Annotated in this window: 39 protein-coding genes and 1 pseudogene (1 of these 40 only partly in view); 16 read left to right on the top strand and 24 right to left on the bottom strand. The window is 63.6% G+C overall.

Annotated features, from left to right (window positions below):
• Together BLU15_RS09375 and BLU15_RS09380 are read left to right on the top strand one after the other, a co-directional pair.
• Nucleotides 1-174 carry the end of a pyrimidine 5'-nucleotidase gene (locus tag BLU15_RS09375; protein WP_090295082.1) on the top strand. Its footprint begins 540 nt before the window's first position, so 174 of the gene's 714 nt are visible here — the last part of the coding sequence; its start codon lies beyond the left edge, outside the window; it ends in the stop codon at nt 172-174.
• A 168-nt stretch (nt 175-342) separates the two neighbouring features.
• On the top strand, nt 343-864 hold the full coding sequence (locus BLU15_RS09380; RefSeq protein ID WP_162728662.1) for an EF-hand domain-containing protein: 522 nt from the start codon (nt 343-345) through the stop codon (nt 862-864).
• Between the two features lie 118 nt (nt 865-982).
• Here BLU15_RS09380 and BLU15_RS09385 read toward each other — a convergent pair whose 3' ends face one another.
• Nucleotides 983-1882, bottom strand: a complete 900-nt coding sequence (locus BLU15_RS09385; RefSeq protein ID WP_077962548.1) for an LOG family protein — start codon at nt 1880-1882, stop codon at nt 983-985.
• 365 nt (nt 1883-2247) lie between these two features.
• Between BLU15_RS09385 and dapD the strand changes: the two genes are divergently transcribed.
• From dapD to BLU15_RS09400, 3 genes are all read left to right on the top strand, one after another.
• Nucleotides 2248-3105, top strand: a complete 858-nt coding sequence (gene dapD, locus BLU15_RS09390; RefSeq protein ID WP_090295087.1) for a 2,3,4,5-tetrahydropyridine-2,6-dicarboxylate N-succinyltransferase — start codon at nt 2248-2250, stop codon at nt 3103-3105.
• A gap of 5 nt (nt 3106-3110) precedes the next feature.
• Nucleotides 3111-3494: a DUF805 domain-containing protein gene (locus BLU15_RS09395; protein ID WP_034797357.1), complete on the top strand. Its 384-nt coding sequence runs from the start codon at nt 3111-3113 to the stop codon at nt 3492-3494.
• Nucleotides 3495-3633: 139 nt separating this feature from the next.
• Nucleotides 3634-5586 carry a DEAD/DEAH box helicase gene (locus tag BLU15_RS09400; protein WP_090295088.1) on the top strand — a complete coding sequence of 651 codons (1953 nt, stop codon included), beginning with the start codon at nt 3634-3636 and terminating at the stop codon, nt 5584-5586.
• Nucleotides 5587-5750: 164 nt separating this feature from the next.
• Here the strand turns inward: BLU15_RS09400 and BLU15_RS09405 are convergent, their stop codons facing one another.
• Nucleotides 5751-6662, bottom strand: coding sequence for a LysR family transcriptional regulator (locus BLU15_RS09405; RefSeq protein ID WP_034797362.1), 912 nt, complete (start codon nt 6660-6662; stop codon nt 5751-5753).
• 140 nt (nt 6663-6802) lie between these two features.
• Between BLU15_RS09405 and BLU15_RS09410 the strand changes: the two genes are divergently transcribed.
• The 5 genes from BLU15_RS09410 to BLU15_RS09430 all read left to right on the top strand — a co-directional run bounded on the left by BLU15_RS09410 (nt 6803) and on the right by BLU15_RS09430 (nt 14225).
• Nucleotides 6803-7627, top strand: coding sequence for an alpha/beta hydrolase fold domain-containing protein (locus BLU15_RS09410; RefSeq protein WP_034797364.1), 825 nt, complete (start codon nt 6803-6805; stop codon nt 7625-7627).
• Nucleotides 7628-7706: 79 nt separating this feature from the next.
• Complete coding sequence (locus BLU15_RS09415; RefSeq protein ID WP_034797366.1) at nt 7707-8909, top strand: efflux RND transporter periplasmic adaptor subunit; 1203 nt, start codon at nt 7707-7709, stop codon at nt 8907-8909.
• A 128-nt stretch (nt 8910-9037) separates the two neighbouring features.
• A complete protein-coding gene (locus tag BLU15_RS09420; protein ID WP_060519801.1) occupies nt 9038-12223 on the top strand; it encodes an efflux RND transporter permease subunit in 3186 nt (1061 codons plus the stop codon).
• A 222-nt stretch (nt 12224-12445) separates the two neighbouring features.
• Nucleotides 12446-13639: a succinyl-diaminopimelate desuccinylase gene (gene dapE / locus BLU15_RS09425; RefSeq protein ID WP_090295090.1), complete on the top strand. Its 1194-nt coding sequence runs from the start codon at nt 12446-12448 to the stop codon at nt 13637-13639.
• Nucleotides 13626-14225 carry a hypothetical protein gene (locus BLU15_RS09430; protein ID WP_090295091.1) on the top strand — a complete coding sequence of 200 codons (600 nt, stop codon included), beginning with the start codon at nt 13626-13628 and terminating at the stop codon, nt 14223-14225. The genes dapE and BLU15_RS09430 overlap by 14 nt, the downstream gene beginning before the upstream one ends.
• Before the next feature lie 10 nt (nt 14226-14235).
• Here BLU15_RS09430 and truA read toward each other — a convergent pair whose 3' ends face one another.
• The 3 genes from truA to def all read right to left on the bottom strand — a co-directional run bounded on the left by truA (nt 14236) and on the right by def (nt 16602).
• On the bottom strand, nt 14236-14979 hold the full coding sequence (gene truA / locus BLU15_RS09435) for a tRNA pseudouridine(38-40) synthase TruA (protein WP_090295093.1): 744 nt from the start codon (nt 14977-14979) through the stop codon (nt 14236-14238).
• Nucleotides 14979-15914 (bottom strand): methionyl-tRNA formyltransferase, encoded by a 936-nt coding sequence (gene fmt / locus BLU15_RS09440; protein ID WP_090295095.1) that lies wholly within the window; start codon nt 15912-15914, stop codon nt 14979-14981. Before fmt ends, truA begins: the two co-directional genes overlap by 1 nt.
• Nucleotides 15915-16077: 163 nt before the next feature.
• Complete coding sequence (gene def / locus BLU15_RS09445) at nt 16078-16602, bottom strand: peptide deformylase (RefSeq protein WP_034797616.1); 525 nt, start codon at nt 16600-16602, stop codon at nt 16078-16080.
• Nucleotides 16603-16753: 151 nt separating this feature from the next.
• Here def and BLU15_RS09450 point away from each other — a divergent pair, with 151 nt between their 5' ends.
• From BLU15_RS09450 to BLU15_RS09460, 3 genes are all read left to right on the top strand, one after another.
• The gene (locus BLU15_RS09450) at nt 16754-17947 is read left to right on the top strand and encodes a DNA recombination protein RmuC (protein ID WP_090295096.1); all 1194 of its coding nucleotides are present in this window, start codon (nt 16754-16756) and stop codon (nt 17945-17947) included.
• 52 nt (nt 17948-17999) lie between these two features.
• Nucleotides 18000-18899, top strand: coding sequence for a ribokinase (locus tag BLU15_RS09455; RefSeq protein ID WP_090295098.1), 900 nt, complete (start codon nt 18000-18002; stop codon nt 18897-18899).
• Nucleotides 18900-19257: 358 nt separating this feature from the next.
• Entirely contained in the window at nt 19258-21663 is a 2406-nt protein-coding gene (locus tag BLU15_RS09460; RefSeq protein ID WP_090295099.1) for a methyl-accepting chemotaxis protein, read from the top strand.
• 75 nt (nt 21664-21738) lie between these two features.
• On the opposite strand, the gene BLU15_RS09465 is transcribed toward BLU15_RS09460, so the two are convergent.
• Nucleotides 21739-22683, bottom strand: a complete 945-nt coding sequence (locus BLU15_RS09465) for a nucleoside hydrolase (RefSeq protein WP_060519791.1) — start codon at nt 22681-22683, stop codon at nt 21739-21741.
• Nucleotides 22684-22923: 240 nt separating this feature from the next.
• Between BLU15_RS09465 and BLU15_RS09470 the strand changes: the two genes are divergently transcribed.
• The gene (locus tag BLU15_RS09470; protein ID WP_034797386.1) at nt 22924-23355 is read left to right on the top strand and encodes an Hsp20 family protein; all 432 of its coding nucleotides are present in this window, start codon (nt 22924-22926) and stop codon (nt 23353-23355) included.
• Nucleotides 23356-23402: 47 nt separating this feature from the next.
• Entirely contained in the window at nt 23403-23660 is a 258-nt protein-coding gene (locus BLU15_RS09475; RefSeq protein ID WP_034797387.1) for a BQ00720 family protein, read from the top strand.
• A gap of 327 nt (nt 23661-23987) precedes the next feature.
• Here BLU15_RS09475 and BLU15_RS09480 read toward each other — a convergent pair whose 3' ends face one another.
• The 18 genes from BLU15_RS09480 to mutS form a co-directional block, all read right to left on the bottom strand.
• Nucleotides 23988-24686 (bottom strand): tRNA (guanine(46)-N(7))-methyltransferase TrmB, encoded by a 699-nt coding sequence (locus tag BLU15_RS09480; protein ID WP_034797389.1) that lies wholly within the window; start codon nt 24684-24686, stop codon nt 23988-23990.
• Between the two features lie 166 nt (nt 24687-24852).
• Nucleotides 24853-26121, bottom strand: a complete 1269-nt coding sequence (gene metK, locus BLU15_RS09485) for a methionine adenosyltransferase (protein WP_034797391.1) — start codon at nt 26119-26121, stop codon at nt 24853-24855.
• A 203-nt stretch (nt 26122-26324) separates the two neighbouring features.
• The gene (locus BLU15_RS09490; protein ID WP_034797393.1) at nt 26325-26744 is read right to left on the bottom strand and encodes a helix-turn-helix domain-containing protein; all 420 of its coding nucleotides are present in this window, start codon (nt 26742-26744) and stop codon (nt 26325-26327) included.
• A 146-nt stretch (nt 26745-26890) separates the two neighbouring features.
• The gene (lnt, locus tag BLU15_RS09495; RefSeq protein ID WP_060519783.1) at nt 26891-28486 is read right to left on the bottom strand and encodes an apolipoprotein N-acyltransferase; all 1596 of its coding nucleotides are present in this window, start codon (nt 28484-28486) and stop codon (nt 26891-26893) included.
• A gap of 227 nt (nt 28487-28713) precedes the next feature.
• The gene (locus tag BLU15_RS09500; protein WP_090295101.1) at nt 28714-29874 is read right to left on the bottom strand and encodes a hemolysin family protein; all 1161 of its coding nucleotides are present in this window, start codon (nt 29872-29874) and stop codon (nt 28714-28716) included.
• Nucleotides 29875-29886: 12 nt separating this feature from the next.
• A complete protein-coding gene (gene ybeY, locus BLU15_RS09505; RefSeq protein ID WP_060519781.1) occupies nt 29887-30393 on the bottom strand; it encodes an rRNA maturation RNase YbeY in 507 nt (168 codons plus the stop codon).
• A gap of 18 nt (nt 30394-30411) precedes the next feature.
• Nucleotides 30412-31467: a PhoH family protein gene (locus BLU15_RS09510; protein ID WP_034797402.1), complete on the bottom strand. Its 1056-nt coding sequence runs from the start codon at nt 31465-31467 to the stop codon at nt 30412-30414.
• A 27-nt stretch (nt 31468-31494) separates the two neighbouring features.
• Complete coding sequence (gene miaB / locus BLU15_RS09515) at nt 31495-32895, bottom strand: tRNA (N6-isopentenyl adenosine(37)-C2)-methylthiotransferase MiaB (protein ID WP_034797403.1); 1401 nt, start codon at nt 32893-32895, stop codon at nt 31495-31497.
• A gap of 71 nt (nt 32896-32966) precedes the next feature.
• Nucleotides 32967-33758, bottom strand: coding sequence for a lyso-ornithine lipid O-acyltransferase (locus tag BLU15_RS09520; protein WP_090295103.1), 792 nt, complete (start codon nt 33756-33758; stop codon nt 32967-32969).
• A 154-nt stretch (nt 33759-33912) separates the two neighbouring features.
• Nucleotides 33913-34410: a GNAT family N-acetyltransferase gene (locus BLU15_RS09525; protein WP_043615664.1), complete on the bottom strand. Its 498-nt coding sequence runs from the start codon at nt 34408-34410 to the stop codon at nt 33913-33915.
• A gap of 6 nt (nt 34411-34416) precedes the next feature.
• Nucleotides 34417-35076: a tRNA (adenosine(37)-N6)-threonylcarbamoyltransferase complex dimerization subunit type 1 TsaB gene (gene tsaB, locus BLU15_RS09530; protein ID WP_034797409.1), complete on the bottom strand. Its 660-nt coding sequence runs from the start codon at nt 35074-35076 to the stop codon at nt 34417-34419.
• A gap of 101 nt (nt 35077-35177) precedes the next feature.
• Nucleotides 35178-35744 (bottom strand): NifU family protein, encoded by a 567-nt coding sequence (locus tag BLU15_RS09535; RefSeq protein WP_034797411.1) that lies wholly within the window; start codon nt 35742-35744, stop codon nt 35178-35180.
• Nucleotides 35745-35849: 105 nt separating this feature from the next.
• The gene (locus BLU15_RS09540; RefSeq protein WP_034797413.1) at nt 35850-36341 is read right to left on the bottom strand and encodes a universal stress protein; all 492 of its coding nucleotides are present in this window, start codon (nt 36339-36341) and stop codon (nt 35850-35852) included.
• Between the two features lie 166 nt (nt 36342-36507).
• Nucleotides 36508-37572, bottom strand: a complete 1065-nt coding sequence (gene trpS, locus BLU15_RS09545; RefSeq protein WP_090295104.1) for a tryptophan--tRNA ligase — start codon at nt 37570-37572, stop codon at nt 36508-36510.
• A gap of 111 nt (nt 37573-37683) precedes the next feature.
• Nucleotides 37684-38076, bottom strand: a complete 393-nt coding sequence (locus BLU15_RS09550) for a VOC family protein (RefSeq protein WP_060519771.1) — start codon at nt 38074-38076, stop codon at nt 37684-37686.
• Nucleotides 38076-39680 (bottom strand): murein biosynthesis integral membrane protein MurJ, encoded by a 1605-nt coding sequence (murJ, locus tag BLU15_RS09555; protein WP_034797419.1) that lies wholly within the window; start codon nt 39678-39680, stop codon nt 38076-38078. Before murJ ends, BLU15_RS09550 begins: the two co-directional genes overlap by 1 nt.
• Entirely contained in the window at nt 39677-42520 is a 2844-nt protein-coding gene (locus tag BLU15_RS09560; RefSeq protein WP_090295106.1) for a [protein-PII] uridylyltransferase, read from the bottom strand. The genes murJ and BLU15_RS09560 overlap by 4 nt, the downstream gene beginning before the upstream one ends.
• Before the next feature lie 234 nt (nt 42521-42754).
• Complete coding sequence (gene mutS / locus BLU15_RS09565) at nt 42755-45508, bottom strand: DNA mismatch repair protein MutS (RefSeq protein WP_090295108.1); 2754 nt, start codon at nt 45506-45508, stop codon at nt 42755-42757.
• Nucleotides 45509-45611: 103 nt separating this feature from the next.
• Here mutS and BLU15_RS09570 point away from each other — a divergent pair.
• Nucleotides 45612-46264: pseudogene (locus BLU15_RS09570) on the top strand (NADP-dependent malic enzyme); the annotation flags it as partial.

Consider the following 46264-nt stretch of genomic DNA (forward strand, 5'->3'; position numbering starts at 1 on the left):
CGCAATCTCCTCGTGCCGAAGGCGCTGGGCATGAAGACGGTGCTGCTGGTGCCGCAGAACCTCGAATACACCTTTGCGGAATCGTGGGAAAAGTCGAACGACACCGACGAGCAGATCGACTACGTGACGGAAGACCTCACCGGCTTCCTGCGGAGCCTCCTCACAGATCTCTAGAGTGGCGCTGGCGGACGCCGCAAAGACGGCGTCCCGCCCGCTGCGACACAATTTTGCCGCCGAAAAACCCCTTTTCGGCCAATGACTTAAATTACCAAAGTTTAACTGGCGTCGGCTGCACCCGCGTCTATCCTTGCGATCAGAAACAACCGATCGAAAGGACGCATGATGCCGAACAAGACCCTGATCCTCGGCGTGGCTGCACTCTCCGTCGCCGTCACCGGAATGGCCTCCCCCTCCTTTGCTGCCCGCGAAAAGATGACGCCCGAGCAGCGCGGCCAGCGCATGATAGAGCGCCTCGACACCAACAAGGACCAGAAGGTTTCGCTCACCGAGTTCCAGGCGCGGATCTCCGACAATTTCAAAACCTTCGATACCAATGGCGACGGGCAGATCAGCGCCGAAGAAATGAAGGTCAAGCGCGAGGCCTTCCGTGAGGCGCGCAAGGCCTGGAAGGACGCCAAGGCAAAGACCGGCACGGAGCGCGAGACCGCCCTTGCCAAGCTGAAGGAAGCCCGCCCGGCCATGCTGCCTGGCCTGCGGCCCAAGGCCTTCAAGCGCGTCGATACCGACGGCAACGGCTCCTTGAGTGCCAGCGAGGTTTCAGGCGCCGCGGAAGCCATGTTCAAGCGGCGTGACAAGAATGGCGACGGCGTCATCGACGCGGCCGACTTTACCAAGAAGATCTGACGGGAGCTCTTCTCTCTCCCCACCGCCCGGTGGAGAGGCTCCCGGCTAGCCCATAGCCCCTTGCTCCCCCCAGCGAGGGGCTATGCGCATTGTCGGAGGCGTTCCGCGCGAGATCGTTTCAGCGGCGGCCGTTCGCCATCGGCACCGACTTCGGATCGACCGTTTCGTAGAAGCGGGAGATGATCTCCCAGGCTTCCTCGGCCGTTTCGACGAAGTGGACTAGGTCGACATCGTTGGGCGCGATCGTGCCGAACTCGGCAAGCGCCTCGAAATTGACGATCGAGCGCCAGAATTTTTCCCCGAAGAGAATGAGCGGAACCAGCGCAAGACGCCCGGTCTGCATCAGCGTCATCGTCTCGAAAAGCTCGTCCAGCGTGCCGAAGCCGCCCGGGAAAACGGTGACGGCCTTGGCGCGCAACAGGAAGTGCATCTTGCGGATGGCGAAATAGTGGAAGTTGAACGACAGTTCGGGCGTCACGTAGCGATTGGGCGCCTGCTCGTGCGGCAGCACGATGTTGAGGCCGATCGACGGCGCGCCGACATCATCGGCGCCGCGATTGCCCGCCTCCATCACGCCCGGCCCGCCGCCGGTGACGACGACATATTCCTTGTAGTGCAGCTTGGCCGAATGCTCGGAGCAGAGCCGCGCGAACTTGCGTGCTTCCTCGTAATAGACCGAGGCGGCTTCGAGGTTCTTGCGCTGCGTCTCGTTCTTCGCCGCCCAGGCGTCGCCGCCGGGCTCAGGAATGCGAGCGCCGCCGAACATGACGACGGTGGAGTTGATGCCGCGCTCTTCCAGCATCATTTCGGTCTTCAGGAGTTCGAGCTGCAGCCGGATCGGGCGCAGTTCCTCGCGGCAGAGAAAATCGTCGTCGATATAGGCGAGGCGATAGGAAGGCGAAGCCGATTGCGGCGTGACCGGAACGGTCTGTGCGCGTTGCCGGCTCTGCGAGCTGTCGGCCAGCGGATCCCAGACCCCATCTTTGCGGCGCAGAGCGCGCTTCTTCATGCGTGCCATATTCTCGTCTTTCCCGTCGCGTTCCGGACAATCGGCATCTCGTCCAGACGCGTCCTATCCTCAATCCTCGGTCATGAAGGTCGCAAGCGCATCAGCGCGCTGCGGCGGCCTTTGCGTATCCCGAACGGGTACGCGGCGCTGTAGTGCCGTGTTCGCCTCAGTTTGCCAAGCCCCGGCCACTCCAGGGACCTGAAAAGCCCTTCAACTTTTCAGGATCACGTCGTGCAGCCACCGCCGCTCAGGACGTGTCAAGGTCGCTGCAGCAGCTAGATCTGCTGCATAATTTTGTCCTTAAATCGATTCCGATTTTCGGATTTATGCAGTAGAGCTTTCGCAGGATAACCGCCGAACTTTAAGGAATTCCGATGACGAACCACGACCTCGCCTCCCTGTCGCAGACGATCGAAGCCGCCTTTGAAGACCGCGACTCCGTCAACACCGGAACGCGCGGCGCGGTGCGCGATGCCGTCGAGACGGCGCTGAACCTGCTCGACAGCGGCAAGGTCCGCGTTGCCCAGTGCGGCGAAGACGGCAACTGGACGGTCAATCAGTGGCTGAAGAAGGCCGTGCTGCTCTCCTTCCGCCTCAACCCGATGGAAATCGTCAAGGGCGGCCCGGGCCAATCGGTCTGGTGGGACAAGGTGCCCTCGAAGTTCGACGGCTGGAGCGTCAACGAGTTCGAGAAGGCCGGCTTCCGCGCCGTTCCGAACTGCGTCGTGCGCCGCTCGGCCTACATCGCCCCCAACGCCATCCTGATGCCCTCCTTCGTCAATCTCGGCGCCTATGTCGGCGAAGGCACGATGGTCGATACCTGGGCGACCGTCGGCTCCTGCGCCCAGATCGGCAAGAATGTGCACCTTTCGGGCGGCGTCGGCATCGGCGGCGTGCTGGAGCCGATGCAGGCCGGCCCGACGATCATTGAAGACAACTGCTTCATCGGCGCCCGCTCGGAAGTCGTCGAAGGCTGCATCGTGCGCGAAGGCTCGGTCCTCGGCATGGGCGTCTTCATCGGCAAGTCGACCAAGATCGTCGACCGCGCCACCGGCGACGTGACCTATGGCGAAGTGCCGCCCTACTCGGTCGTCGTCGCAGGTTCGATGCCCTCGGGCTCGACCATGGGCAACGGCCAGCCGGCGCCGAACCTCTATTGCGCCGTCATCGTCAAGCGCGTCGACGAGAAGACCCGCTCGAAGACCGGCATCAACGAACTGCTTCGGGACTGATCGCGATGACACCGGAGGGGCCGCAGCCGAGCATGACCTGGCTGTTCTTCAGCCCCTCCGGTCGCATCGGCCGCCTGCCCTTCTTTCTTTCCTGGCTGTTCTGGTTCCTGATCGGCGGCTTCATGGTCGCCCGGATGGTTGCCAACGAGGGCAATGAGACGGTGCTGGCGCTCTGGACGCTGGCATTCGTCGTCTCGAGCCTCGTCTCGCTGCCCTCCATCGCCATGCTGGCGATCAAGCGCCTGCACGATATCGGCTATCCCGGCCCGCTTTCCCTCACTCTGTTTATCCCGGTCTTGAGCCCGGTCGTCTTCATCGCCCTTTGCCTCTGGCCGGGCGATCAGGGGCCCAACGAGTTCGGCGCGCGCAGCGACGAACCCGGCCCTTGAACCCTTCGCCCCTGTACAAGAACCGCGTGAGCGCGTATGTAGCGCGCCATGACAGGCCCGCGACGTGTTGGCCGCGGCAATTGGCGCCGAGACGATCCGTTCGTCCTGGGCTCTACGACCGATATCCGAAAGACAAGATATGACTGAATTCGAAGGGATCGCGCCTGCGATCGCCGAGGCGTTGGCAAAACGCGGTTACAACGAATTGACGCCGGTTCAACAGGCGATGCGCGATCCGGAACTCGCCGGGCGCGACGCCCTGGTTTCGGCGCAGACCGGTTCCGGCAAGACGGTCGCCTTCGGCTTGGCGCTGGCGCCGACGCTGCTTGGCGACGAACGCCGCTTCGGGCCTGCCGGTGCCCCCCTGGCGCTCGCCATCGCACCGACGCGCGAACTGGCGCTTCAGGTCAAGCGCGAGCTTGAGTGGCTCTACGGTGAGACCGGCGCGACAATCGCCTCGTGTGTCGGCGGCATGGACATGCGCACCGAGAAGCGCACGCTGGAACGCGGCGCCCACATCGTCGTCGGCACGCCCGGTCGCCTTTGTGACCATATTCGCCGCAACTCGCTCGACATTTCTTCGCTGCGCGCCATCGTTCTCGACGAAGCCGACGAAATGCTCGACCTCGGCTTCCGCGAAGACCTCGAATTCATTCTCGAAGAGTCCCCGGACGATCGCCGCACCCTGATGTTCTCGGCGACCGTGCCGAAGTCGATCGCAACGCTTGCCAAGAACTACCAGCGCGACGCCGTACGCATCAGCACCGCTTCCGAACAGAAGCAGCATGTCGATATCGAATACCGCGCGCTCACCGTTGCGCCGAACGATCGCGAAAACGCGATCATCAACGTGCTGCGCTTTTACGAAGCGCGCAACGCCATCGTGTTCTGCTCGACCCGCGCCGCGGTCAACCATCTGACCGCCCGCTTCAACAACCGCGGCTTCTCGGTGGTGGCGCTTTCGGGCGAGCTCAGCCAGAACGAACGCACCCACGCCCTTCAGGCCATGCGCGACGGCCGCGCCCGCGTCTGCATTGCGACCGACGTTGCCGCCCGCGGCATCGACCTACCGGGCCTGGAACTGGTCATTCACGCCGATCTGCCAACCAACTCCGAGACGCTGCTTCACCGCAGCGGCCGCACCGGACGCGCCGGTCAGAAGGGCGTCAGCGCCCTTATCGTGCCGGTCAACCAGCGCCGCAAGGCTGAGCGCCTGCTCGACGGCGGCCGGATTACCGCGACCTGGGCACGCCCGCCGTCGGCCGACGAGGTCAGCCAACGTGACGACGAGCGCCTGCTTGCCGATACGAGCTTTGCCGAGCCGATCCGCGAGGACGAACAGGCGATCGTGGCAGCACTTATCGAGCGCCACGGTGCCGAGCAGATGGCCGCCGCCTTCGTACGCCAGTTCCGTTCCGGACGGTCCGCTCCGGAAGACCTGATCGAAGTCGCTGTCGGCGCCAAGCCGCGCCGCGACGAACGCGCACCGCGCGAGGACTTCGGCGCCGAGCGGGCCGATTTCAGCGACGGCAGCTGGTTCTCGCTGTCCGTCGGCCGCAAGCAGAGTGCGGAGCCGCGTTGGCTTATCCCGATGCTCTGCCGTCACGGCAAGCTGACCAAGCGCGACATCGGCGCGATCCGCATGCAGCAGGAAGAGACCTTCGTCGAGATGACCGCCGAAGGCGCCGAACGCTTCCTGTCGGCGATCGGCAAAGACAAGATGCTGGAGAAGGGCATCCGCGTGAAGCCGCTCGCCGGTGCGCCGGATCTGTCGCAGCAGCGCCAGGAAAAACCGAGTTTCTCGAGGGACAAGCCGAACTACTCCAAGGATAAGCCGGGCTTTGCCAAGAAGCGCCCCTATTCCGACGACGCCCCTCGCAATGACGACCGCGGCGACTTCAAGCCGAAGCGCAAGTTCGAAAAGAAGGCCGCCTATAGCGATGGGCCCGCCCATACCGAGGACAGGCCGCCGGCGAAGGGCGCCGAAAAGCCCTGGGGCAACAAGAAGAAGGGCAAGCCGGACGCTGGCAAGGACGGCGGCTTCAAGCCCAAAACCAAGCCGAAGGGCAACGCCAAGAACCGCCAGGGCTGAGCCCGGCGACGGCAACCCAAAAGCCAATCAACAAGGCGCTGCGATCCGATCGCGGCGCCTTTTTTTGTTACTCCGACGACCGGGGAGCGAGCGGTCCCGGCACTCCGCCCGGACGCTCAGCGCAACGCGGATCATGCATGGCACCGAGCCAGCGCGCGTGACGGTCAGGCAGCGTCGAGCTGCGACTGGGCGACAATCTTGACCACCCAGTCGGCAAAGACGCGCAGCCGGCTGCTCAGGTGCCGGTTCGGCGGATAGACGAGATAGATCGGCATGGGCTCGACTTCCCAATCCTCCAGCACCGGCCGCATGGCGCCGGTCTCGAGGTCCTCGCGCACCATGAAACGCGGCGCCTGAATGACGCCGAGGCCGGCTCGCGCCGCCGCGAGATAGGTGGTGGCTTCATTCGCCGCCACGGCATAGCGGCCGTTCACCTCAATCTCCTCGTTGCCGCGCTTGAAGTAGAACGGCAACTGCTGCCCGGTCTGCGGCCGGAAGTAGCCGACGACGTAGCAGTTCTTCGAGAGATCCGAGGGATGCTGCGGGATCGCGTGGCGCGAGAGGTAATCGGGCGCTGCGCAGGCGACGAAGCTCATCTCGGTGATGCGGCGCGCGATCAGGGACTGGTCGGTGAGCGCACCGACGCGAATGGCGCAATCGACATTCTCGGCCACGTAGTCCACCGTCCTGTCCGAGACCCCGAGGTCTATCTGGATGTCGGGATAACGCTTGTGAAACTCCGGTAGCGCGGGGATCACGATCAGGTTGGCAATCGCGCTTGCCATCTCCACCCTGAGCCGTCCCTTCGGCAAGGTCTGGGCGCTCGAAAGACTGCCGTCGAGTTCGTCGAGGTCGGTCAAAAGGCGTGCAGCGCGTTCGTAATAGAGCGCGCCATCGGGCGTTACCAGCACCCGGCGGGTGGTGCGGTTCAGAAGTTTTGTGCGCAGATGCGCCTCCAATCCCTGGATGAGATTGGTCAATGTCGCCTTGGGCATATTCAGCGAAGCGGAAGCGCGGGTGAAATTTCCGGTTTCGACGACCCGGAGAAAGGCGCGCATGGCCGTGAGCTGGTCCATTTTCAAGAGCCGTAATTGTTCGAGAATACGAATAGTGTAATCAGATTGAAAAGACTATTCCAGACAGAAGACAATGCTATTCTCCTATCGTGGCGTGTTGTCGCCACATGTGGGTTTGGCTCGGGCCGAAGGCAAGAGAGATGGGCGAACAGTTCAAAGTGGAGACGATGCAGACGGGCCAAGGCTCGTGCACCGCACGCGTCTACCGCGGCGAGACCCTGCTCAATCCGCCGCCGATCGTACTGCACCTGCATGGTGGCTCCTTCGTCGGCGGAACGATCGCTGCCGGCGAGCGCGTTGCCGAGGCACTCGCGGCAGCCGGAGCGGTGGTGATATCTCCGGAATATTCCGCGGCCTGCCTCAACCCCTTTCCCGCGGCCCTCGATGTCGCCTATGCCATGCTGTCGTCGATGCGCGCGCGCTGCCCGCAGTTCGCACACAAGAAGTCGTCGCTGTTCGTGGCCGGCGAAGAGGCTGGCGGCAATGTCGCCGCCGGGGCCGCGCTGATGGCGCGAGACCAGTATCTGACCGATCTCAAGGGCCAGATCCTGCTGTCGCCGATGCTGGATCCGTGCCTGGCAACGGCATCGTTCCGTCAATACTGTCCCCAGTCCTCGGCGCAATCGATCGCCGACGGCTGGCAGCGCTATCTCGGCCAGAACGGTGGCTTCACCCACCCTTACGCCGCGCCGGCCCACTGTACGCGGCTCGCCGGCCTCGTGCCTTCGCTGATCGTGACCAGCGAAGAGTGCCCGATGCGCGACGAGGCTGAAGCCTATGCCGAGCGCCTGCGCAAGGCGGGCGTGGCGGTGGAATCCCACGTGCTGCCCGGACGCGCCGGATGGTTGCCGCAGAACGCAGGCACCGGCGAAAGCTGGTCGGCACAGCAGAAGGAAATTACCGGCATCTTCGCCCGCTTCTTCCAGAAGGCGGGGGCAAAGCCGGCGGAAATGACGGTGCGTTAGGCGGGGCCGCTCAGAGGCTCATTCCCCGATCTGGCATCGAACGCAAAGCGCCGGCTCCCAACCGGCAAGGAGAGAAAAGATGACATCGACAGTGACCCGCCGGGCCCTCTGGGGCGCCGGCCTGAGTATCCTTTTGTCTGTCGGCGGCGGCGCCGCCGTCATGTTCGGCCTGCCGCAGCATTTCGAGGCCGATGCCGCGACCGATGCGTCCGCCGCTCCTCCGCCGGCCGTGCCGGTCTCGGTGGCGCGGGCGCAGTCCAAGCGCATCACCACCTGGGAGGAATTCTCCGGACGCCTTGAAGCGATCGAGCGTGTCGAGGTGCGCCCGCGCGTCGGCGGCGCCATCCTGAAAGCCCACTTTCGCGAAGGTGCGCTGGTCAAGCAGGGCGACCTCCTGGTGACGATCGATCCCGAGCCCTATGCCGCAGCCGTCGAGCGGGCAAAGGCCCAGGTCGAGGCTGCCGAAGCGCGTGTTTCGCTCGCCAAGATCGAGCTCGAGCGCGGCCGCAAGCTGGTGACCACCAGCGCCGTGCCGCAGAGCAGCGTCGACCAGCGCGCCAGCGCCTATGACGAAGCTCAGGCGGAGGTGCGTTCGGCCAAGGCGGCGCTGCGCACGGCCGAACTCGATCTGCAATACACAGAGGTCCGTGCGCCGATCTCCGGCCGCGTCGGCCGGCTCGACGTCACCGCCGGCAACCTCGTTGCTGCCGGTTCCGCCTCGCCTGTGCTGACAACGCTCGTCTCGGTCGATCCAATCTATGCGAGCTTCAACGCCAGCGAAGAAGTGGTCACCACCGCTCTCGCCCGGCTCGCAGCATCGGCCGGCGGCAACGCGATCGAGCGCCTGCCGGTCCAGGTCGGCACCGCCGCCGACGAGGGCACGCCGATCTTGGGCCATATCCAGCTCATCAACAACGAGGTGGATGCGGCAACCGGCACGATCCGGGTACGCGCGGCGCTTGAAAACGCCGACGGCAGGCTGATCCCCGGACAGTTCGTCCGCATCCGCATCGGCGAGCCGGACCCCGAGGAAAAGCTTGTGATCAGCGACCGCGCCATCGGCTCCGACCAGGACAAGAAATTCGTCTTCGTCGTCGGCACCGACAACAAGGTCGAGTATCGCCAGGTGAAGCTGGGGCCGAATTCCGACGGTCTGCGCATCGTCGAAAGCGGCCTGAAGTCCGGCGAGAACATCGTCGTCAACGGCCTGCAGCGGGTTCGCCCCGGCGTCGTCGTGGCGCCGCAGCAGGTCGAGGAAACGACCGCCTCTATCGCCAAGTAATCCCGGCGCCTCTTCGCCCGGTGTGAAGAGGCTCCAGCCAAGGCATCACTCTGCAGACATGGCCGCGCGGCGCGTTTTTTCGCCGCGCCCGCCGGAGGTCTGCCCGAACGCATCCCAAGGGGGATACCATGAACTTCTCACGCTTCTTCGTCGACCGCCCGGTCTTCGCGGGCGTATTATCGGTCCTGATCTTCGTGGCCGGCCTGATCGGCATGACCGGTCTGCCGATCTCCGAATATCCCGAAGTCGTCCCGCCGCAGATCGTCGTGCGCGCGCAATATCCGGGCGCAAACCCGGCCGTCATCGCCGAAACGGTGGCGACACCGCTTGAAGAACAGATCAACGGCGTCGAAGACATGCTCTACATGCAGAGCCAGGCGACCGCCGATGGCCTCATGACGCTGACCGTCACCTTCGCGCTCGGCACCGATCCGGACCAGGCGCAACAGCTCGTCCAAAACCGCGTCTCGCAGGCCGAGCCGCGGCTGCCCGAGGAGGTGCGCCGCCTCGGCGTCACCACCGTCAAGAGCTCGCCCGACCTTACCATGGTCGTGCACCTGCTTTCGCCCAACGGCCAGTACGACATCAACTATCTGCGCAACTACGGTGTGCTCAACGTCAAGGACCGGCTGGCCCGCATCGAAGGTGTCGGCCAGGTGCAGATCTTCGGCGGCGGCGACTATTCGATGCGCATCTGGATCGACCCGCAGAAGGCAGCCGAGCGCGGCCTTGCCGCAGGCGACATCGCCAACGCGGTGCGCGGCCAGAACGTCCAGGCGGCGGCCGGCGTCATCGGCGCCTCGCCTTCCGTCCCGGGTCTCGACCTGCAGCTTTCCGTCAACGCGCAGGGCCGTCTGCAGACGCCTGAGGATTTCGAGAACATCGTCGTCAAATCCGGCGCCCAGGGCGAAGTGACTCGGTTGGGCGATGTCGCCCGCGTCGAAATGGGCGCGTCCGAGTACTCGTTGCGCTCGTTGCTAGACAACAAGCCGGCCGTCGGCATGGCGGTCTTCCAGGCACCTGGATCGAACGCGATCCAGATTTCGGACGACGTCCGCAAGGCCATGGCCGAGATGAAGCTCACCATGCCTGAAGGCGTCGACTACGGCATCGTCTACGACACGACACAGTTCGTGCGCGCCTCGATCGAATCCGTGGTCGACACGCTGCTCGAGGCGATCGCGCTGGTCGTGCTCGTCGTCATCATCTTCCTGCAGACCTGGCGCGCCTCGATCATCCCGCTCGTCGCCGTTCCGGTCTCGATCGTCGGCACCTTCGCCGTCATGTATGTCTTCGGCTTCTCGATCAACGCGCTCAGCCTCTTCGGCCTCGTGCTTGCGATCGGCATCGTCGTCGACGACGCGATCGTCGTGGTGGAAAACGTCGAACGCAACATCGAGCAGGGACTGTCGCCGGTCCAGGCGACCTACCGCGCCATGCAGGAAGTCTCGGGTCCGATCATCGCGATCGCGCTGGTGCTCGTCGCGGTGTTCGTGCCGCTCGCCTTCATCACCGGCCTCACCGGCCAGTTCTATCGCCAGTTCGCGCTGACGATCGCCATCTCGACCGTGATCTCGGCGCTCAACTCGCTGACGCTCTCCCCGGCGCTGGCTGCCCTTCTCTTGAAGGACCACCACGCGCCGAAGGACTGGCTGACGCGGGTGATGGACAGGCTTTTCGGCTGGTTCTTCCGCGGCTTCAACCGCTTCTTCGGGGCAAGCTCGGAAGCCTATGGCCGCGGTGTGGGTCGCATCCTGACACGCAAGTCGCTGATCATGGTGGTCTATGTCGTGCTTCTCGGCGTCACCTTCACGCTGTTTCGCGCGGTCCCCGGCGGCTTCGTACCGGCGCAGGACAAGCAGTACCTGATCGGCTTTGCCCAGCTTCCGGACGCAGCCACGCTCGACCGCTCGGAAGACGTGATCAAGCGGATGAGCGAAATTGCGCTCAAGCACCCGGGCGTCGAAAACGCCATCGCCTTCCCGGGCCTGTCGATCAACGGCTTCACCAACTCGTCGAACTCCGGCATCGTCTTCGTCGCGCTCAAGCCCTTCGAGGAACGCAAGACGCCTGAACTGTCCGGCGGCGCGATCGCCATGCAGCTCAACCAGGAATTCGGCGTCATCCAGGATGCTTTCATCGCCATGTTCCCGCCGCCGCCCGTCCAGGGTCTCGGAACGACCGGCGGCTTCAAGCTGCAGCTCGAGGACAAGAACGGCCTCGGTTACCAGGCGCTCGACGAGGCGACCAAGGCCTTCCTCGCCAAGGCCTACCAGGCACCGGAGCTGGCCGGTCTCTATTCGAGCTACCAGATCAACGTGCCGCAGCTCTATGCCGACCTTGACCGCGTGAAGGCACGCCAGCTCGGCGTGGCCGTCACCGACGTCTTCGAGACGCTGCAGATCTACCTCGGCTCGCTCTACGTCAACGACTTCAACGCCTTCGGCCGCACATACAGCGTGCGCGTCCAGGCGGATGCGAACTACCGCAGCCATGCCGACGACATCGGCAAGCTGAAGGTGCGTTCGCAATCCGGCGAGATGATCCCGCTGTCGGCGCTTCTCAAGGTCGAGCAGACGGTCGGCGCCGAACGGGCGATCCGCTACAACGGCTTCCTGTCGGCCGACATCAACGGCGGCCCGGCACCGGGTTTCTCGTCCGGCCAGGCGCAGGAAGCCATCGAACGCATCGCCGCTGAAACCCTGCCTCCGGGCATCGGCTACGAATGGACGGACCTGACCTACCAGCAGATCCTGGCTGGCAACTCCGGCATCCTGGTCTTCCCGCTGGCGCTGTTGCTCGTCTACCTCGTGCTTGCGGCCCAGTATGAGAGCCTGACGCTGCCGATCGCCATCATCCTGATCGTGCCGATGGGCATCATGGCGGCACTCGTCGGTGTCTGGCTGACCGGAGGCGACAACAACGTCTTCACCCAGATCGGTCTGATCGTCTTGGTCGGGCTATCGGCGAAGAATGCCATCCTCATCGTCGAGTTCGCCCGCGAACTGGAACTGTCGGGCAGCACGCCGGTCAAGGCGGCGATCGAAGCGAGCCGGCTGCGTCTGCGCCCGATCCTGATGACCTCGATGGCCTTCATCATGGGCGTGGTGCCGCTTGTCATGTCGACCGGCGCCGGTGCGGAAATGCGCTCGGCCATGGGTATCGCGGTCTTTGCCGGCATGATCGGCGTCACCGCCTTCGGCATCTTCATGACGCCGGTGTTCTACGTGCTGATCCGCAAGCTCGCTGGCGAGCGGCCTCTGAAGCACGCGGGAGCCCATATCGAGGCGCCGCATCTCGCACCCGGAGAATAAGCCCTTCTCCATTCTCTTCGCGATCTTCAGGCGGGCCGGATCCTTCCGGCCCGTTGAAGCTGCGGCCCTGCGCCTCCGCCCAGGCGCGGCGCCGTTCTGCGTTCGACGTCACAGTTCCCGTCTCGCGTGCCCCATCCTGCGTGACAGTTCGCTGGCGATCGGATAAACCAGCAGCCTCCATTCCCAAGGCCCTTCGTGGCCATGCAGACGGCATAACGTTAGATGACCTCCACCGATCCGATCGCCAATCTCGCCACCCTCATTCGTTGCCCCTCAGTCACCCCGGCCGAAGGCGGCGCGCTTGCAGCCCTTGAAGCCATGCTGAAGCCGCTCGGCTTCGCGGTCGACCGCGTGATGGCCAAGGAGGCTGGCACGCCCGACATCGAGAATCTTTATGCGCGGCTTGGAACCGAAGGCCCGCATCTGATGTTTGCCGGGCATACGGACGTCGTTCCCGTCGGCGACGAGGCCGCCTGGAGCCACGGTCCGTTTTCGGCCGACATTTCCGGCGGCGAGATGTATGGCCGCGGCGCCGTCGACATGAAGGGCGGCATCTCCTGCTTCGTCGCGGCAATCGCCCGCCATGTCGAAAAGCATGGCGCCCCGAAGGGCTCGGTCTCCTTCCTCATCACCGGCGACGAAGAGGGACCGGCGATCAACGGCACCACCAAGCTCTTGCAATGGGCGGCCGACAAGGGCGAGCGCTGGGATGCGTGCCTGGTCGGCGAACCGACCAACCCGGAGAGCCTTGGCGACATGATCAAGATCGGCCGGCGCGGCTCGCTGTCCGGCCGCATCACCGTTCATGGCGTGCAGGGGCACGCGGCCTATCCGCACCTTGCCGACAGCCCTGTGCGCGGCATCCTGCAACTGACGCAGGCGCTGATGGACCCGCCCTTCGACAACGGCACCGAGAGCTTCCAGCCGTCCAATCTCGAAGTGACGACGATCGATGTCGGCAACAGTGCCGTCAACGTCATTCCGGCCAAGGCGACGGCCGCCTTCAACATCCGCTTCAACGACACATGGACGGCGGATAGCCTGATGGCCGAGATCATCGCCCGGCTCGACCGTGCCGCGGCAAGCGGTAGCCTGCGTCCGGACCGCGCCCCCGTTCGCTACGAAATCGTCTGGGCCGAGCGCCCGAGCCACGTGTTTCTCACACGCAACAACGCGCTGATCGATTCGCTCTCCGGCGCGGTCGAAGCCGTCACGGGGCGCCAGCCGAAGCTGTCGACGACCGGCGGAACCTCGGATGCGCGCTTCATCAAGGACTATTGCCCGGTGGTCGAGTTCGGCCTCGTCGGCCAGACGATGCACATGGTCGACGAACGGGTCGCCGTCGCCGACCTCGAGACCCTGACCAATATCTATGAAACCTTCATCGCCCGCTGGTTCGGCCATGCCGCTGCTTGATGAGGTGCTTGCCTATATCCGGGGGCTCTGGCTCCTGGCGCAGGGTAACGAAGAAGGCTTCCGCTGGCTCGATTTCAGCGAGAGTGGCCTCTGGCGCTCGTTCACGTCCATGCTCTGGTGCCTGCCGGCGATCGCCGTCACCTGGGCGTCCTGGCGGCTCTACTACCTCTCGGTCATGCCTGATGGCACCACGATCGGCATCGGCTTCATCTTCAAGCTGCTCGTCGTCGATCTCGTCAGCTGGCTCTTGCCGCTGGTGCTGATCGCCGTTCTCTCGCGCCCACTCGGATTTGCCGGAGCGGTGGTACCGATCGTCGTTACCACAAACTGGCTCTCGGTTCCGCTCTCCTACGCCATGGCAGTGCCGGCGGCGATCCGTGTCGTCATTCCCGGGAGCCAGGGGCTGACGAGCTTCATCTGGTTGACGCTGCTCGTCATCAGCGTTGCGGTGCTCTTCCGGCTCTTGCGCATGGTGACCGGCAACCAGACGCTGCTTGCCTCGGCGCTGACGGCGCTGTTCCTGTTGCCGTCGATGATGATCGGCGATCTCTTGCAGCGCTTCTTCGGTCTGATCCCGACAAGCTAGGACTTCGGGATCAGTAGTCCACCTGAAGGAAATAAAGCCCATCGGGCGGCGCCACGGGGCCGCAGGCCTTGCGGTTGCGGGCCTCAAGCGCTGCCTGCAGATCATCCGGCGTCCACTTGCCTTCGCCCGCCAGCTTCAGCGAGCCGGCGAAGGAGCGGATCTGGTTGTGCAGGAAGCTCTGCGCCGTTGCGCGGATCTCTATAACGCCGGCGACAAGCGCGACGTCCAGCCGATCGAGCGTGCGCACCGGGCTCGCCGCCTGGCAATGGGCGGAGCGGAAGGTGGTGAAGTCATGATGGCCGACGAGGCGCTGGGCGCCTGCATGCATGGCTTCATGGTCGAGCGGCTTCGGCACCCACCAGGCGCGCCGGGCTTCAAGCGCCAGCGGCGCGGGCCGCGAGATAATGCGGTAGAGATAGTGGCGGCGCAGCGCCGAGAAGCGCGCGTCGAATTCCTCGGACACTTCCTCGGCCCCGAGGATCGCCACCCGCTCGCCCGCAAGCCCCAGATGGGCATTTAGCGCGTTGCGCAGCGTGTAGGGCTTCCACGGACGCGTGAGATCCGCATGCATGACCTGGCCACTGGCGTGCACACCGGAATCGGTGCGGCCGGCGCCGCGGATCGACACGGTCTCTCCGGTCAGCGACAGGATCGCCTTTTCGATCGCCCCTTGGACGGACTCTCCGTTGTCCTGCCGCTGCCAGCCGACATAGTCCGAGCCGTCATATTCGACGGTCAGCTTGAACCGCGGCATCAGCCGACCCTCGTGCCGGGCGCAACCGGCGTTCCGCGCAGGAAATCGGCCACACCCAACGCCTTGCCGCCGGCGCGCTGCAGGCGGGTGAGCCGAACGGCGCCCTCGGCGCAGGCAATCGCCAGGTTGTCGTCGAGCACCGTGCCGGCCTCGGCCTCGCCGGAAGCAGGCTCCGAGTTCAGAACCTTGATGCGTTCCGGCTTGCCAGCGATCTCAAGTTCGAACCAGGCGCCCGGGAATGGCGACAGGCCACGGATATGGTCGTGCACCTCGCGGGCGGGACGGGTGAAATCGATGCGGGTTTCCGTTTTGCTGATCTTCTGGGCGTAGACGACGCCGTCCTCGGCCTGGACCGTCAGCGGCAGATCGCCGGCCTCGAGCTTCGCCATCGCTTCCCGCATCAGACTGGCGCCGACCTGCATCAGGCGATCGTGCAATTCACCCCCGGTCATCGTCTCGCCGATCTGAACCGTCTTGGTGAGGGCGACCGGGCCGGTATCGAGCCCCTTTTCCATCTTCATCACCATCATGCCGGTCTCGTGGTCGCCGGCCATGATCGCGCGCTGGATGGGCGCTGCACCGCGCCAGCGCGGCAGCAGCGAGGCGTGGCCGTTGTAGCAGCCGAGCTTGGTGCCGGTGAGGATGGCCTCAGGCAGAAGCAGGCCATAGGCGACGACGACGGCGACGTCGGCGTCGAAATCACGGAAGGTCTGGCGGTCCGCCTCGTCCTTGAAGTTGACTGGCGTCAGCACCGGAATGCCCAGAAGCTCGGCCGCCTGGTGCACCGGCGATTTCTGCAGATCGAGCCCGCGGCGGCCACCCGGCCGCGGTGGCTGGGTGTAGACGGCGACGATCTGATGACCGGCCTCGGCAAGTGCCGCCAGTGTCGGCACCGAAAATTCCGGTGTGCCCATGAAGATGATGCGAAGCGACAAGGCGGTAACTCCGTCCTTTCAGATCACTTCATGCGGGGAAACGGCGAAATGATCTCATTCTCTAAAAACAGGACAATTCCAGGAAAGCCGTTTCACGCTCTTCCTGGAATGTTCAATGGGTTCCCGCCTTCAAAATTTCGCGTGATCTTCCGCGATTGAAGGCTCAGATCGCCTTTGCGCCGCGCGTCTTGGCAGCCTTGGTGAACTTGCGGATCACCATGTCGCGCTTGAGCTTGGAGATGTGGTCGATGAACAACACGCCGTTCAGGTGGTCGATCTCGTGCTGCAGGCAGGTGGCGAGCAGGCCTTCGGCCTCGATCGTCTGTTCCTTGCCGTCGCGGTCGAGGTGCTTGACGGTGATGACGGCGGGGCGCTCGACCTCGGCGTAGTAGTCCGGGATCGACAGGCAGCCTTCCTCGTAAACCGAATAGGTGTCGGACGAAGCGACGATCTCGGGGTTGATGAAGACAAGCGGCGTCTTCTCGTCGCCCTCTTTCGAAACGTCGAGCACCAGCATGCGCCTGGCGACACCGATCTGGATCGCGGCAAGGCCGATGCCGGGGGCATCGTACATGGTTTCGAGCATGTCATCGGCCAGACGGCGGACGTCCGCGTCGACGGTTTCGATCGGCGTTGAAACCTGGCGAAGCACAGGATCGGGAAGGATGATAAGCGGCTTGATGGTCATGATGCTCCCATAGCCGATCTTTCCATCGACGCGCAAGGAAATTGCCTTGCCACCTGCGGCACCCGCTCGTCCCTCGTCGGGCGTTAACCGCCGCGCACACATGTTCTCGTTTTGATCTACACTTCGCGAGAGAATCTGTTAGGTTTGGCGCATGGAACCCGCGCCCCTTCCCTTCGCCCAGCCGTTGTTTTTCATCGGCACCCTGCCGATTACCCTGGGCCATCTGGCGATTGCCGCCGGCCTTGTGCTGGCTGTTGCCGGCCTGATGGCGCTCTCGCGCCGGCGCAATCCCCGCGACGACGAGCGGCAGGAACAGATGGCAATGCTGCTGGCAGCACAGACGGAGATGCAAGGGCGGGTCGCGGCCATGGCCGAGGTGTTCGGCGCCCGGCAGGCGGAGCTCAACCAGACACTCAGCCAGCGCATCGACGGCATGACCCATCGCATCGGCGCCTCGATCAGCGAGCAGACCAAGGCGACACACGAGAACCTACGCCGGCTGCAGGAGCGCCTCGCGGTCATCGACACGGCCCAGAACAACATCCAGTCGCTCGCCAAAGACATGGCCGGACTTCAGGCGATTCTATCGAACAAGCAGACGCGCGGCGCCTTCGGCCAGTCGCGCATGGAAGCGATTATCGCCGACGGGCTGCCGATGGGTGCCTTCGAATTCCAGGCGACGCTGTCGAACGGGGCGCGGCCCGACTGCACCATCCGCATGCCGAACGGCCAGCCGCCGCTGGTCATCGACGCCAAATTTCCGCTCGAAGCCTGGAACGCGATGCGGGATGCTCCGACCCCGGAGCGGCGCCTGCAGATCGCCCAACTCTTTCGCCGCGACATGGAAACGCACGTGCGCGACATCGCCGGCAAGTATCTGATCCCGGGCGAGACGCAGGACACCGCCTTCCTCTTCGTACCCTCGGAATCGATCTTTGCGGAGATCCACGAGCATTTCGAAGCGATCGTGCAGAAGGCGCATCGCCAGCGGATCGTCATCGTCTCGCCCTCCCTGCTGCTGTTGTCGATCCAGGTGATCCAGGCAATCCTCAAGGATGCGCGCATGCGCGAGCAGGCGCACCTGATCCAGGGCGAAGTCGCGCGGCTGATGGAGGATCTCGGCCGTCTCGACGAGCGCGTGCGCAAGCTGCAGGGCCATTTCGCCATGAGCCAGAAGGATGTCGAGGACATCCTCGTTTCCTCCAGCAAGCTCACCCGCCGCGGGGCCAAGATCGAGGCCCTAGAGCTGCAAGCGGAAGGCGGCACACGGGACGCGGACGAACCACGTGCCGCGGTCGACAATCGGGTCGGGCAATTGCGCCTGCGGGTGGTTGACGAGGACTGAGGCTGTCGGGCACTCTCCGGCCCAATTCGCAAAGCCGACAGGATAGTTTCACATGATTACTGTTTTTGGGTCCATCAACATGGATCTGATCGCCACCACCGCACGCCTTCCGAAGCCCGGCGAAACCGTCGCCGGCACCAGCTTCTCAACCGCCGCCGGCGGCAAGGGCGCAAACCAGGCGCTGGCCGCACGGCGTGCCGGCGCGACGGTGCAGATGGCAGGCGCAGTAGGAAAGGACAGCTTTGCTGACGGCGCGCTCGAGCTGTTGAAGGGTGCGGGCACCGACCTGTCGTTGACCAAGACGGTCAGCGAGCCGACCGGCACCGCCCATATCCTCGTCGGCGGCGACGGCGAAAATGTCATCGTCGTCGTCGCCAGCGCCAATGCGACGGTCGATGAAGCCGATGCGGTGAAGGCCGTCGACGGCATGAAGCCCAGCGATACCTTGATGCTGCAGCTCGAAATTCCGGCCGCCTCGGTCGAGAAGGCGCTCACCGCCGCCAAACAGAAGGGCGTGCGTTCGGTCATCAACATCGCGCCGCTGACACCGGAGGCAGCCCGCCTCGGCCGCCTCGCCGATATCGTCATTGCCAACGAAACCGAATTCGAACTGCTGGCCGGCAAGAGCGGTATCGGGAGTACTGAGCGCGAAGAAGCGATGAAGGCGCTGCACGCGGAGACCGGCCAGACGGTCATCGTCACGCTTGGCGCCGAAGGCGTGGTGGCCGTACATGAAGGCGAGATCCAGCGCGCCAAGGGCCTGAAGATCGAGCCGGTCGATACCGTCGGCGCCGGCGACACCTTCTGCGGATATCTCGCAGCCAGCCTCGATGCCGGCATCGCCTTCCCCGACGCTCTGCGCCGCGCAGCAGTCGCCGGCTCTCTCGCCTGCCTGAAGAGCGGCGCCCAGCCCTCGATCCCGCTTGCTGCGGACGTGGCCTCGCGTCTCTAAATCCTGCGCGAAAAAGCACGCACTTGAGACGGGCGAAGTCGCCCGTCTCATTTTTCCCAGGCCCTGGCCCGCATAGATTTCACCCTCCCGACGGCCGCTTGCGCAATCCGGACAGCCGATGTCGCGGACATAAAACTTTGCGTGCAATTTTATGCAAGCGATGCGTAAAACAGCGTCCGTGTTGGCCCTATCTTAAGAATCTCCAGTCTATTCAGGACCGTGAGAAAACCGGCCGAAGCGCCTGGTCGTCTCCAACATGCCGGTCGGCATCTGACGCTCCATGATGGAGTTCACCCCCATTGCGAAATGCGTCCACCGCAGGTGAAAACCTGCGAACCTCCCAGCACGTGAGGATTTCATGTTCAAGTTCCAAGCCAAATCGCTGGCGACCAAACTGATCGCGGTGACAGGCGGCACGATCGCACTTGTCCTGCTTGCCTCGAATTTCGTTCTCATATCCCAGACCCAGGACCGCGTCGAAACGCTGGTCCTCGAACAGGCTGGCGGCGAAGCCCGCGCGATAGCCTCCGACATTGCCGGCGACATCGGCGAGCTTGCAAGTGCTGCCCGCTCGATGGCGGGCATCCTCGGCCGCGCACACGCCGAAAAGTCGCTGGAGCGCACCGGGGTGATCAACATCCTCAGGGCAAACCTCGAGCAGAACCCGTTCGCCTTCGGCAGCTGGTTCGCGGAAGAACCCAAGGCTTTCGATGGTCGCCAGGAAGACCTCGTCAACAACAAGGAACTGGGCGGTAACGACAAGGGCATCTTCACGCCCTACTGGTCGAAGAGCCGCACCAACGAAATCCAGTACTCCACTTTCGGCGCTGACTATGCGGCCGAGTGGTACAAACTCGCTGCAAAAAGCGGCAAGGGTGCAATCACCCAGCCCTACACCGCGCAGGACACCGACGTTCCGACCGCGATGAGTTCGATCGCCTACCCGGTCATGTCCGGCGGCAAGCTTCTCGGCGTCACCGGCGTCGACATTTCGCTCGCCTCGCTCGGCGATGGCCTCTCGAAGCTGAAGCCCTTCGACACCGGCCGCGTCTACCTGCTGTCGCAGACCGGCAAATGGCTGGTCGCGCCGATCCCGGACCTTCTGCTCAAGGAGTATGACGGCGAAGGCAACGAGGTCGTCAAGAACGCGCTCGCCTCCGGCAAGCCGGGCATCATCTCCAACCTCTCCTATGACGGCAACGAGCCCTTCGACCGTCTCGTCTATCCGTTCACTCTCTCGGGCGTGAACACCAGCTGGGTCGTGCTCGTCGACGTGCCGCGTACCGCGATCAATGCGCCGGTCAAGGATCAGACCTACATGATGATCGTCGGCGGCCTCGTCGTGCTCGGCGCTGTGTTGCTCGGTCTCTATCTCGCGGTTCGTGGTTTCGTGCAGAAGCCGCTGGCAAGCCTCGTCAAGGACGTGAACGACCTCAGCCACGGTGACTACACCAAGGCGATCGCCGGCCAGGATCGTTCCGACGAAACCGGTGAAGTCGCCAAGGCGCTCGAAGGCTTCCGCCATCAGCTTGCCGACACCAAGCGCCTCGAAAGCGAAGCCCGCCATGAGCGCGAACAGGCCGAGCGCGAACGCGGCCGCTCGGAAACCGAGCGTGCAGAATCGAGCGCGCTTCAGCGCGACATCGTCGCCCGCCTCGGCAAGGGTCTCTCGCATCTGTCGTCCGGCGATCTCGCATTCCGCATCACCGACGATTTCCCGGGCGAATACGCGCAGCTCAAGCGTGACTTCAACGCGGCGATGGAAAGCCTCGAAGAGACGATCCGCACCGTCAACCATTCGGTCGTCAACATCGGCAACGGTACCAGCGAAATCAGCAGCGCCGCCAACGACCTGTCGCACCGGACCGAACAGCAGGCTGCAAGCCTGGAAGAGACAGCAGCGGCTCTTGACGAGCTGACCTCGCAGGTCAACGCCAGCGCCGAAAACGCCAAGGTCGCCGCCAAATCGGTGGATGTGGCCAGCAGCGATGCCGGACAGTCGGGCGAAGTGGTGCAGAAGGCGATTGCCGCGATGAAGGGCATCGAGCAGTCCTCGCACGAAGTCAGCCGCATCATCGGCGTCATCGACGAAATCGCCTTCCAGACCAACCTTCTGGCGCTGAACGCCGGTGTCGAAGCAGCGCGTGCAGGTGAGGCCGGCAAGGGTTTTGCCGTCGTCGCCCAGGAAGTGCGCGAACTCGCCCAGCGCTCTGCCAATGCCGCCAAGGAGATCAAGACATTGATCAACACCTCGGCCGGCCAGGTGCGCGAAGGTGTTGATCTCGTCGGCAAGGCCGGTGGCGCGCTCGAAAAGATCGCCGAGCAGGTCGTGCAGATCAACGGCCTCATCCGCCAGATCTCCAGCTCCGCTTCGGAACAGGCCGTCGGCCTGAAGGAGATCAACTCTGCCGTCAACCAGATGGACCAGGTAACCCAGCAGAACGCCGCGATGGTCGAGGAAACGACCGCGGCCGGCATGGCGCTCAACGAAGAAGCCCGAACGCTCAACACGCTCGTGGCCCGCTTCCGGGTCGCGCAGGCGACCGCATCGGCCCAACCGTCCTCGGCGGCTATGCTGCGTGGCACGGCCGAGCGCATGCGCGCGGCCGAACGCCCCGCTCCGGTCCCGGCCCCCGCCCGCGAGGCGCGGCCCGCTCCGGCGGCGAACCCATCGCGAAGCAATTACTCGGCTTCGACGCAGCGGGTGCTGACCCAGACCTCCGGCGCCAACGCGCTTGCCCAGGACAACTGGGAAGAGTTCTGATCAACGGAACGACAAAAGAAAACGGCGCCTCTCGGGGCGCCGTTTTTGTTTGGACTACGATGATTGAGCCGAGGCTCAGATGCGAGCCAGCCGCTCGGTCAAAAGGTCGAAGAAGCCCTGGTCGTCGACGAAGCGCATGACCTTGGCGTTGTGCGGCCGGCCGGTGACCTGCCACCAGTCGACGACGGTCATGCCGGCCGTCAGCTCCGACTTGGTCTCGATCTCGACGTTGCAATCGCGGCCGGTGAAAAGCTCGGGGCGCAACAGATAGGCAATGACCGTCGGATCGTGCAGCGGGCCGCCATCGGTGCCGTACTTCTCGATATCGAAGCGCTCGAAGAATTCGAGCATCTCGGCCATGGCGATCGCCGGGCGGCTGCCGATGTCGCGGATCTTCTGGACGCGCGCCTTGTGGGTCAGCACCCGGTGGGTGACATCGAGCGGCATCATCACGATCGGAATGCCCGAACGGAAGACGATGTCGGCTGCCTCGGGATCGACGTAGACGTTGAATTCGGCGGCGGGCGTGATGTTGCCGCCTTCGAAGAAGCCGCCACCCATCATCACCAGTTCCTTGACCCGCTGCGCAATGTCAGGCGCCTTCTGCAGGGCCAGCGCGATGTTGGTGAGCGGGCCGAGCGTGCAGAGCGTCACGGTGCCCTCTGGCTCCTTTCGCAACGTCTCGACGATGAAGTCGACCGCATGCTGCTCCTCGAGCTTCATTGTCGGCTCGGTAAGCTCTGGGCCGTCGAGGCCGGTCTTGCCGTGCACGTGCTCGGCGGTCACCAGCGGGCGAGCAATCGGCTTGTCGGCGCCCGAGAACACCCGAACCTTCGGCCGGTCGCAGAGCTCGCACAGGATGCGCGCATTGCGGGCCGTCAGTGCCAGCGGCACGTTGCCGGCGACCGCGGTGATGCCGAGCAGGTCGATCTCTTCCGGACTGCCGAAGGCGAGCATGATGGCGGCGGCATCGTCCTGCCCGGGGTCGGTGTCTATGATTATCTTTCTCGGCACGGGCACTTTCTCGTCCTCCCTGGACCACGTTGTTCGGCGCGATCGATACGTTGCATTGGGCCGGACGGGAGTAAACGCCCTGGCGTTCCTTTGTCCCATTCCCGGATTCTGCGAGAGCGGACTATGATTTGCGTGCACGCCGGAGGCAAGCGGCTTGCACTCATTGCGCACAGCTACCATATTGCGGAAAGGATGCTGCAAGGCAGGTCCGAACAACGGTCGCTTGATCTCGCAAGGACTTGAAGAATGAGCCGTATTACCCCTTTTACGAGCCCGCTTCTGCTGGGTTTCGATACGATGGAAAAGACCCTTGAGCGGATCGCCAAGGGCAACGACGGATACCCGCCCTACAACATAGAACGCGTTCGCGGCGATGCCTCGACCGACGAACCGGAACGGTTGCGCATCACGCTCGCCGTGGCAGGCTTTTCCGAAGAAGACCTCGAAGTCACCACCGAAGAGAACCAGCTCGTCATCCGCGGCCGGCAGATCGACAACGGCGACCGCGATTACCTGCACCGCGGCATTGCGGCACGCCAGTTTCAACGCACTTTCGTGCTCGCCGACGGCATGAAGGTTCTGGGCGCGGAACTGCGCAACGGCCTGCTCTCCGTCGACCTCGTTCGTCCCGAACCGGTTCGTATGGTAAAGAAAATTAACATTTCAGTCCCAGAGTAGGATAACCGGCGGGATTCTCCCCTCACCGGCGACCACGGAGTGTCACCATGGGACTGAAAGACATCAGCTCGTCGCTGTCGAAGAACGACCTCGCACATCTCGGCGAAGGCGAAATCGGCTACATCCGGAAAATGCGCTCGGAAGAAGTCTCGCGCTGCTTCCCGGAAGCGCCGGAGATGGGACCGGGTATCGATCTCTGGGCGCTCTTCGGTGCCGACGGTACGCCGATCCTTCTGACAGACAACCGTTCCAGCACCTTCTTCAAGGCGGCCGAGGACGATCTGAAGACGGTCACCCTGCACTGACAGGCTGCCGTCGGTGGAGACGGCAATCGGACGCTTGAATGGAAGCCGTCGCTCTCGAGAGCGACGCAAGCGCGAGCGGAAAACCGCTCCGCACTTTTCCTGGAATTGATCTTCCAGTCCGCAATTCCGGACGGAAAACCGCTTCGCACTTTTCCTGGAATTGATCTGCTAGTCCGCAATTCCGGACGGAAAACCGCTTCGCACTTTTCCTGGAATTCTTCCAGTCCGCAATTCCGGACAGAAAACCGCTTCGCACTTTTCCTGGAATTGATCTTCCAGTCCGCAATTCCGGACGGAAAACCGCTTCGCACTTTTCCTGGAATTGCTTTAGACGCGCCGGAAGGTGAGATAGGCGGAGCTTCGCCCTTCCCTGCGTGCCTTGGCCTCGTAGCGCGTGCTCGGCCATCCCTCATAGGGCGTCAGCCAATCGGAAGCCGTCTCTGCCGTCCACTCGAAGGCTGCGTGATCGCGGCAGTGCAACAGCGTCCAGTTGACATAGGTATCGATATCCGAGGCGAAGCAGAACACGCCGCCGGGCTTCAGCACGCGGGCGAAGCGATCGAGATTGACCTTGGAGACGAAACGGCGCTTCCAGTGTTTGCGCTTCGGCCACGGGTCCGGATAGAGCAGGTCGATCTGGTCGATCGACGCGGCCGGCAGCCAATCGAGGACCTGGGTGGCATCGTCGTCATAGAGCCTGACGTTGCTGACGCCGCGCTCCTCGATATGACCGACGAGCTTGGCCATGGAATTGACGAAGGGTTCGACGCCGATGAAGCCGGTCGACGGCGCTTCGGCCGCACGGTGGATCAGGTGCTCGCCGCCGCCGAAACCGATTTCGAGGCGCATGCGGTCCACGCCCTGCGGATAGAGGGTCTTCAGGTCCGCCGGAGGCGGGCTCGAAAGGTCGAGCTTCAGGGTCGGCAACACGGTTTCCAGATGCGCCGCCTGCCGCTCGCGCAACGGCTTGCCCTTGCGGCGGCCGAAAAAGGCCTCGGTTGCTCTGGCGCGGCGCGGTTCGGTCATGTCGTCTTTCCCTTGGTCATACCGATCTGGATCAGGCCAACCCAAAATCAAAATGAACGAAGCGGGCGCTCCTTGTCGGAGCGCCCGCCTTGATTTTCGCAAACGCCTGATAGCAGGACGTTGCGCTATCTTCAATGCGCGGCGTCACGCCGCGCCCCATCGCCTGTTAGGCGGCAGCGCGGCCGTTGACGGCGCCGCTCTGCTCGATCGCAGCCTTCAGCGGCTTCACGAGGTCGAGCTTCTCCCAGGAGAAGGAACCGTCGCGGCCAGCCTTGCGGCCGAAGTGGCCATAGGCAGACGTCTTGGCATAGATCGGCTTGTTGAGGTCGAGATGACGGCGGATGCCGGTCGGCGACAGGTCCATCGTCTTGCGGATCGCATCCTCGACCTGGTCTTCCGAAACCTTGCCGGTGCCGTGCAGGTCGACATAGATCGACAGCGGCTGGGCGACGCCGATGGCGTAGGACAGCTGGATCGTGCAACGGTCGGACAGGCCGGCGGCAACGACGTTCTTTGCCAGGTAACGGGCAGCATAGGCGGCCGAACGGTCGACCTTGGTCGTGTCCTTGCCCGAGAAGGCGCCGCCGCCGTGCGGTGCGGCACCGCCATAGGTGTCGACGATGATCTTGCGGCCGGTGAGGCCAGCATCGCCATCCGGGCCGCCGATGACGAACTTGCCGGTCGGGTTGATGTACCAGGTGCAGTCGTCGGCGATCTTCAGATCGTCGAGGGCTTCGCGGATATAGGGCTCGACAACCGAGCGAACCTTGACCGAATCCCAGGTGTCATCGAGGTGCTGCGTCGACAGAACGATCGAGGTGACTTCCGCCGGCTTGCCGTCGACGTAGCGTACGGTGACCTGGCTCTTGGCGTCAGGGCCGAGCTTGGCGACTTCGCCCTCGCCCTTCTTGCGGGCAGCGGCGAGCAGGTTGAGGATGCGGTGCGAATAGTAGATCGGCGCCGGCATCAGCTCGGCGGTCTCGCGGCAGGCGTAGCCGAACATGATGCCCTGGTCGCCGGCACCTTCTTCGCCCTGCTTGTCGGCAGCGCTGTCGACGCCCTGAGCGATGTGAGCGGACTGGAAGTGCAGGAGCACGTCGATCTTCGCGGTCTTCCAGTGGAAGCCGTCCTGCTCATAGCCGATCTCGCGGATCGCCTTGCGGGCGGCGGACTTGAACTTCGAGGGGTTGATGACGTCGTTGCCGTCCTTGTCCTTCTTGAGAAGGCTCGGCGGCAGGCGCACTTCGCCGGCAATCACGACACGGTTGGTGGTCGCCAGCGTCTCGCAGGCGATACGCACGCCCCAGGGATCGACACCGGTCTTGGCCGCTTCGCGGTAGACCAGGTCCACGATCTCGTCGGAGATACGGTCACACACCTTGTCCGGATGACCTTCGGCTACGGATTCACTCGTGAACAGGTAGTTTGCACGCATGCGGGAAGTCCCCTCAATGAAGAAAAAGCGCTGGCACGGTGTTAGTGGTTTTGCGACCGAAAAACAAGCACACAACGACATAAATATATCTTTATATCGCCATTGCGGCCAATCACTTTGGTGCACCGGAGGGAAAGGTGCGCAAGAAAAAAGCGGCACAAATGGCCGCTTTGTTTTTCAAGTCCCGACGGGGAACGTTGGAACTATTCGCTTTCTGCTTCCGCAGCGAGTGCCTTGACGAGATCGACGAGCCGACGGCGAACCTTCGGGTCGGTGATCTTGACGAAAGCGCGGTTGAGCTGCAGCCCCTCGGAGGACGACAGGAAATCGACGACGTAGTTCGAGCTGGAAGCTTCTGCCATGCCGGACTGACCGGCAGCGTTATCGCCCGGGGCATCTTCGAAGAAGAAGGAAACCGGAACGTTCAGGATGCCTGAAATGTTCTGCAACCGGCTGGCGCCGACGCGGTTCGTGCCCTTCTCGTACTTCTGGATCTGCTGGAAAGTGATCCCCAGACTTTCGCCGAGCTTCTCTTGGCTCATGCCAAGCATCGTACGGCGAAGACGAATCCGACTTCCGACATGAATGTCGATCGGGTTCGGCTTCTTCTTGTTTTCGATCATATCTGCGTTCCCAAACACGCTGTTTCGTTTATCCATCGCCCAGCATGAGACCTACGCTCACCGAAGCGACCGCCAGGGTGATAAGGACAGAGCCAGCACAACAAGGACGATGGTGCGGACCACTATGCAATTTTAGGGGTTTTAGGTCAATTCTTCCTAATATTAAAACCAACACGCGAAAACACTGCAACCAGAAGGAGGAAGATCGCACCCAGCCAGAAAACGCGGCTTCGCATAGCGTCGTCCAACGGGGTAGGCATCCTTCCCGGCAGAAGTGTGTCGACCACTCCCCTATAATTGTAGGATAATCCTACCATTAAAACCCCACGTGCATCAACAATTGCTGATATACCGCTGTTTGCCGCTCGGACAAGGGGGGTGCCGGTTTCAACGGCCCTTAATTGTGCCTGATGGAAATGCTGGCGCGGGCCTGGCGTATCTCCGAACCAGGCGTCGTTGGTAACATTGAGAAGCACATCGGCCCGGCGCGCGGCCCCATCGATCTCGTCCGGGAAGATCGCCTCGTAGCAAACGAGCGGATAGAGCGTGCGGCCGCTGGGCAGCGTCAGCAACGAACGGTTCTTGGCCGCTGTGAAGCCACCGGGCATCGACGCGGCGACCGAACTCAGGCCCCAGGAAGACAACAGATCCTCGAAGGGAAGATATTCGCCGAAAGGCACCAGATGCACCTTGTCGGCAGCGCCGATGATCTGGCCCCGACCGTCGATCATGTAGATCGAGTTGTAGTAGCGGGGCGGCAGACCGGCGCCGGCATCCTCTACGCGCACCGCGCCGGCAATCAGGATCTGGTCGTCATCAAGCACCTCGGCGATACGCGCCAGTGCGTCCGGATTGTCGGTGAGGATGAAAGGGATCGACGTCTCGGGCCAGACGACGATATCCGGCCGCTTGCCGTCTTTCTCCGGAGCCACGGCAGTCAAAGCCAGATGCTCCTCGAACACCGCGGCACGCTCGCCGTCATCGAGCTTCTTTGCCTGGTCGATCACCGGCTGGACGAGGCGCACGGTCAGCGGCGGCTCGGGCGAGGCCGGCGCCGGCTGCGCCAGGCGATAGAAGCCGAAGCCCACATGGCCGGCAAAAAGCACGACGGCGATCGTGAGCCCGATCCGGCTCCCGCGGCCCGTCGCGATCAGGGCGGGAGCGGCAAAGACGAAGACGGCGAGCATGTTGACGGTCGCGAGATTGATGACGCTTGCCGACTGCATCATCAGCGGCATCGGCATGGCCGCATAGCCGATCGCATTCCAGGGAAAGCCGGTAAAGAGGAAGCTGCGCAGCCATTCGGCAAGCCCGAAGCCCAGGGCGAGTGCGGCGATGCGCCCGACGCCGTCGGACCAGAAAAGGCGGGCGATCAGCGTCGCCAGCGCATAGAACAGCGCGAGAAAGGCCGGCAGGCCCACGACGGCGAGCGGCAGCGCCCAGGCGAACTCGTCGGCCTCGACGAGCAGCGCATTGCCGAGCCACCAGAGACCACCGAGGAAGTAACCGAAGCCGAACCACCAGCCGACAACCGCAGCCGGCCAGAGCCGGCGGATGAAGCCACCGTCCGGACTTCCGGTCGCACCGTCGAGCAGCCAGACGAGAATCGGGAAAGCGACGAAAGCAAAGGCGAAGATGCCGAAGGGCGGCTGGGCCAGAACCGCGAGCAGCCCCGCGAAGAAAGCAAGCAAAGCCCGGGGGAACCCGGAAAGTAGCATCACCCTGCCAGCCAATCTTGCCATACAGCCTCCAGTCGATCCCGCAGCCTGCCACGGCGAAGGAGCGAAACAACACCCGAATCAATCGGGGCCAGTCTTCCAAAAAACCGGCTGCTTGTCCCCTTTCGGGGCTGGATTAGGGGGCGAGACGACGGTTCCGGCCCTTGGTCGGTGTTTACGACACAGCCTCGGGAGACGTCAAAGGGGGGGGGGACTTCCCGCGCGCGCAGAAACGCGCGGGAACCGGACAATTACTGTTCGTCGGCCGCTGCCTCGGGGGCGGCTGCACCGTTGGCGCGATTGAGCGCACCGGCCTCCGCAATCGTCTCGCCTTCCGGTCGCAGGACGCGGCGGCGGGCGGGCGGGCGCTTGCGCATGATGCGGACGCGCTTCACGCGGCGCGGGTCGGCGTCGAGGATCTGGAACTCGAAGCCCGGGATCGCCTGAACGACCTCGCCGCGTACGGGAATGCGGCCCAGTGAAGCGAAGATCAGGCCGCCGAGGGTGTCGACGTCTTCGAGCTGTTCGCGCACGTCGAAGTCGGGACCGATCGCCGCGGCGATCTCTTCCAGCTCGACACGAGCGTCGGCGATAAAGACATCGTCCGAAGTGCGCGCGAACATGACTTCGTCATCGTCGTGCTCATCCTCGATGTCGCCGACGACCATCTCGACGATGTCTTCGAGCGAGACGAGGCCATCGGTTCCGCCATATTCGTCGATGACAAGCGCCATCTGGATACGGGCCGCCTGCATGCGCTGCATCAAGTCGGAGGCCAGCATAGAGGGCGGCACGAAGAGAAGCTGGCGGACGATGCCCGCCTCTTCCAACGACTTGCCGAGATCGACACGTGAAAGGTCGAAACTTGCCTTGGGCGAGCGCGGCGTCTTTTCGGACGCAGCCGTCGTCGACGCCTGGGCCTTGCCGTTACGCCGGCGATTGCGGGCCTGTTTGGTGACGTAGGACAGCAGGTCGCGAATGTGGACCATGCCGCGAGGGTCATCGAGCCCGTCGCTATAGACCGGCATGCGCGAGCGGCCGGATTCCTCGAAGATCACCATCAGCTCGCCGATGGTGATGCTCTGGTCGACCGCCTCGATGTCGGCGCGCGGGACCATGACGTCCTCGACCCGGACCTCGCGGAAACGCAGGATGTTGTTGAGCATCGCCCGTTCGCCGGGCGAAAAGACCGTGTTGCTGTCGGCATCGGTCTGCAGCGCGTCAGCAAGATCCTCGCGCAGGCTCGATGGACTTGCGCCGCGCAAAAGGCGCGCGGCCCGGCTCCAGAAGGTGGAAGTGGATTTCGTGCCCTCGTGTCGAGTGGCGGTGCTACTACTGCCCGCCTCCGCCTCTCCGGAGGCATCTGCCTCCTCGGTCGCCAGCGCGACAGGCTGTGTTTTATAATCGCTCATCGGTCCAAACTGTTAATCCGGGGTACGATCCCCGTAGGGGTCAGATAAGCCAAGACGCGCCAAAATGCGAGTCTCCAGGCTTTCCATTCTTTCGGCTTCATCATCTTCCATATGATCATAGCCGAAAAGATGCAGGAATCCATGCACGAGAAGATGCGTCAGATGCTGATCGAAGGACTTCTCGAGCTCCACCGCCTCGCGCTCAAGGGTTTCGCGGGCAACGATGATGTCGCCGAGCATCGGTCCGGGCATCGATCCGGGCGTCACGGGAAAGGCCGGGAAGGACAGAACGTTGGTCGGCTTGTCCTGGTTGCGCCACTCGGCGTTTATCGCGCGCATGGAGGCATCGTCGGTGAAGACGAGCGAGAGCTCCGGCGGCATCTTCGGCAACGGCTGCTTTTCTTCGCTTGCGAGAAAGGCTGCCGCCGCTTCGAGCACGGGCGACGAGAAGGCGAGCAACGCCTCTTCGTCCGGCCAGTTGCCCTCTTCCACGCTGATCTGGATATCCAAAGCCGTCATGATCGCAGCGACCGCCTGTCAGCGGTCGCCCTGCTCGCTTTCGTCGTGCACGGCCGTATGGGATTCGTAGGCCTTGACGATGCGCGCCACCATCGGATGGCGAACGACATCGACATCCTTGAAGCGGACGACCGAGACGCCCTCGACCCCTCTCAGGATCTGCAGGGCCTCGACCAGGCCCGATTTAACGCCGCGCGGCAGGTCCACCTGGCTCGGATCGCCGGTGACGATCATCCGGCCGTTTTCGCCAAGACGGGTCAGGAACATCTTCATCTGCATCGATGTGGTGTTCTGTGCCTCGTCGAGGATGACGGCAGCATTGGCGAGCGTACGGCCGCGCATGAAGGCGAGCGGCGCGATTTCAATGACCCCGGCGGTGATCGCGCGTTCGACCTTGTCGCCCGGCATCATGTCATAGAGCGCGTCGTAGAGCGGCCGAAGATAGGGATCGACCTTCTCCTTCATGTCGCCCGGCAGGAAGCCCAGGCGCTCGCCCGCCTCGACGGCAGGGCGAGAGAGCACGATACGATCGACGGCGCCGCGCTCAAGCAGCTGTGCGGCGTGGGCGACGGCAAGATAGGTCTTGCCGGTACCCGCGGGGCCTACGCCGAAGACGAGCTCGGACCGCTCGAGCGCTCGGATATAGGCATCCTGCGTTGGCGTGCGCGCGGCGATCGTCTTCTTGCGCGTTGAAATCTGCGCCATTGTCAATTTGGCTTTACGCTCCATGGTCGGCAATTGTAGCTGATCGTCGGCGGCAACCGCCATACGGATCGCACCCTCGACATCAGACGTATCGATCGACGCGCCGCCCTGCAACCGCCCGTAGAGATAATCGAGAGCACGGCGGGCCTGGTTGGTGGCGACGACGTCACCCGAGATCGCGACGGAATTGCCGCGCGGCCGAGCGTCGATGCGCAGGCGCTCTTCGAGAAGCTTCAAGTTCTGATCGAACTGGCCGAAGAGCTCGCTGGCGAACCGATTGTTCTCGAAGGTCAGCACGAAGTGATTGGCGTCTGTCGCAGTTGTTTTCGACTGGCGCGTGGATGAAGAGATCAATTCGTGTCCGTTCAAGCGGTTCAGGCTCCTTGTTTTCGGTCCTTACCCGATCATCTCTGCAAACAGGCTGTTCGGCCCGGCCTTGATGATTCGCACCTTGATAATGTCACCGATTTGCGATGCTTTTGCATCAACATTCACCGGCTGCAGCCACGGCGAACGCCCGACGAGCTGGCCGGGCATGCGCCCTTCCTTCTCCAAAAGCAGGTCGATTTCGCGGCCGACGCAGGACTCGGCAAAGGCGCGCTGCTGGGAAAACAGCAAAGCCTGCAATTTTTCCAAGCGCTTGGCTTTCACGTCCTCGGGAACCTGGTCGCCGAGCTCGGCGCCCGGCGTGCCGGGACGGGTCGAATATTTGAATGAAAATGCCTGTGCATAACCCACGGCCTCGACGAGGCGCATGGTGTCCTCGAAGTCTTCATCGGTCTCGCCGGGGAAGCCGACGATGAAATCGCCCGACAATGCGAGGTCCGGCTGGACGGCGCGGATGCGCGCGATCAGCGCCAGATATTCCGCCGCCGTATGCCTGCGGTTCATCGCCTTCAGGATACGGTCGGAGCCGGACTGCACCGGCAAGTGCAGGTAGGGCATCAGCTTTACCATCGAGCGATGCGCCTCGATCAGGCTGTCGTCCATGTCGCGCGGGTGGCTGGTGGTGTAACGCAGCCGGGCAAGACCCCCGATCTCGCCAAGACGCGAAAGCAGGTCGCCAAGGCCCCATTCGCGGCCATCGGGCCCGACGCCGTGCCAGGCGTTGACGTTCTGACCGAGCAGGGTGATCTCGCGCACGCCGCCCTCGACCAGCTTTTCCGCCTCCGAGACGATCTGGGCGACGGGGCGGGAAACCTCGGAGCCGCGCGTGTAGGGCACGACACAGAAGGTGCAGAACTTGTCGCAGCCTTCCTGAACCGTCAGGAACGCGGTAACGCCGCGCATGCGGGTCTTTGCCTTGTCGGGTGCCGGCAGGTGTTCGAACTTGTCTTCGACTGCATACTCCGTCTGCACGACACGCTCGCCGCTGCGGGCGCGCTTCAGCGCCTCGGGCAGCCGGTGATAGGTGGTCGGGCCGATCACCAGGTCGACGGCCGGTGCGCGCCGCAGGATCTCGTTGCCTTCGGCCTGCGCGACGCAACCGGCAACGCCGATCACCATCTCGCGGCCTTCCTTGGCCCTTTCCTTCTTCAGATCGCGCAGGCGGCCGAGTTCGGAATACACCTTCTCTGCCGCCTTCTCGCGAATGTGACAGGTGTTGAGCAGGACGAAGTCTGCGTCTTCCAGCACATCGGTCGAGACGTAGCCGTCGCGCGACAGGGCGTCCGTCATGCGGTCGGAATCGTAGACGTTCATCTGGCAGCCGTAGGTCTTGACGAAGACCTTGCGGGCCGGGGCGCGCTCGTCGCCCGTGGCGGGCGTCGTCGACAGAAGGGCGGTTTCCTGGGTCATGCCGGGTTCTTTAGTGCAAAGCGGTCGGAAGTTGAAGTATTTTCGGCGCAGCGGTCCTTGCCCGGGGCGTTTCAAGCCCGCCCGCGCAGACGATCCGACAGCATGCTGCGGATGCGCTGCTCGACCGTACGGCTCACCTCCTTGCGATTGGTATGGCGGTCGTAATCGATGGCCTCACCAAAATCGACGTCCACTTCGATCGCGCCCTCACGCAGGATGCCGAGCAAATGCGGCACCAGTTCGGTGTCGCCCGGCCAGGCGGCGATCGGCCGGTTGAAGCGGCCCATCGGCATGCCATGGATACCGGTATAGGAGATCGCGACCGGCTGCACATGCACGAGACCGGTCGGCGAATGCGGCACGGCGGAAGCGGCCGCACCGAAAAGCGAGGTCTTGATCTCCAGCAGACGGTTGCCGTCGGAGGTCGTTCCCTCGGGAAAGAGCACGACGATTTCACCGGCCGCCATGCGCTCGCCGATTTCGCTCACCTGCTTGCCGGTCGAGCGCTTCTGCTCGCGCTCGACGAAGATCGACGCCTGCAGCCGGGCAAGCACGCCGAAGAACGGCCAGCCCTTCACCTCGGACTTGGCGACGAAGACGACGTCGGCAACCGAGGAGAGCACCAGAATGTCCTTCCAGGAGGCGTGGTTGGCGCAGATCAAAAGCGGCCAGCGGCGATCCGCCATGCCGTGGACGCGCACCTTTATGCCGAGAAGATAACAGGCGAGCCGGTGCCAATATCGCGGCAGACGGCGCCGGGGTTTCAGATCGAGCCAGAGGCAGACGACCTGAATCGGCATCAGCACGAGCGAAACCAGCGCCAGAAGCGCTGCGAAGATCGCGATCCGTAGCCAATTGACCATCCGGGAAGAGTTTTCCTGCGCGAGACCTTGAGAATCGCGATGATCTGGAGCCGAACCGCGGCGCGATCATCGTGACCTGTTCTAATAGGGTAATGCCGGATGCGGGCGGAAGACCGCCTTGGCCTTCCTCATCCTGCCCCTGTCCGTGTCGGGACTAGCGAAGATCGAGGCGCATGACAAGCGCGGCGGTCCGCTGGCCGGCCTTGTCCTGGTAATAGGCGCGGCGTTCGCCGACCTTGTTGAAGCCGAGCTTACGGTAAAGCCCGATTGCGGGCTGGTTGGTCTCGTCGACTTCGAGGAACAGGGCCTCGGAGCCCTTGACCAGCGCCTCGCGCATCGCCGCCTGCATCAACCGCCAGCCGAGACCGGAGCGCGCATAACGCGGCTCGACGCCGATCGTCAGGATTTCCGCCTCGCCGGCAACGGCACGCGACAGGACAAACCCACCGAAGGCCGGGCGAAAGCTGCCATTGGTCTGCCGGGCGACAAAGCCGAACACCGTCTCCTGCACCAGAAGCGCATGGATTTCGCCATCGCTCCACGGGGACGCGAAACGCTGACGGTGCAGCGCCGCCGCGGCAATCAGGTCCGCTTCCTCCAAGGGGAAGATGTCGAACTCGGTGCGGCGGGTGAAGTAATCGGTGAAGCTCATCTCGGTCTATGCTCGGGCAATCGCGAAGCCCGCCTGCGGCTTGGCGTCGGGGCCTCGGAGATATAACGGACGCGGCTTGGCCGAGGCTGGATCGGCAGCGGCACCAAGTTTGGCGACGGCGGCGACATCGATGAGTTCTGAAGGCTTGAGCGGTAGATCGGCAGCGACGAGATGCGCGCCGGAGCCGCCTATGACGCCGTCGAAACCGGCAAATCGTTCGCGCGCACTTCCGACGGAGAGTGCTTCGGGCTCACCCGTGGCGCTACCGGTCGCATCGAAAGCCTGGAGATAGACCTCGTCCCGCTTGGCGTCGATGGCGACAAGGACGGGCTTTCCGGCGGCCGTCCGGCGCAGCCCCTCGGCCACGACCGCAAGTGTCGAGACGCCGACGGCGGGTTTGCCGAGCGCAAGCGCCAGGCCGCGAGCGGCCGCTACGCCGACGCGAATGCCGGTGAAGGATCCCGGGCCGACAGTGACGGCGATGCGGTCGATAGCGTCAAGCGACCGGCCGGACGCAGCCAATGCCTCGTCGACGAACTCCATCAGCCGCTCGGCGTGTCCCTTGCCGAGATCGGCCCCGGAACGCCCGAGCACGGCTTCCGTTTCGCTGTCATAGACGGCAACGGAGCAACCGGAACCGGACGTGTCGAGCGCAAGTACAATCATTTCAACGCAGGATCTTTCAGACGCCACAAGCCGCAAAGCCGATCGGGCTTTGCGGCAAAATCGATACGCGAAACCGGCGCGCCGGACAGGCGCGCGCTATATCAGACGGCCTCGACGGCCTCCACCTCGGGAACGAAGTGGCGCAGCAGGTTCTGCACGCCATGCTTCAGCGTCGCGGTGGACGACGGGCAACCGGAGCAGGCGCCCTTCATGTTGAGGAACACAGTCCCATCCTTGAAGCCGCGGAAGGTGATGTCACCGCCATCCTGGGCGACGGCCGGACGTACGCGGGTTTCCAACAGTTCCTTGATCGTGGCGACGATCGTTTCGTCACCCTCGTCGAAGAACTCGTCTTCCTCGTCGGACTGCTCGGCGCGGCCGCTGCCAGCCATGATCGCCTGGCCCGACATGAAGTGCTCCATGATCGAACCGAGGATCGCCGGCTTCAGGTGCTGCCATTCCTGGCCTTCCTTGCTGACGGTAATGAAATCGTAGCCGAAATAGACGCCGGTGACGCCGGGGATCGAAAACAGCCGTGCCGCGAGCGGCGAGCCGGCGCGTGCTTCTTCCTCGTCGCGGAACTCGGCCGTGCCGTTTTCCAGGACGACCTTGCCCGGCAAAAACTTCAGCGTCGCCGGATTCGGCGTGGCTTCGGTCTGAATGAACATGTCTGTCTCCGTTTCGCCGGAGCGGCATCCGCCCAGCTTTTTAGAATAATTCAAAAGAATATAGGAGCATGGCCGTCTGGTCGCAAGAGCACATAGCGACGCAGGTCAGCTGAGCGCGTCGATCTCCTCATCCGTCAAGGCATCCGGGATGACCGTGACGGGGATCGGAAAGGCCGCGGCCTTGCCGGCAATGGACGACACCAGCGGACCGGGGCCTTCTTTCGCCGAGCCGGCCGCGAGAACCAGAATGGCGATGTCGCGATCTTCTTCGATCGCCGCGTGGATCTGCTCCGTGGCCGTGCCCTCGCGGATGACGACCTCGGGCTCGATGCCGATCCGCTCGCGGACCGATTGGGACACCTTGGCGAGCGTCGCCTCGGCCTCCTCGCGTGCTTCCGCACGCATGATTTCCTCGACCCCCAGCCATTGCTGGAAGTCGCCGTCGGCGATCACATAGAGCAGGACGAGGCCACCATTGGAATTCTTGGCGCGCATGCCCGCATAGTGCACGGCGCGCCCGCATTCCGGGGTATCGTCTATCACCGCCATGAATTTGCGGCGATGTCCTTCAAGTCGAGAGAGTCGGGTCGAGACCATAGGGTGAACAATACATCCCGCGCGAGCCGCCGCAAGGTCTGATTTTTGCGTTTCGGACGAGGACACGGAAAAGTGCCCGAGGCTTTCCGGTCGAGGTTCACTTCGGCTAGCGAAGGCCGACCATGAAAATGAAACAGGGTCCGGGAGTGCCCCGGACCCAATCAATTTACTGCAGGAAGCCTATGATTTCGCGCACTTCGCGCATCGTCTTTTCTGCCCGCGCCCGCGCCCGCTCGCCGCCATCCCTAAGGATCGCGTCGATATGGGCGGTGTCGCCCATCAGGCGGCGCATCTCGGCCGTGATCGGCGAGAGAATCTCGACCGCAAGGTCGACCAGCGCCGGCTTGAAGACCGAGAACTGCTGCCCACCGAATTCGGCGAGCACCTGCTCCTTGGTCTTGTCCGACAGCGCCGCGTAGATACCGACGAGGTTGTCCGCCTCGGGACGGCCCTTCAGACCGTCCACTTCGCTCGGAAGCGCGTCCGGATCGGTCTTGGCCTTGCGGATCTTCTTCGAGATCGTCTCTGCGTCGTCCATCAGGTTGACGCGCGAGAGATCGGAGGGATCCGACTTCGACATCTTCTTGGTGCCGTCACGCAGCGACATGACGCGCGGCGTAGCACCACCGATCAGCGGCTCGACCGGCGGGAAGTAGGCATGGATCGGCTCTTCGCCGACGACCATGTCGACACCGTAACCAGCGCTGCGAATATGCTCCATGAAGTCGATGTTGAACTTCTGGGCGATATCACGCGTCAGCTCCAGGTGCTGCTTCTGGTCGTCGCCGACGGGAACATGGGTGGCGCGATAGACGAGAATGTCAGCCGCCATCAGGCTCGGATAAGCCAGCAGGCCGAGCGACGCATTCTCGCGGTCCTTGCCGGCCTTGTCCTTGAACTGCGTCATGCGGTTCATCCAGCCGATGCGGGCGACGCAGTTGAAGATCCAGGCGAGTTCCGCGTGCTGCGGCACGGCCGACTGGTTGAAGACAATATGCTTGTTCGGATCGATGCCCGAAGCGATGAAGGCTGCGGCGATCGAGCGGATCTGCCCCTTCAGGTCCTCATGTACGAGCTGCGCGGTGATCGAGTGCAGGTCGACGACGCAATAGATGCAATCGTTGTTTTCCTGCAGCGCCACGAACTTGCGGATCGCGCCGAGATAATTGCCGAGATGGAGATTGCCCGTCGGCTGAACGCCGGAGAATACGAGCGGCTTGAATTCGTTCATGTCGTCCTCAATAGGCTGGTGGAGGGCCCCAGGGCCGGCTGGCCCATGTTGCTAACGGCATGGCTTATGCACGGGTGGCGGGAGGCAATCAAGAGGTCGAGTCCTGTAGGTTCACGCCGCCGGTTGCAAGAGATCCCAATGGTTGCCGAACGGGTCGCTGAACACGGCTACGGTGCCATAGGGCTCATGGCGCGGCGCCTCCAGGAAGACGACGCCTGCGGCCAGCATCGCCGCATGGTCTCGGGCAAAATCGTCGGTGAACAGGAAGAACCCGACCCGACCGCCGGTCTGGTTGCCGACCGCCGCCTGCTGGCGCTCGCCGTCAGCCTTGGCAAGCAGCAGCGCCGTTTCGACGGCCCCCTTGGGACGGACGACGACCCAGCGCTTGGTGGCGTCGAGAACGGTGTCCTCCACGAGATCAAAACCGAGCTTGCCGCAATAGAAGGCGATGCCGGCGTCATAATCCGGCACGACCAGGGCAATGCGTGCGATCGTCTGGCGCATCAGTCACCCGCCTCCGGCGTTGCTGCAGGCTCCGCAGGCGCTTTCGCGCCCCGCTTGATGTTGCGGCGGATCATGCCGAGGCTCGCGCCGCCGAGGCCGAAGGCGAGCCCGAAGTAGATCACCATGGCGACTGCGACCAGGCCCGTCAGCGTCGTTGCCCGCGTCAGCAGGGACGCGGCAGAGGACAGTTCGAAAGCGAACCAGCCGACAGCGTAATACAGCGCCGCCGCCATACCCGCCGCCGCGAGGACGAGACGCGGGATACGGGTCAGAAGCGGGATGTCCCTGCCCCAATGGCCGCGCCAGACAAGCGTTGCGAAAAGCAGCACGGCATTCACCCAGCCGGCAACGATCTCGGCGGTGGCGATGCCGCTCGCGCCAAGCCGTGGAAACAGGGTGAGCGCCAGGGACACGTTCACGACGACGGAAATCGCGGCGAAGATCATCGGCGTGCGCGTGTCCTCGCGCGCGAAAAAGCCGGGAATGAAGGCCTTGATCAGCACGAAAGCCGGCAGGCCGAGGCCGTAAATTGCCAGGATATGACCGACGATGATGGTCGATTCCGGCGAGAACTTGCCGCGCTCGAACAGCAACCGGACGATCGGCTCGGACATGACGAGCAAAGCGGCGGCGGCCGGCAGCGTCAGGAACAGCGTGAACTCGACCGAGCGGTTCTGCAGGTTCGAGGCCTCGTTGACATTGCCCGAACGCAGCGCGCGGGCGAGTTCCGGCAGAAGCACGGTTGCGACGGCAATGCCGACGACGCCGAGCGGAAGCTGATAGATACGGTCGGCATAGACGAGCGACGACACCGCACCTTCCTGGGCAGACGCAATGTTGGTGTTGATCAGGAGGTTGATCTGGGTGATGCCGCCGGTGATCGCCGCCGGCAGCGCCAGTACGAGCAGGCGCTTCACGTTGGCGGTCATCTTCGGGCGACGAAGGCCGATCTTGATGCCGGCATCGCGCACGGCGATCCAGACGATTGCGAGCTGGACGAGACCGGCGGCCATGACGCCCCAGGAAAGGCCGTAGCCGACCGCGATCGGATCCTGGCCCGCATACCAGGCATAGCCGAGCACGCCGATGAGGATGAAATTGAGGAAGACCGGCGCGATCGCCGCCGCGAAATAGCGGTGCAGCGAATTCAGCATGCCCGCCATCATCGCAGCCAGCGACATACAGGCGAGATAGGGGAACATGATCGCCGCAAAGACGATGGTGCTTCCGAGTTTTTCCGGGTCGTCGGCAAAGCCGGGCGCGATCAGGTTGCTGACGATGAAGGGCATCGTCAGTTCCATCGCGATCGTCAGGAACAGCAGCACGGTGAAGAGGACGCCAAAGACCTCCTCGGAGAAACGCCGCGCGCCATCCATGCCGTTCGCCTCGATTTCCCGGGCAAAGAGCGGCACGAAAGCGGAATTGAAGGCGCCCTCGGCAAACAGCCGGCGGAAGGTGTTGGGCAGACGGAAGGCGGTGTTGAAGGCGTCGGCAACCGGGCCGGTGCCAAGCGCTGCCGCCATGAAGGTTTCGCGGATGAAGCCGAACAGGCGGCTTCCGAGTGTCGCGCCGCCGACGGTTGCAAATTTCTTGACCAGACTCATGTTTCGGCTTTTGTCGTTCTGTGAGCGGAGGAAACGCCCGGGGGCGGCGCGATGATGCCCGAGGGCATGCGGTCGCGCGCCTCGTCCCCCTCCCCGGCCATGACGGCCTTGAGGCGGGCGGCAATGTTCATCTGACGGTTTTCACTCGTCACCTTCTGGCCGACGAGATCGGTGACGTAGAAGGTGTCGATCACCTTTTCACCGAAGGTGGTGATGTGGGCCGAGGCGATGTCGAGTGAAAGATCGGACAGCACTGCGGTGATCTCGGACAAGAGGCCCGGACGGTCGAGGCCTTCGACTTCGATCACGGTGAACTTGTTCGACAGCGTGTTGCTGATCGTCACTTCCGGCGTCACCGTGAAAGCCTTGGTGCGCTTCTTCACCTTGGTGCGGCTGGCGATGACTTCCGGCAACCGCTTGCGGCCCGAAAGCACGTCCTCGATCAGCTTGCCGATGCTCGCTGCCCGGCGCATCTCGTCCTCGTCGACAGCGAACTCGCGGTTGACGAGAATGGTATCGAGCGCACGGCCATCCGAGGTCGTGAAGATCTGCGCGTCGACGATGTTTGCGCCGGCGGCCGCACAGGCACCGGCAATCACCGTCAGAAGCCGCGGATGGTCCGGCGAAAGCACGGTGATTTCGGTGATCGCGTGGAACTGGTGGGTGCGCACCATCGTCGCCAGCGCCTTGCCGGCGGCATCCGCCTCGCGAATGAAGCGCGCATGCCGGATCTGGTCCTCCAGCGCCACCGTCAGGAGATAGGGCTGGTAGTGCAGGCGCACGTAATCCTCGCGCTCCTTCTCGGACCAGTCCGTCAAGGCCTCGCCGAGCATGACAGCGGCATGGGCCGCACGCTCCTTGCGCGACAGCTCGGAGAAGCCGCCCGACAACAACAGCTCGGTCTCGTAGTAGAGCGTGCGCAGAAGCTGTCCCTTCCAGCCGTTCCAGACACCCGGGCCGACGGCGCGGATATCGCAGACGGTCAGGACGAGCAGCATCTTCAACCGATCAAGCGACTGTACCCGCTCGGCAAAGTCGACGATCGTCTTGCGGTCGTTGAGGTCGCGGGTCTGGGCGACCATCGACATCAGCAGATGCTCCTCGATCAGCCAAGCGACGAGTTCGGTCTGTTTCGGCGACAGCCCGAAGCGCGGGCAGAGCTTGCGTGCCACCTTGGCGCCGGCGGTCGAGTGATCCTCCGGCCGGCCCTTGGCGATGTCGTGCAGCAGCACGGCGACATAGAGCGCCTCGCGCTCCTCGATCCCCGGCATCAGCTTGGCGACGAGCGGATGGGCCTCCTCCTCGATGCCACCTTCGATGCGCGACAGCACGTCGACGGTGCGCAGCAGATGCTCGTCGACCGTATAGTGATGATACATGTTGAACTGCATCATCGAGACGATCTTGCCGAAATCCGGAATGAAGCGGCCGAGCACGCCGGCTTCGTTCATGCGCCGGAGGATCAGCTCCGGCTTGCGGCGGGACGTGAGGATCGACAGGAAGAGGCGGTTCGCCTCCTCGTTTTCGCGCAGCGCCGGCTTGATCAGGCTCAGCGACCGCGTGACCTGGCGCAGTGCCGCCGGATGGAATTCCAGCCCGTTGATATCGGCGATGTGGAAGAAGCGCAGCAGATTGACCGGATCGCGCTTGAAGACGTCGGGGCTTGCAAGCGCAATGCGACCGCCATCGTCGACGAAATCGAGCGTGCCGGCAATCTTGCGGCTACGATGGGTGAAGCGGCCGATGAGCCCGGAAATGCCGGGCGCGTCCTTGGCCTGCTGGTCTTCGAGTGCTGCGCAGAAGATACGGGTGAGATCGCCGACGTCCTTTGCCACCAGGAAGAAGTGCTTCATGAAGCGTTCGACGGCCGAAAGGCCCGGATGGTCGTGATAGCCGAGTGCCTCGGCGATCTCGCGCTGGATGTCGAAAGAGAGCCGTTCCTCGGATTTTCCGGTGAGGAAATGCATGTGGCAGCGCACCGCCCAGAGGAAGTCCTCGGCCTTCTGGAAGAGCTGGTACTCCTGCCGCGAAAGCACGCCGAGCTTGACGAGGTCGGCGGTGTCCTTCAGCCGGTAGAAGTACTTGGCGATCCAGAACAGCGTGTGCAGGTCGCGAAGCCCGCCCTTGCCTTCCTTGACGTTGGGCTCGACGAGGTAGCGCGTGTCGCCGGCCTTGCGGTGGCGCTCGTCGCGTTCGGCAAGCTTGGCGGCGATGAAATCCGGGCCGGTGTTGCGCACGATCTCATGATCGAAGCGCGTTTCAAGCTCGGCGCACAATGTCTCGGAGCCACAGATATAGCGCGTCTCGAGGATGGCCGTGCGGATCGTCATGTCGGCGCGCGATAGCCGGATGCACTCGTCGATGGTGCGGGTGGCGTGGCCGACCTTGAAGCCCAGATCCCAGAGGATATAGAGCATGAACTCGATCGCCGGCTCGGCCCAGACCGCCTTCTTGACCGGCAGCAGGAAAAGAAGATCGATGTCTGAACCCGGCGCCAGCGTGCCGCGGCCATAGCCGCCGACCGCCGTCACGGCGATCCGGGACGCGGGCGGCGCATTGGCGGCGTCGAAGATCTCGTTCAGCACGAAATCATGCAGCACTGTGATCAGTTGATCCTGCAGCCAGGAAATGCGTTCGGCGCAGAGAATGCCGGCACCATCGGCGTTGAACAGCTCGCGGGCCTTCGCCCGGCCGGCGACATTTGCCTGCTTGAAAGCCGCCAGCAATGCCTGACGCATCGGGTCGCGCTGTTCGGCGTGGGCCGAGGCGATGAAGTCGCATTTTGCCCGGAGCGCTGCGACGTCGAGGATTTCGGGAAAGAAGGTTTCGTGTCTGCCCATGAAGTGCCGAGGGGCGTCCTGTCCGACTGGTTGCGTGGTCGTTCGCTGTCAAGCGCTCCTGCATGATCCTTGCGACCGAGGCCGAATAAAGACCACACAACAATTCGAGCGCCGCGCCCGCAAAAGCGTGCGGCGCTGTATAGCCTTTTTACAGACGGCTTGCACAGGAAAAAGGCGCAGCGCCGCTTAGGCAACGGTTGGCGGGATGCGGGCGGAAAACCGCACGCATTTTCTTCATCCCGCCTTGGCGGCGCTCAGTTCCTTCTTCAGCGCATAGAGCGCATCGAGCGCCTCGCGCGGCGTCATGTCGTCGGGGTTCAGCGCCTTCAGCGCCTCGTCGATCTTGGAGTTTCCGGCGGGCTTCACCTCTTCACGACGGATCGCCACCTGGAACAGCGGCAGATCGTCGATCAGTTGGCTCGCCGGGTTCTTGCGATCGGCGTCCTCGAGCTTGGCGAGCACGTCCTTGGCGCGAGCCACGACCGAGGCCGGCAGGCCAGCGAGACGCGCGACCTGAATGCCATAGGAGCGGTCGGCGGCGCCCGGACCGACCTCATGCAGGAAGATCACATCGCCGTGCCATTCCTTGACGCGCATCGTCGCGTTCGAGAGACGGCCGAGTTTTTCCGAGAGCACGGTCAGTTCATGGAAGTGGGTGGCAAAGAGGCCGCGGCAGCGGTTCGCCTCATGCAGGTGCTCGACTGCCGCCCAGGCGATTGACAGGCCGTCGAAGGTGGCGGTGCCACGACCGATCTCGTCGAGGATCACCAGCGAGCGGTCGGTCGCCTGGTTGAGGATCGCCGCGGTCTCGACCATCTCGACCATGAAGGTCGAGCGACCGCGCGCCAGATCGTCGGAGGCGCCGACGCGGGAGAAGAGCCGGTCGACGATGCCGATATGGGCGCTCGCGGCAGGCACGAAGTTGCCCATCTGCGCCATGATCGCGATCAGCGCGTTCTGGCGCAGGAAGGTCGATTTACCGCCCATGTTGGGACCGGTGAGCAGCCAGATCGCACCGCCCTCTTCGCCCTCGGGCGGAGAGAGATCGCAGCCATTGGCGACGAAGGCATTTGATGCCTGGCGCTTCAGCGCCTGCTCGACCACCGGATGGCGGCCGCCGTCGATGGCAAACATGCGCGAGCGGTCAACGGTGGGGCGGGCATAGGCCTGTTCTTCGGCAAGCACCGCGAGACCGACGGAGACGTCGACGGTCGCAAGAGCCAGTGCCGCCGCCTTCAACGTCTCGGCAGCAGCGACGACTTCTGCCGTCATCCGGTCGAAGGCTTCAAGTTCGATCGACAGCGCCCGGTCGGCGGCGTTGGCGATCTTGCTTTCAAGCTCGGCCAGTTCCGTCGTGGTGAAGCGCATCGCGTTCGCCATCGTTTGGCGATGGATGAAACGGGCGCGACCGGCGTCGGTGTCGGTCATCGAGCCGGCATTGCCCGCCGTCACCTCGATGAAGTAGCCGAGCACGTTGTTGTGCTTGATCTTCAGCGACTTGATGCCGGTCTCTTCGGAATATTGCAGCTGCAGCCCGGCGATCACCCGGCGCGACTGGTCGCGCAGGCCCCGGACCTCATCGAGCTCGGCATTGGCGCCTTCGCAGACGAAACCGCCGTCGCGCTTCAGAAGCGGCAGCTCGTCGCCAAGCGTCGCATCGAGCAGGCCGAGCAGGCCTGCGGGAAGCGCATCGATTGCGGCGCGCGCCTCCTTCAGTTCGTCCGAGAGCGTTCCTGCGGCCATCAGCCGTGAAATGGACGCGGACGCATGCAAGCCGGCCTGAATTGCGCCGAGATCGCGGGGGCCACCACGGCCGAGCGCCAGCCGCGACAGGGCGCGCGGCATATCCGGCGCGCGACGTAGCGCATCGCGCAGGTCGCCGGCAAAGGACGGCTGGTCCGCCAGGATCTCGATGGAATCGAGACGCTCATTGATACGGTCCGGGTCGGTCAGCGGCGACATCAGCCGCTCGGCAAGAAGGCGGGCGCCGCCGCTTGTCACCGTGCGGTCGAGCGCCTTCAGCAGCGTGCCCTCGCGCGCGCCGGACAGCGTCTTCACCAGTTCGAGATTGCCGCGGGTCGCCGGATCGATGAACAAGGTCGAGGCGGCACTTTCGCGCTCCGGCGTGCCGAGTGCCGGGCGTTCGGCAAGCTGGGTCTTCTCGACATAGGAGATCGCCGCGGAAGCGGCTGCGAGTTCCGCACGGGAAAACGTGCCGAAGCCATCAAGCGTCTTGACGCCGAAGTAGCGGCTGATGCGCCCTTCCGCCGTGGCGCTGTCGAACAAGACCGCCGGCTGCGGCACGGCAACGCGGCCGAGCACGTCGAAGACGGGCCTTAGTTCCGGGTCGTGAAACACGGTGTCTGCAAGGATCAGTTCGCGCGGCTCGATACGCAGGATGTCCGCAAGCAGCCGGCTCTCGGCTGTCTCGGCGAGGCGGAAGATGCCGGTCGAAATGTCGATCCAGGCGAGCGCGTAGGCAGGCTCGGACCCGCTCTTGATGCGCGCCAGCGCCATCAGATAGTTGGTCTCGGACGGCGAAAGCAGTTTCTCTTCGGTGATCGTGCCCGGAGTGACCAAGCGCACGACGTCGCGGCGCACCACCGACTTGCTGCCGCGCTTCTTCGCTTCCGCCGGGTCTTCCACCTGCTCGCAGACGGCGACGCGAAAGCCGAGACCGATCAGTTTCTGCAGGTAATCGTCGGCCGCATGTACCGGCACGCCACACATCGGAATTTCCTGACCCATGTGCTGGCCGCGCTTGGTGAGCGTGATGCCGAGCGCGCGCGAGGCTTCGACCGCGTCCTGGAAGAACAGCTCGTAGAAGTCGCCCATGCGGTAGAACAGCAGCGAATCCGGGTTGTTCGCCTTGATCTCGATGAACTGTTCCATCATCGGCGTCGCCGTGGAACGGCTTTCCTCGCTCGCCAATTCGGCTGCGGATAAAACCTCCCCCGCGCGGGTCGAATAGTCTGTCACGAAATTCATGATTGTCCCGAAAAAAGAGATGGCACACTATCGCCAAGGAATTATAGACGACAACCATAAAGAGGCGCGCCGCAAGGCTCGCCCACAGGAGGATTGAGGAAACATGCCGGCCACCGACAAGACCGATCGCACCATGACGAGCGTCACCGCGCAGGAAGCGCTCGATTTTCACTCGCAGGGTCGTCCCGGAAAGCTGGAGATTTCTCCCACCAAGGCGATGGCCACCCAGCGCGACCTGTCGCTTGCCTATTCTCCGGGCGTTGCAGTCCCCGTGAAGGCGATCGCCGAGGACCCCAACACCGCCTATGACTACACGACGCGCGGCAACATGGTGGCCGTGATCTCGAACGGCACGGCCATTCTCGGCCTCGGCAACCTCGGCGCGCTTGCGTCAAAGCCTGTCATGGAAGGCAAGGCCGTGCTGTTCAAGCGCTTTGCCGACGTCGATTCCATCGACCTTGAAGTCGATACCGAAAACGTCGACGAGTTCATCAACTGCGTGCGTTTCCTCGGGCCCTCTCTCGGCGGCATCAATCTTGAAGACATCAAGGCGCCGGACTGTTTCATCATCGAGCAGAAGCTGCGCGAGGTCATGGACATCCCGGTGTTCCACGACGACCAGCACGGCACGGCGATCATCGCCGCAGCAGGCCTCATCAACGCGCTGGCCTTGACCGGCCGCGACTTCAAGACGACGAAGCTCGTCTGCAACGGTGCGGGTGCGGCGGCAATCGCCTGCATCGAGCTCATCAAGTC

Source organism: Ensifer sp. YR511 (assembly GCF_900103045.1).
GTDB lineage: Bacteria > Pseudomonadota > Alphaproteobacteria > Rhizobiales > Rhizobiaceae > Ensifer > Ensifer adhaerens.

Bases quoted from the DNA above. Each gene is read 5' to 3' on its own strand.
- BLU15_RS09380 (WP_162728662.1), top strand. From the start codon at position 343: ATGCCGAACAAGACCCTGATCCTCGGCGTGGCTGCACTCTCCGTCGCC.
- BLU15_RS09385 (WP_077962548.1), bottom strand. From the start codon at position 1,882: ATGGCACGCATGAAGAAGCGCGCTCTGCGCCGCAAAGATGGGGTCTGG.
- dapD (WP_090295087.1), top strand. From the start codon at position 2,248: ATGACGAACCACGACCTCGCCTCCCTGTCGCAGACGATCGAAGCCGCC.
- BLU15_RS09395 (WP_034797357.1), top strand. From the start codon at position 3,111: ATGACACCGGAGGGGCCGCAGCCGAGCATGACCTGGCTGTTCTTCAGC.
- BLU15_RS09400 (WP_090295088.1), top strand. From the start codon at position 3,634: ATGACTGAATTCGAAGGGATCGCGCCTGCGATCGCCGAGGCGTTGGCA.
- BLU15_RS09405 (WP_034797362.1), bottom strand. From the start codon at position 6,662: ATGGACCAGCTCACGGCCATGCGCGCCTTTCTCCGGGTCGTCGAAACC.
- BLU15_RS09410 (WP_034797364.1), top strand. From the start codon at position 6,803: ATGGGCGAACAGTTCAAAGTGGAGACGATGCAGACGGGCCAAGGCTCG.
- BLU15_RS09415 (WP_034797366.1), top strand. From the start codon at position 7,707: ATGACATCGACAGTGACCCGCCGGGCCCTCTGGGGCGCCGGCCTGAGT.
- BLU15_RS09420 (WP_060519801.1), top strand. From the start codon at position 9,038: ATGAACTTCTCACGCTTCTTCGTCGACCGCCCGGTCTTCGCGGGCGTA.
- dapE (WP_090295090.1), top strand. From the start codon at position 12,446: ATGACCTCCACCGATCCGATCGCCAATCTCGCCACCCTCATTCGTTGC.
- BLU15_RS09430 (WP_090295091.1), top strand. From the start codon at position 13,626: ATGCCGCTGCTTGATGAGGTGCTTGCCTATATCCGGGGGCTCTGGCTC.
- truA (WP_090295093.1), bottom strand. From the start codon at position 14,979: ATGCCGCGGTTCAAGCTGACCGTCGAATATGACGGCTCGGACTATGTC.
- def (WP_034797616.1), bottom strand. From the start codon at position 16,602: ATGACCATCAAGCCGCTTATCATCCTTCCCGATCCTGTGCTTCGCCAG.
- BLU15_RS09450 (WP_090295096.1), top strand. From the start codon at position 16,754: ATGGAACCCGCGCCCCTTCCCTTCGCCCAGCCGTTGTTTTTCATCGGC.
- BLU15_RS09455 (WP_090295098.1), top strand. From the start codon at position 18,000: ATGATTACTGTTTTTGGGTCCATCAACATGGATCTGATCGCCACCACC.
- BLU15_RS09460 (WP_090295099.1), top strand. From the start codon at position 19,258: ATGTTCAAGTTCCAAGCCAAATCGCTGGCGACCAAACTGATCGCGGTG.
- BLU15_RS09470 (WP_034797386.1), top strand. From the start codon at position 22,924: ATGAGCCGTATTACCCCTTTTACGAGCCCGCTTCTGCTGGGTTTCGAT.
- BLU15_RS09475 (WP_034797387.1), top strand. From the start codon at position 23,403: ATGGGACTGAAAGACATCAGCTCGTCGCTGTCGAAGAACGACCTCGCA.
- BLU15_RS09480 (WP_034797389.1), bottom strand. From the start codon at position 24,686: ATGACCGAACCGCGCCGCGCCAGAGCAACCGAGGCCTTTTTCGGCCGC.
- metK (WP_034797391.1), bottom strand. From the start codon at position 26,121: ATGCGTGCAAACTACCTGTTCACGAGTGAATCCGTAGCCGAAGGTCAT.
- BLU15_RS09490 (WP_034797393.1), bottom strand. From the start codon at position 26,744: ATGATCGAAAACAAGAAGAAGCCGAACCCGATCGACATTCATGTCGGA.
- lnt (WP_060519783.1), bottom strand. From the start codon at position 28,486: ATGGCAAGATTGGCTGGCAGGGTGATGCTACTTTCCGGGTTCCCCCGG.
- BLU15_RS09500 (WP_090295101.1), bottom strand. From the start codon at position 29,874: ATGAGCGATTATAAAACACAGCCTGTCGCGCTGGCGACCGAGGAGGCA.
- ybeY (WP_060519781.1), bottom strand. From the start codon at position 30,393: ATGACGGCTTTGGATATCCAGATCAGCGTGGAAGAGGGCAACTGGCCG.
- miaB (WP_034797403.1), bottom strand. From the start codon at position 32,895: ATGACCCAGGAAACCGCCCTTCTGTCGACGACGCCCGCCACGGGCGAC.
- BLU15_RS09520 (WP_090295103.1), bottom strand. From the start codon at position 33,758: ATGGTCAATTGGCTACGGATCGCGATCTTCGCAGCGCTTCTGGCGCTG.
- BLU15_RS09525 (WP_043615664.1), bottom strand. From the start codon at position 34,410: ATGAGCTTCACCGATTACTTCACCCGCCGCACCGAGTTCGACATCTTC.
- tsaB (WP_034797409.1), bottom strand. From the start codon at position 35,076: ATGATTGTACTTGCGCTCGACACGTCCGGTTCCGGTTGCTCCGTTGCC.
- BLU15_RS09535 (WP_034797411.1), bottom strand. From the start codon at position 35,744: ATGTTCATTCAGACCGAAGCCACGCCGAATCCGGCGACGCTGAAGTTT.
- BLU15_RS09540 (WP_034797413.1), bottom strand. From the start codon at position 36,341: ATGGTCTCGACCCGACTCTCTCGACTTGAAGGACATCGCCGCAAATTC.
- trpS (WP_090295104.1), bottom strand. From the start codon at position 37,572: ATGAACGAATTCAAGCCGCTCGTATTCTCCGGCGTTCAGCCGACGGGC.
- BLU15_RS09550 (WP_060519771.1), bottom strand. From the start codon at position 38,076: ATGCGCCAGACGATCGCACGCATTGCCCTGGTCGTGCCGGATTATGAC.
- murJ (WP_034797419.1), bottom strand. From the start codon at position 39,680: ATGAGTCTGGTCAAGAAATTTGCAACCGTCGGCGGCGCGACACTCGGA.
- BLU15_RS09560 (WP_090295106.1), bottom strand. From the start codon at position 42,520: ATGGGCAGACACGAAACCTTCTTTCCCGAAATCCTCGACGTCGCAGCG.
- mutS (WP_090295108.1), bottom strand. From the start codon at position 45,508: ATGAATTTCGTGACAGACTATTCGACCCGCGCGGGGGAGGTTTTATCC.